The organism is Rahnella sp. 1L-D-7-B-C2, from assembly GCF_057290995.1.
In genome coordinates this window covers 452,420-509,151 of the sequence record NZ_JBXAVQ010000002.1, presented here as the reverse complement: position 1 = coordinate 509,151, position 56,732 = coordinate 452,420, and the positions used below count along the sequence as shown (strand labels likewise).

Genomic DNA, 56,732 nt, shown 5'->3' with positions numbered 1-56,732 from the left:
AGTTCACGCCTGTAGGACGTGTACCGAGCCAGCGTCTGTTTAACGTGATCGGCACTTTTTCAGCCAACAGCGAAGTCGATGGTTACCAGATGCTGGTGAATATTCAGGATGCGTCACGTCTGATGCTCTATCCGAAAGGCAACGTGACCGGCTGGCGTCTGTTCCTCGACCAACCGCTGGACGTCGACAGCCTGAGCGCGCAAAAGCTGCCGGAAGGTACCAGCTGGAAAGACTGGCGCGAGCGTCGCGGCGAGCTGTTCCAGGCGGTGCGTATGGAGAAAAATATGATGGGGCTGCTGCTGAGTCTGATTGTCGCAGTAGCCGCGTTTAACATTATTACGTCGCTGGGTCTGCTGGTGATGGAGAAACAGGGCGAAGTCGCCATCCTGCAAACCCAGGGACTTAGCCGCCGTCAGATTATGGCGGTGTTTATGGTGCAGGGTGCGAGCGCAGGCGTCATCGGCGCGTTACTCGGTGCCGTATTCGGCGTAGTGCTCGCCACTCAACTCAATACTATTATGCCGGCTATCGGGCTGATGCTTGATGGCGCGTCGCTGCCGGTCGATATTGAACCGGTTCAGGTAGTGGTTATCGCGCTGGTCGCGATGGTCATTGCCTTATTATCAACACTGTATCCTTCCTGGCGCGCTGCTGCCACCCACCCCGCAGAGGCTTTACGTTATGAGTAATTCGTTATTATTGCAGTGTGACAACCTCTGTAAGACTTATCAGGAAGGGAAGATGCACACCGACGTGTTGCGGGATGTGACTTTCGACATGCAGCCGGGTGAGATGATGGCGATCGTCGGAACGTCAGGTTCCGGTAAAAGTACGTTGCTGCATTTGCTGGGAGGTCTGGATTCTCCGACCTCTGGCGAAGTTATTTTTAAAGGTCAGTCGCTGAACGCGATGTCTTCTTCTGCGAAATCAGAACTGCGCAACCGTGAGCTGGGCTTCATCTATCAGTTCCACCACCTGCTGCCTGATTTTACCGCGCTGGAAAACGTCGCGATGCCACTGCTGATCGGTAAAAAGAAATCTGCCGAAGTACAGGAGCGCGCGCTGGCGATGCTCGAAGCGGTAGGTCTGCAACACCGCAGTAATCACCGTCCTTCCGAGCTTTCGGGTGGTGAGCGCCAGCGTGTGGCGATTGCGCGCGCACTGGTCAATAATCCTTCGCTGGTACTGGCGGATGAACCAACCGGTAACCTGGATCAGCGTAATGCCGACAGCATTTTTGAATTGCTCGGCGAACTGAATGTGCGTCAGGGCACGGCATTTCTGGTGGTGACACATGACCTCAAACTGGCAAGCCGCCTGACCCGTCAGCTGGAAATGCGTGACGGCAGATTGCAGCCGGACTCGATGTTGCTGGGAGCGAAGTAATGTCAGGCATTCCTTTCTCTTTATTGATCGGCCTGCGGTTCAGCCGTGGCCGCCGTCGCAGCGGCATGGTGTCACTGATTTCGGTGATCTCAACGCTGGGCATTGCGCTCGGCGTGGCGGTACTGATCGTCGGCCTGAGCGCCATGAACGGCTTCGAGCGAGAACTGAAAGACCGCGTGCTGGCGGTGGTGCCTCACGGTGAAATTCGCCCGGTAAATCAGCCGTTCAACGACTGGCAGGGTGTGTTGGATCGCGTCGAAAAAGTGCCAGGTATTGTGGCCGCTGCGCCTTACATCCAATTCAACGGCCTGATTGAGCACGGCGCGAAACTGCGTGCCATCCAGCTTAAAGGTGTGGATCCGCAGAGCGAGCCCCGCGTCAGCGCCGCACCGAAGTTTGTGCAGAATAACGCATGGCAGAATTTTAAGGCCGGTGAGCAACAGTTGATCCTCGGCAAAGGCGTAGCGGACGCCGTTGGTGTGAAGCAGGGCGACTGGGTGACGGTGATGATCCCCAACAGCGACCCGGAAATGAAATTGCTACAGCCGAAGCGGATCCGTTTGCAGGTTACCGGTATTTTACAGCTCAGCGGTCAGCTTGATCACAGTCTTGGCATGGTACCGCTGGCGGATGCGCAGCAGTATCAGGATATGGGTAAGAGCGTCACCGGTATCGACATCAAAGTGAACGATGTGTTTGCCGCGCAGAAACTGGTGCACGATGCCGGTGAAGTGACGCAGGCGTATGTCTATATCAGCAGCTGGATTGGCACTTACGGCTATATGTACCGCGATATTCAGATGGTACGCGCGATTATGTATATGGCGATGGTGCTGGTGATCGGCGTCGCCTGTTTCAACATCGTGTCGACGCTGGTCATGGCCGTGAAAGATAAAAGCAGCGATATTGCGATTCTGCGCACACTGGGCGCGAAAGACGGGCTTATCCGCGCGGTCTTCATCTGGTACGGTTTACTGGCGGGGCTGGCCGGCAGCGTAACCGGAGTGGTCATCGGTGTAATTGCTGCTTTCCAGCTGACCAACATCATTAACGGATTGCAGAAGCTGACCGGGCATCAGTTCCTGTCGGGTGACATTTATTTCATCGACTTCCTGCCATCTGAAGTTCACTGGATTGACGTTGCGGGCGTATTATTCACCGCACTGGTGCTGAGCTTGCTGGCAAGCTGGTATCCGGCGCGTCGTGCAAGCCGCATCGATCCGGCCCGGGTTCTCAGTGGCGGTCAGTAATCAAATCTTCAACAACAGTATTTATATTCAGACACAGAGAGTAAGGAGCACGTCATGCGCACACGTCATCGTCTGTGTCGGTTTCGCAAAAATAAACGTATTCGCCACCAGCGGTTCCGGTCGAACATTTTCCACCGTGATTCTATGGCCGCCGCGTCCTTGAAGAAACCGTTTGTGGTGGTACTGACCGGCGCGGGGATTTCCGCAGAATCAGGTATCCGTACTTTCCGGGCCGCCGATGGCCTGTGGGAAGAGCACCGCGTGGAAGATGTGGCGACCCCGGAAGGGTATCGCCGCGATCCCGAGCTGGTGCAGCGTTTTTACAACGAACGACGCCGCCAGCTGCAACAGGACGATCTCAAACCGAATGCAGCGCATTACGCGCTGGCGACGCTGGAGGAGGCACTCGGAGATAACTTCCTGCTGGTCACGCAGAATATCGACAATTTGCATGAACGCGCGGGCAGTTCGCGTGTGCTGCATATGCACGGCGAATTGCTGAAAGTACGCTGCACCCAGTCCGGGCAGATTCTCGACTGGCCGGGCGATCTGAGCGTTGACGATCGTTGTCACTGCTGCCAGTTCCCGGCACCGCTGCGCCCGCACATTGTCTGGTTTGGCGAAATGCCGCTGGGTATGGATAACATCTACGATGCGCTGGCAAAAGCAGATTTCTTCGTGGCGATTGGCACGTCCGGGCATGTTTATCCGGCTGCCGGATTTGTTCACGAGGCGCGCATCGGCGGAGCCTGTGCGGTTGAGCTGAACCTCGAGCCAAGCCAGGTGGAAAGTGAGTTCGATATGAAACACTACGGGCTGGCAAGCGAAGTCGTCCCTGAGTTTGTGCATAAGTTCCTGACTAAAAAAGACGAAGCCTGGTCGTAACCGGGCTTTTTTAGCCATACATCCCAAAAATTGCGCCCGATCCTAAGAGTTCTTTGCGTAAACTTGGTGAAAAATGACCTGACGCAATATTCACGGTATTCATGCTGCGCATAATAAAACCCAGCCGCCAGAGGATACCCAAATGGATAAGTTGCTTGACCGTTTTCTTCACTACGTTTCTTTCGATACCCAATCTAAGCCCAATGTTAAACATACGCCCAGCACTGACGGACAGCTCAGGCTGGCGCAGGCACTGCGTAACGAACTGATTGAGCTGGGTTTTTCACAGGTAACTCTCAGTGACAAAGGCTGCGTAATGGCGACGTTACCAGGCAACGTTGCCTGGAAAGTGCCGGTCATCGGCTTTATTTCTCACCTTGATACTGCCCCTGATTTCACTGCAAAACATGTCAATCCGCAGATTGTTGAGAACTACCGTGGCGGCGATATTGCGCTGGGCAACGGTGACGAAGTGCTCTCGCCGGTGATGTTCCCGGTTCTGCATCAGTTGCTTGGTCAGACACTGATCACCACCGACGGTAAAACGTTGCTCGGTTCGGACGACAAGTCGGGTATCGCAGAGATCATCACCGCTATGGTGCGGCTGAAAGACAGCAATGTGCCGCACGGTTCGATCCGCATCGCGTTTACGCCGGATGAAGAAATCGGTAAAGGTGCGCAGAGTTTTGATATTCCCGCTTTTGGCGCTGAATGGGCGTACACCGTGGACGGCGGGGGCGTAGGAGAGCTTGAGTTTGAGAACTTCAATGCGGCGTCAGCGACCATTAAAATCGTCGGTAACAACGTGCATCCTGGCAGTGCGAAAGGGGTGATGGTCAACGCATTGTCACTTGCGACCCGTTTCCATAGCGAATTACCCGCTGACGAGACGCCCGAGCATACAGACGGTTATCAGGGGTTCTACCACCTGACAACCATCAAAGGCAACGTCGAGCGAGCGGAGATGCATTACATTATTCGTGATTTCGAGAAAGTGCAGTTCGAAGCCCGCAAGCAAAAGATTATTGATATCGCACATCTGGTCGGTAAAGGTCTGCATCGTGACTGCTATATCGAAGTGACGCTGGACGATCATTATTACAACATGCGTGACAAAGTGGCTCAGCACCCGCACATTATCGCGCTGGCGCAGCAGGCGATGAAAGACTGCGATATCGAGCCTGTTATGAAGCCTATTCGCGGCGGCACCGACGGGGCGCAGCTTTCATTCCGCGGCTTGCCTTGTCCAAACATTTTCACCGGCGGCTATAACTTCCACGGCAAACACGAATTTGTGACGCTCGAAGGGATGGAGAAAGCAGTTTCTGTGATTATGCGCATAGCAGAGCTGACGGCTAAAAAGCTGTAAATAAAACACATTTAATACCCTCAAAAAAACCACATAATATTCAATATATTATCTGGTTTTTTATATATCAGATAAAAATAACTATTAATGATATGATGAAATAAGAATTATAATAAATGAATGAGGGTTTTAATATTTTATATTTTAGTCACCAGGTTTTTTATATTTATTATTTAAATTAATTATATTAAATAACTTAATTTTTCTTGAGATTAAAAGGAGATTTTATTTTCAAGGATATTATAAGTCTTAAGGGATTTGTCACAACACAATCCCAGAGCTGTATTTTTTCTTCTCCATAGCGAATTGCCGGCCGACGAGACGCCTGAGCCTGAAGACGGTTATCAGGGGTTCTACCACCTGACAACCTCATTTATTTTATGAATGTTCAATTATTATTCTCATGAATATATTTCAAGTGCCATATGGATTTATGACATTATATTTATTCCTCCAGAAGTGTAATAATTTTTATACCAAAAATCATGGAGTGAATATTTTGTCAAACCTGGAAAAAATAGACGGACTCAGAGAGTTTGTAAAGCGCATGACGACTGTGGACGATTTTAATGTGAGAATCAACGCCTGGGTATTTATCTGGTATCCAACCGCGGAGAATGTGGGGCATGCATCAATGTTCATCGGTAAGATTGTTCGTGAAGGTGCTTATGTGAATTGGTGGCCTCAGTTTGAAGATAACAAAATTTTATTCAGGCGTTACCCGGCTGAAATCTCTGAAGGTTATGAAAGCGACTGCGAGAAAGAGGGAAGTGAGCCAGATGTAATTTATGGTATTAAATCTCTGAATGAATTATCGATGATACAAGCGTGGTATGACATCCGTCATTCTAAAGAGATACCCTCATTTCGAACATTATCTAAGAACTGTGCAAATATCGTGGGCAGGGTGTTGAAAGCGGGTTTAGTTAATTCACCGCTGAGACATAGATTATTCGGATTGATGGATGGCGATTTTTATATTCCCACGCCAAAACGTATCGCGGTCGTGTGTAATACTCTGCGTGATAATAATATGGCGGTGAAAATAAGACTCTCATCAAAAAAGAGAAATTTAAATCCATTCAAGATAGCGCTTCGGTTGCGTTAATTACTGCAGTTATCCGTGATCTTCGGATAACTGAGTATTATCTTATAAATAAGACATATGCATAAGTGTAGAATGCTTCTTGACCAGTCATATTATTTAGTATTTATGACCGACTACATTAAACCTTCACCACATACATGAAGTCTACAATGATCGACACCATGTCCCAGCGAGCCTACCTTACATACACCTCCCAAATTAAAGGCACGAAAAGAAAGTTGTAAAGAAAAATTACTTTTCTCGGAATCAGCTATAACGTACTTTTCTCCATGTAGCACGACATTTCGTACCTTGGACTGACATATTACTTTAATAATGCCTGCACTAGAAATATGAAAATCAACTTCACTAGTACGACTATCTAATGACACCAGTCTTATTGGCCATCGTTGCCCTGTGAGAGTTATCCAAGGGTCGGCAACAATAAAGAAGTCGGCAAATATACCCTGATGTAAAAACGAAGAAAGTGTACCAATATTTTCTTGTATCCAGTGGTTTTGAGGTTCCATGATCTGATTGGAATAATTTATTACAGATTGTTCTGCAGATCCGCGAGCAGTTATTAGATTGCCGTTTATGTAGTAATTCAAACGTGGCAAGTCGGCAAACATACTTGGACTCATCACTGAACGACTGAACTGTAAAACATGTTTAGAGATCTGATTATTAATAGCACTCATTAATCTGGCTTTCATACCAGGTGAAATATCAAAATCAAACCTATACTCAGATGTATAGTCATCTGGAATGTATGGAGGTTGTGGGTTTGATGGTGGAGTGTTATGACTGCGTGAAAATATGTTACCGAATTTCATTTTTATCTCTCTTACTAAAAAAGTGGCGTAAGAGTAGGTGAAATTATTTCAGGCGTCTAATGTCGTTTTTTTATACATAATTATTTATAAATTTGCATGAAAAATATTAATGTTTCTAATCATTTATATATTAATTTATCTAATCAATTTGGGATTAAAATATTTATTTTGAAAGTTAGAGGAGATGAAATATAAGAGAAGGGGGGTTGTAACCGGAGAGTTGAAAATTAAAGGCACAGACGTGCCTTTAATAGTAAAATTGTTAGTCGTTGAAATACCAGTAACCGCTGTTCACCAGCGCAGAGAGCAGGGCGAGGAATGACGGATCGTCCAGCGCATCGCCGAGCATTTCACGGGTGACCGTTTTATGGCGGGCCATAGCATCCACCGCGGCGGTCTGTTCTGAGGTCATCGTTTCACCGTTGACGTAGCAAACATCACCCACGCGCAATACGCGTAAACCGCCAACGCGTTCCAGCGTTTCGCCGGACTCCATCAGCTCATAGATTTCACCTGCCTGATACGGTGGCTCCGGCGGTGCCAGATCCAGTTCATGACGCGACTGGGAAATGAATTCGCCAAACCAGCTGTTGAAGTGCGCCGGATTGCCGATAAGATCAAGCATCATGCCACGCAGTTTATCCAGTTCGGCAGGCTGCACTTCAGCCGGATGTTCACGTTCCACCAGTTCCGGATCGGTATAACGGTGGCTGCCCAGTTCACGGGAAAGAACGTAGTCTGCAAAGCCGCTGATCATTTCCCGAGTGTTCGGTGCGCGGAAACCGACTGAATAGTTCAGCGAGTTCTCCAGCGAGTAACCGTCGTGCGGGAAGCCTGGTGGAATGTAGACGATATCGCCCGGTTCAAGCTCTTCGTCGATAATCGCTTCGAACGGCTCCACCTGAAGCAAATCCGGGTGCGGGCAATGTTGCTTCATGGCGATTTTCTCGCCCACGCGCCAGCGACGGCGCCCGGTGCCCTGAATGATAAATACGTCGTACTGATCCAGGTGCGGGCCAACACCACCGCCGGGCACTGAGAAGGAAATCATCAGGTCATCCATGCGCCAGTCAGGAATATGGCGGAAAGGGGTCATCAGATGCGAGGAGGGTTCGTGCCAGTGATCGACCGCCTGAACCAGCACCGACCAGCCGTTCTCCCCCAGATGATCGTAGCTTTCAAACGGACCGTGGCTGACGTTCCAGCGCCCGTCCTGATTGCTGACCAGACGGCTGTCGACTTCACTTTCCATTGCCAGACCGGCAAGCTCATCCGGAGAAATTGGATCGACGAAATTTTTGAAGCCGCGCTTTAATACGACAGGACGCTTTTGCCAGTAACGCTGCAGGAACTCGTTCCAGTCCAGGTCTAGTTTGTAATCCATTTTTTTTCCAAAAGAAGGTGGGTCTGTAAAGGATTATAACGGAAGGTGTTGCGGCTGCGTTGGGCAATTGCCAGCAAATTTCAAATGCCGGTGAAGAAAGCACCGAAACTTGCCGGAGTTTACACCGCTGAGCCGTTATTCGAGTTCGATTCCCTGCTGCAAACCAAAGCATACGCGCATGCTGGCGCCGCCAAGCGGGCTGTCACCGATGATAATTTTACCGTCGTACTGCTCAATGATGTCATTGGCCAGAGAAAGTCCCAGACCCTGTCCCGGACGCAACGTATCGGCACGCTGACCGCGCTGGAAAATCACTTCACGTTTGCTTTCAGGAATGCCGGGGCCGTCATCTTCAATCAGTATCACCAGCTGATTTTCGGTATGTACTGCGCTGATTTCGACGAACTCCAGGCAGTATTTGCAGGCGTTATCGATAACGTTACCCATTACTTCCATGAAGTCATTTTTCTCTCCGACAAATGTCAGCTCGGGCGAAATATCCACGGTGATCACCACGCCTTTGCGCTGATAAACCTTGTTGAGAGCTGAACATAATCCGTCGAGAATGGCGGGGACAGAATGGACTTCGCGGATCAGTAAATTTTGTTCGGAACGCAGTGTGGCACGATGGAGGTAATAACCGATCTGCTGAGAAATACGACTGATCTGCTCGAGCATTACCGGTTCTGCTTCTTCGATGGTCATCTGCTTACTGTTACGCAGGGCGCGCAGCGTAGACTGTAACACCGCCAACGGCGTTTTCAGGCTATGGGTCAGGTCTGCCAAGGTGGTGCGATAGCGGTCATAACGTCCACGCTCGCCTTGCAGCAAAATATTCAGATTGCGTACCAGACCGCGCAGCTCTCGGGGCGGGTTTTCATCCAGCGATTCGCGTTCGTGGCTTTCAAGCTCAGCGACCTGATGAATCAATTGTTTGATAGGGCGCAGGCTCCAGTAAGCCGCCAGCCACAGCAGCGGCACGACCAGTAACAGGTTAGCGAGCAGCACGTAACTGAACCATTCCCACACCAGGTCGGAACGCTGTAATTCCTGCGGAATTGTATCGACCACCACAATGTTCAGCGCAGGTAATCGCGCCGTGGCGTTGTAGGTATTCACCGCGATGGAGTGCGTCATGGCGTTTGCATCGCTGTCGTCGTAATCTTTCAGCTTGTCCTGCGCCTGGGGATTATTGCCCAATACTTCGCTGCTGATCTGGGTGTCGGTATCCAGCTCATAGAAGCCCGGTTTATTCATCCACGCCTTGTTGATATGCGCTTCCAGCTCGGGGATCCTACGTTCAGCCCACAACAATTTGCCGTCGGCATCGTAGATAAACACCAGCGTGGGTGTATTGAGGTCGAGATCCGGCGGAACGTTAATGGAAAGCTTACCGTCACGCCATTGCGCGAGGCTGAAGAACAGATTGCTTTCGCCGCGTAACAGGCGATAGGCGGTTTTATCGAAACTCACCATGTAGCCGACCACCGCCACCAGCCCGTAGGCCAGCGACAACGCGAGAACAACGGCGGCGGTCGCCATCATAAAGCGGACGCGAAGTGAGAAGGGTTTTTTAGTGCGTCCTTTCATGGCGCGTCCTTTGATGTTGAGGCTTCAGGCGAGGGTAAAGCGTGTCATTGTGCACGAATGTCGAAACGATATCCCTGTCCGCGCACCGTGGTGATGACATCTTCCGGGTGCTCTGCCTGCAGCTTCTTGCGCAGACGCCCCATCAGCACATCCACGGTATGGCTTTCGCGCAATTCGGCGTCAGGATAAAGCTGAAGCATCAGCGAATCTTTACTGACCACTTTTCCGGCGTTGCGGATCAGTGTCTCGATGATGGTGTATTCAAATGCGGTCAGTTTGATCGGATTTTCGTTAACGGTCAGTTCACGGCGGGATAAATCGATCTGGAACGGAGGCAGGGTAATGACCTGCGATGCCAGACCGCTGTTACGACGCATCAGTGCCTGCATGCGCGCCAGCACTTCTTCCAAATGGAAAGGTTTGGTCACGTAATCATCGGCACCGGCTTCAAGCACGGCAACTTTATCCTGCCAGCTTTCGCGGGCGGTCAGAACCAGAATCGGCAGATTAGCCTGATGACTGCGCCAGCGACGGATCAGACTCAGGCCGTCTTCACCCGGTAAGCCGAGATCGACAATCGCGATATCCGGAGCGTGCTCATGCAAAAAATAATCGGCTTCTTTGGCATCTTCAGCAGCATCCACCTGATGGCCCATTTCTCTCATCTGAACGGAGAGGTGATGGCGCAGCAGAGCGTTATCTTCAATGACTAAAATTCGCATGGTAATTCCTTATCCTTATGGCGCGGCAGACAACAGAAATTTTCTGAATGTAATTGTAAATGATTCAGAAACATTTTAATCAACCTCACATCAACGTCATCACCGCAAACCTAAACAAAACCTAAACCAATTATAAACGGCGTTTATGGTCAGAGGCACAAAAAGTGAGTTCGAACATTGATTAAAGCCAAAGGTATCATCAAGGAATGATAGAGGGATTTCATTTACGCGCAGGGTTTAACCTGCGCCAATGAGCAGAAAGGGAAACGCTTAAGGCTGTCTTAAACGTCCCGCCGGACTAGTATCTGACGTCGCAATGGCTTTCCATACGCCATTTTTTCTCCAATTCGCGCACTTCGCCCGTGACTTCGACCATACCCTGACTGCGAATATCGCCGCTGGACGCGCCAATGCGAATGTCAAACTCGCCGGGTTCGACCACGCGCTGCCCGCTGCGTTGGGTGAAGTTAAGCATATCAGTAGGGATGGTGAATGTCAGTTCAGCGCTTTGACCAGCTGCCAGATGTACACGCTGGAAGGCTTTCAGCTCCTGAACGGGACGAACCTGTGAGGCTACGCGATCGCGGATGTAAACCTGTACCACTTCGCTTCCTTCCCGACGGCCGGTATTGGTGACGGTAATTTTTGCCACCACGTTTCCATTGAGCGACGGCACCTTCGTCTGCTCAAAGGTCAGTTCGCCGTAACCGAAAGTCGTCCACGTTTTGCCGTACCCAAATGGATAACGTGAGCCAAAGTGGAAGGCATAGGGCGTACCACCGCTCTTGAGTTTGTGATTGTAGTAATAAGGCATCGCGCCAGCGCTGTGGGGGACGGAGATCACTAAGCGGCCTGCGGGTTCACGTACGCCGGTCAATACATCAGCAATAGCATTTCCGCCTTCCTGACCTGGTGCCCATGCCATAACCAGCGCCGCAACCCGATCTTCCAGACCACCCAGGTTATACGGGCGTCCACCGGTCATCACCACTACCACCGGTTTGCCCGTTTCTACTACTGCCTCCAGCAGTTGTTGTTGGACGCCGGGGAGTTGCAGGCTATCGGTGTCCGAACCTTCCCCGACTGTGCCACTCTGGAAGAGTCCGGCGAGATCGCCGACAAATACCAACGCGACATCACTTTGTTTTGCTACGTCAACGGCCTCAGCAATCAGGCTGGTATCCGAAGACACAGGTGAGGTTTGCATCGCTTTTCCCGCATCCCCTGGGAAGACCGGCGCGCCTGCGACGCGTTTCTCAATAATGTGACAGCCTTTGGCGTAGCGCAGAGATTGTGCTCCAAACCGTTGTTGTAATGCCTGCAACGGCGTGATCACCTGAGATGCGCTGTCTTGCATATCGCTGATAATCAGATGTACCGGAAAACTGTAGCCGCTCAACAGAGCGAGTGGATCGTCTGCCGTTGGCCCGATTACCGCCAGGCGCGGCTGACCTTGTAGCGGCAGCAGGCCGTTATTTTCCAGCATCGTAATGGAGTTAACAGCCGCTTCATACGCCAGCTCGCGGGTTTCCGGAGTCTGCAGCGCGATGATGTTTTCATCGGTATAAGGGTGTTCAAATAGCCCGAGACGGAATTTCTCCAGTAGGACACGCTCGACGATTTCGTCGATTTTTGCCATTGAAATCAAACCCTGTTCAACGGCTTTTGCCAGATGGCGGGCGCAATCATCCTTGGGTAATTCGATATCCAGCCCGGCATTAAAAGCCTGCGCGGCAGATTCCATTGCATTACGGCTGACACCGTGATGCTGATGTAACAGGCTGATGCCGCCGTAGTCAGCCACAATCAGGCCATCAAAGCCCCATTGTTCGCGTAAAAGCGTAGTCATCAGGAAGGTATCGGAGTGGCCGGGCTGGTTATCAATGTCGTGATAAGCAGGCATCACGGAACCGGCGTTTGCCAGTTTGACCGCCATTTCGAACGGCAGCAGGAAAGTATCGTTCAGTTCGCTAAAGCCCAGATGTACCGGCGCATGGTTACGGGCGCCTTCGCTAAATGAATGGCCGACATAGTGTTTCAACGTCGCCAGAACATCACGGTTTTCACCCTGTAAACCCCGCACGAACCGGGTGGCCATGATGCCCACCAGATAAGGATCTTCACCAAAGGTTTCTTCTGTTCGTCCCCAGCGCACATCGCGCGAGACATCCAGCACTGGCGCTAAGCCCTGACGGCAACCGGTGCTGCGCGCTTCATTGCCAATCGCCGCAGCGATGCGCTGCATTAAATCCGGATCCCATGTGGAGGCATAGTTCAGCGACGAGGGAAATAGCGTGGCGTCTTTGCACAGCAGGCCGACAAGACACTCCTCGTGAAACAGTGCCGGAATACCCAGCCGTGTCTCTTCCATTAAGGTTTTTTGCAGACGATTAAGCGCGCGGACGCCTTCTTTCGCTTCGACAATGTGTGTCCCCAGCGGGCGCGTGATCTGCCCGATGCCTAGTTTTATTCGTTCGCTCAGCGCTGCCTGTTCGGTGACTCCGGCGAATTCATCGCTCAGATCGGTGCGTTCGCGGTGATGGCCATCGGAAGACAAAATAAGCCAGAAAGCGTGCATCTGGGCGAATTTTTCTTCCGGCGTCATCTGCTCCAGTAAATCGGTAACACGCTCGTGCGTCGGGCGGTGGGCATCCTTATAAATGGCAGACATTTTTTCCCCTTTTAAGTTTGACCATCCGCGTCAGGGCGCGGACGTGTTTTCTGATCTTCAATACTGGTAGTGATTAGCCAATACAACAATTGCCGTATTCCCCACGCTCTTTATGTTTTTTTGTTTTATTGCATAAATGTGATGTGGTTCGAATATATGCATATCGCACCCAGCAAGAGGCTGGAATAAGCCGTATCTGCGTCACATTTGATTAAAAGCATAAGACATAAATGAAAAATCAGAATACCCCCTATCCACGTCAACAATTATAAAGACAGCGGAGTTCAAATTTAAAAATAAAGGTGAATACATGTCGGCGTTAACTGAAAGGATCACCAACAAAGAAAAACTGGGTTTTGGATTAGGCGATGCAGCAAGTCATATCGTTTTTGATTCCTCCGTTGCCATTCTGGCTTACTTCTATACCAATATTTATGGTCTTTCTCCTGCGGTAATGGGGACGTTATTTTTAGTGGTACGAATTTTAGATGCCATTACTGATCCGATTATGGGGGCGATCGCCGATCAAACGAAAAGCCGCTGGGGTCGTTTCCGTCCATGGTTACTGATTATTTGTGTCCCGTTTGCCGTGAGCTGCGTACTGGTGTATTCCACACCAGATTTCGGGCAAACGGCAAAAATCGTGTATGCAGTACTGGCATATATTTTTATGACCGTCATGTATACGGCCATTAATATTCCTTACTGCTCTTTAGGTGCAGCGATTACGGCCGACCCGCAGGATAACCTGTCGTTGCAGTCGTGGCGCTTTGCCATTGCGCCAATCGGTGGTGCTATGGGGACGGCATTAATCCTGCCACTGGCTGATTTTATCGCACCGGGCGACCGGGCCTCTGGTATGCAATGGGCGATGGGGATTTTCGGGGTGATTGGTTGCCTGATGTTTCTGACCTGCTTCCTGACGACCCGCGAGCGTATTACTCCGGTCAAAGAAGAGAATATGAACATCCTGCGGGATGTCCGAATTCTGATGAAAAACGATCAGTGGCGTATTCTGTCCGTGTATAACCTGGCCATGCTTTGTGGTGTGGTGGTGCGTGGCAGTCTGCTGGTCTATTTCGTGCAATATGTTTTGCATCAGGGAAGCGGCATTATTTCCATCTTTATGCTGGCGACCACGGTAGCCGCCGTCATTGGCAGCTTATTCGCCAAGTCCCTGGGTTCATGGATGTGTAAAATTCGTGCTTCCGTATGGGTCAACGTATTAAGTGCGCTGATCGGACTGTTATTCTTTATCCTTCCAACGGAATATTGGATCCCAGCGTTTATCGTGCATATTGTTCTTAATCTCTTGCAAGGCATTAATGCGCCGCTACAGTGGTCGATGATTACGGATGCCAATAATTATGGTGAATGGAAAACCCAGCGCCGAATTACGGGCATGAATATAGCAGCGAATATTTTTGTGATTAAACTCGGCGTAGCCATTGGTGGCGCACTGACCGGATGGGGGCTGGCGTGGTTTGGTTATCAGGCTGGTGTGGAACAACAATCAGCCGAAGCGGTTCGCGGCGTACTGATTCTGTTTACTGTTCTGCCAGCGATTTTCTATCTGATTACAGCTTTCTCTATCCGATATTATCGTTTAACCGAAGATCGCATGAACGACATCATAGGCGATTTGCGTCAGAGTAAATTCCAGACGCAGAGTTAGTCATTTGAGTGAAGAGTACACAGACGCGCTATCTTTTGGAGGCGCGTCTGTGAAGGGCAATGCTTACTTCAGCTCATCAACCATTTTGGTCGCACGTCCAATGTAGTTACCCGGCGTCATAGCTTTAAGGCGCACTTTCTCTTCTTCCGGTAATTCCAAAGAATCGATAAACGTCTGCATGCCCGCCGCATCAACACGTTTTCCACGGGTTAGCTCTTTCAGCTTCTCATAAGGCTTTTCGATGCCATAACGGCGCATCACGGTTTGGATTGGCTCAGCCAGCACTTCCCAGTTGTGATCCAGTTCGTTCGCCAGATTCGCTTCGTTCACTTCCAGCTTGCTGACGCCTTTCATCGTTGCCTGATAAGCGATCAGAGCGTAGCCCAGACCGACACCCAGGTTTCGCAGCACGGTGGAATCCGTCAGGTCACGCTGCCAGCGGGAAACCGGCAGTTTGCTCGCCAGATGCTGCAATACCGCGTTAGATAAGCCAAGGTTGCCTTCAGAGTTTTCGAAGTCGATCGGATTAACTTTGTGCGGCATGGTGGATGAACCAATTTCGCCCGCGATGGTGCGCTGCTTAAAGTGGTTCAGGGCAATGTAACCCCAGATGTCGCGGTCAAAGTCGATCAGAATGGTGTTGAAACGCGCGACGCAGTCAAATAGCTCGGCGATGTAGTCATGCGGCTCGATTTGTGTCGTGTACGGGTTCCAGGTCACGCCCAAAGAGGTAACAAATTCTTCGCTGAACTGATGCCAGTCCACTTCAGGGTAAGCCACGATGTGGGCGTTGTAGTTGCCGACGGCGCCATTAATTTTGCCGAGGATCTCAACGTTTTCCAGCTGTTTGAACTGGCGATCCATACGGTACGCGACGTTAGCCAGTTCTTTACCGATCGTAGATGGCGTAGCAGGCTGGCCGTGAGTACGGGACAGCAGAGGAATGTCGCGGTATTTATGCGCCAGTCCTTTTACTGCATCAATGATTTGTTTCCAGTACGGCAGGACGACGTCCTGACGGGCGGTTTGCAGCATCAGCGCGTGAGACAGGTTGTTGATGTCTTCAGAAGTACAGGCGAAGTGAATAAACTCTGACACCGCATGCAGGGCAGGGATAGCGGCCACTTTTTCTTTCAGGAAATACTCAACGGCTTTGACGTCATGGTTGGTGGTTTTCTCGATATTTTTAATGCGCTGAGCGTCATTAACATCGAAATTGGCCACTAACTGGTCAAGGAAAGCGTTTGCGTCGGCACCAAATGCAGGGACTTCTTTAATTTCTGCACAGGCGGCCAGTTTTTGCAGCCAACGTACTTCAACCTGCACACGAAATTTCAGCAGGCCAAATTCGCTGAAAATAGTACGCAGCGCGCTGACTTTATCACCGTAGCGTCCATCAACGGGGGAAACGGCGGTCAGTGAGGATAATTCCATCGGTAGCAACTCCTGGGATCTTATTAACAATGAGCGAGAATATTTTTCGCCTGTTCAAACAAGCGATTACGAGAAAACATCAACTGCAGACGACCTCCACCAACCTGATGCCACAGCACCGCAGAGCGGATGCCGGCCAGTAAAATGGCGCGGACTTTAGCCTGAACCTGCGAATTTTGTAAAATAGCCGGTGAGCCGGTGACCTGAATACGCGGACCCGCCGGGCTGACTACGTCGACGTAAATCGAGGCCAGTGAACTTATCATGGTGTCGGATTCGAGTTCATAATGCGCCAGCTGGCGATCAAGCTGATCGATACGTTCACCCAACTGATTCATAGCTGATTTATTGGCGTACAGCTTGCGCTCGAGCACCATCAGGCTTAATGCATAGCGCGTTAACTCAGCGCCGGGTCCCTGACGGTTGGCGTTCAGCACGCCAAGCAGCGTTTCGAGCCCCATTTTCAAATTGGCTTCATTATTTCCGTACACCGCCAGCGTGGAAGCAGGATTCATCTCCAGCAGGCTGCGCAGCGAAACTGACATTTCTTCCTGAGCGCATTGGCCGTCGTGTGCCAGTTGCTGAACCAGGCGCGCTGCCTGACAGATCCCCGCCAATGCCAGCGTAATGTCATAATAATTTTTAGCCACGTTTACTCCTGTAAGCGTTTTCGAAACGATGAGACGCGGTGCCAAAGAAAATAGCCCAAACTAATGGCGACAGATCATGCCATAAAACTGCCTCTAAACACAGTTCGGAATCAGTGCAGATGCTACTTACGGGCAGAAATAAAACGGGACGCCCGAAAGCGTCCCGTATTCAACCCTCTGATTGTTCAGTATCAGACCTGAAGCGGCAGGCGTTGTTCAATGACGCCACCACCCAGACAGATTTCACCGAGGTAAAACACCGCAGACTGGCCGGGAGTAACGGCGGCCACGGGGGCGTCGAAACGCACTTCGATGCGTTCATCATCCAGTGGGGTGACTACGCACGGAATGTCCTGCTGGCGGTAGCGGGTTTTCACCGTACAGATCAGCGGGGCGGTCAGCGTCTTGCGATCAACCCAGTGCAACTGCTGCGCAATCAAACCGACCGACATCAGTCGCGGATGTTCATGCCCCTGCGCTACGTAAAGAATGTTGTTTTCAACATCCTTTTCTACGGTGTACCACGGCTCTTCGCCGCCGTCTTTCTGCCCGCCAATGCCCAGACCTTTACGCTGTCCAAGCGTGTGGTACATCAGACCCTGATGTTGACCCATCACCTGACCGTCAACGCTTTTAATCACGCCCGGTTGCGCGGGTAAATAGCGGCCGAGGAAATCGCGGAATTTACGTTCACCGATAAAACAGATACCAGTGGAGTCTTTCTTCTTGGCGGTGATCAAATCGAGGTCTTCCGCGATGCGACGCACTTCGGGTTTCTCCAGTTCACCGACCGGGAACAGGCTTTGCGCGACCTGTTCATGACCCAGCGTGTAGAGGAAATAACTCTGATCTTTGTTGCCATCGACGCCGCGCAACAAATGGCTGACGCCGTCGATATCCTGGCGGCGCACGTAGTGACCGGTGGCGATGTAATCGGCACCCAGATCTTCGGCAGCAAACTCCAGGAAGGCTTTGAATTTGATTTCTTTGTTGCACAGAATATCTGGGTTCGGAGTGCGCCCGGCTTTGTATTCCTCGAGGAATAATTCGAACACGTTGTCCCAATATTCCGCTGCGAAATTCACGGTGTGCAGTTCAATACCCAGCTTGTCGCATACGGCCTGCGCATCGGCGAGGTCAGTAGCTGCTGTGCAATACTCTTCGTCGTCATCCTCTTCCCAATTTTTCATGAAGAGGCCCTCGACCTGATAACCCTGCTGTTGCAGAAGGTAAGCAGATACAGAGGAATCGACACCGCCGGACATCCCGACGATTACTTTTTTCTGGCTGTTGTCAGACATAATAGTCCCGAAACATAGGAATTAATTGCCCGGTACTGACGGTGTTTTTTCTGATGCTTGTCCCACGAGGATGAAGGCCGCGCGCAACAAAAACACCACAGAAACCCGGACATCGGTTTATTGCAAACATTAAACAGAGCGTGCGCAAAAAGAGCGCGCGAAATTTTATCACGTCAGGCCGGTTGCTGCATCGCTGATTCACAGGGAGGCGACAACCGGCGCAGAAGGTTATTCCGGCAGGTTGAAATTTTGCAGGATTTCCAGAGGGTAACGCGGGGATTGCTGATAACAGCGGATGCTTTCGGCCACCAGCGGGGAACGCAGTTGCGGGGAGCCGATGATTTCTTCAGCGCTCACCCAGCGGCACTGATCGATATCGTCATCTTGCGGCGCGGTGTCCAGCATTTCGGGCAGGTCAATCACAAATGCAAAACGCAAAAAGGGGGTGCCGTCCGGTGCCTGCCATTGATGCAGCCCGAGAAAAGATTGCGGTTCGGCGTGGATACCGGTTTCTTCATACAACTCGCGCTTCGCAGCGCTGACTAAAGTTTCGTCCGCTTCCAGATGACCGGCGGGTTGGTTCCAGGTGACTTTGCCGTGGACCGTTTCTTCGACGACCAGAAATTTGCCCTGCGCCTGCACTACGCAGGCGACGGTGACGTGTGGTTTAAACATGTGGGATCTCCTTCCATTGGCCGGGTTGTAAATCACCGAGGGTGTACTCGCCCATACTGTAACGGACGAGACGCAGCGTCGGAAAACCAACATGTGCCGTCATGCGGCGCACCTGGCGGTTTCTTCCCTCGTACAACGTGATTTTTAACCACGAAGTGGGGATCGCTTTGCGCTCTCGGATGGGCGGATTACGTGGCCATAACCATTTTGGCTCATCGACAATTTCGGCGCCAGCAGGCAGGGTAGGGCCATCTTTGAGCTCAATCCCGTTACGCAAAGCCGCAACCGCAGCATCATCCGGCACGCCCTCGACCTGAACATAATAAATCTTACCGGTGCGCTTGCCCGGCTGTGTCAGCGCAGCTTGCAGTTTGCCATCGTTCGTCAGCACCAGTAAACCTTCGCTGTCGCGATCCAGACGGCCTGCGGCATACACGTCTGTTAACGAAATGTAATCTTTTAGTGTCGCCCGACCCCCCTCATCAGTGAATTGTGGCAGTACATCGAAGGGTTTATTAAAGAGAATCACCTTTCTCGGCCCTTTTGGGGCAGATTGTTCTTTGGCGGGCCGTTTGCTGAAACGTTTAACGTTGTGATTCTTAAAAGGTAGCGGGTTCATAGGCATTGAAGTTAGAGAGAATTAGCGCATTATACTTGAAAAATGTTTCGGATTGGCTAGCGGGAAATATTCGAGTAGTATCGACCGGCATCTTACAAATTTTTAACAAAAATGCGCTCGAAGGAGAGGTTAATGGAAAGCAAAGTAGTTGTTCCGGCTGAAGGTAAAAAGATTACAGTAGACGCTCAGGGTAAACTGGTGATTCCTAATAATCCTGTGATCCCATTCATCGAAGGTGATGGTATCGGCGTCGACGTAACTCCAGCCATGATCAAGGTTGTTGATGCGGCAGTTCAGAAAGCCTACAAAGGTGAGCGTAAAATCTCCTGGATGGAAATTTACACCGGTGAGAAATCAGTAGAACTGTACGGCAAAGACGTATGGCTGCCAGAAGAGACACTGGACCTGATCCGTGATTACCGTGTTGCTATTAAAGGCCCACTGACTACGCCAGTTGGCGGCGGCATTCGCTCCCTGAACGTGGCACTTCGCCAGCAGCTCGATCTGTACATCTGTCTGCGTCCGGTACGTTATTACACTGGCACGCCAAGCCCGGTTAAACGTCCAGAAGATACCGATATGGTGATCTTCCGTGAAAACTCCGAAGATATCTATGCAGGTATCGAATGGAAAGCCGGTTCTGCTGAAGCCGACAAAGTGATCAAATTCCTGCAAGACGAAATGGGCGTGAAAAAAATCCGTTTCCCACAGGAATGCGGTATCGGCATCAAACCTTGCTCCGAAGAAGGCACCAAACGTCTGGTTCGTGCAGCCATTGAGTACACCATCACTAACGATCGTGATTCACTGACTCTGGTTCACAAAGGCAACATCATGAAGTTCACCGAAGGTGCCTTCAAGGATTGGGGCTACCAGCTGGCGCGCGAAGAATTTGGCGGCGAGCTGATCGACGGCGGCCCTTGGGTTAAAATCAAGAACCCAAACAATGGCAAAGACATCATCATTAAAGACGTAATTGCTGACGCATTCCTGCAACAGATCCTGCTGCGTCCTGCTGAATACGACGTTATCGCGTGTATGAACCTGAACGGTGACTACATCTCTGACGCCCTGGCGGCGCAGGTTGGCGGTATCGGTATCGCACCGGGCGCAAACATCGGTTCTGATTGCGCACTGTTCGAGGCCACGCACGGTACTGCACCGAAATATGCCGGTCAGGATAAAGTGAACCCGGGCTCCATCATCCTTTCCGCAGAAATGATGCTGCGTCATATGGAATGGTTCGAAGCCGCAGACCTGATCGTCAAAGGCATGGAAGGCGCAATCGCGGCTAAAACTGTGACTTACGATTTCGAACGTCTGATGGAAGGCGCTAAGCTGCGCAAATGTAGCGAGTTTGCCGACGATATGATCGCCAACATGTAATCTATGATTAATCAGGCACTTGATGTCTGATACATGTCGCTTAAGGGAGCCTGAGGGTTCCCTTTTTTTATCGTGTAATCATAGGGTTGCTGTTTATTTTTTCGGCCTTATTGTGCATCCGGGCTGCGGGTGTTAAATATGAGCCACTTTTTGACAGTGGATTGAATTCTTGTTGCGATCACTCCTTTCTCACTCTTTGTTTCGTATCGATCTTCGACGCCTGATCCTGAGCTTGGCTGTGATGAGCGCCTTCGTGACGCTGGCGAACAGTTTTTATGCCAGCTACAGCGTGCAGCGTCAGTTGTTGATCGACAATACGCTCGAAGAGAACCGTGTTTATGCTACAAAACTGGCGGCCAGCACCGAGCAGTTCTTGAAAAGCATGCAAAAGCAGCTCGCATACAGCGGTGTTATCGCAGCGAGCCACTTTGACGATCCAAAAATCCTTCAGTCAGAAACAGCCCGGTTAAAGTATCAGACTGACAGCTTTAACTCGGTTGTGATTACTAACGCAAAAGGGAAGATTCTGGCGACGTCTCCGGACAGTTTGCAACTGATGGGTCAGACACTGAACACGCCGGGGGCGCTCGAAGCTTTGAAACAGCGCCGTCCGATGATCAGTAAACCCTATATCTCGCTGGCTAAAAATCTGGTCATCATTATCTCCACGCCAATTATCAATGCGCAGGGGGAATACCTCGGCTATATTGGCGGCACTATTTATTTGCGGCAAAAAAGTGTTCTGAATGAGCTGCTGGGTGAGCATTATTATCGCGATGGCTCTTACATTGCCGTTCTCGATAATGAACGGCGGATCCTTTATCACCCGGATGCTAGCCGCATTGGTGAAGTGGTGAAACCACGCCCGCTGACTGAGGCAGTAAAACGCAATGCGAACGGCAGTCTGATGGTCACGAATCTGGCAGGGCAGGCGATGCTGGCAGGCTTTGCGGTGGTTCCGTCGTCCGGATGGGAAATTGTCACACAAAGGCCAACAGATTCGACGCTTAAACCGCTCGAAGGTCTGATGTTTAAAGTCCTGAGACATCTGACGCCGCTGGCATTAGTGACGCTGCTGGTTGTCTGGTTATTCTCGCGCTTAATCTCCCGACCGTTGTGGCTGCTGGCGCGCAGCGCTAATGAGATGGATAAGCCAGATGTTTCTACAAACATCCGTGAAATTCCCTCGTGGTATTTTGAATCGACACAGTTAAAACGCGCGTTGCTGATTGGTATTAACCTTTTGCAGAAGAAAATCGGCAAGCTCAAGTTCGAAACGCAGACTGATCCGATGACCGGTTTGTTCAATCGCCGTGGGCTGGCAATGACGCTGGAGACGGTTGTGCAACTGCGCCAGCAGTTTGCGGCGATTACGCTGGATATCGATCACTTTAAGTCGATTAATGATTCGTACGGGCATGATATTGGCGATGAAGTGATCAAATCTTTGGCTGAACAGATTCGACATAACGCGCGGGAAAGCGATATTTTGTGCCGCGTGGGTGGAGAGGAATTCCTGGTTCTGTTGCCGGGCACTCAGTTGGGTGAGGCTGAAATGATAGCTGAGCGTTTGCGCGAAAATGTAGAAACACTGGTATTGCCGGGTATCAGACCGATCACGATTTCCCTTGGCGTTGCATACTGGAATCAGCAACAGGGTGAGCCTGAGAAAGCGCTGAAAAGGGCAGATGAAGCGCTGTATCAGGCTAAGAAAGAGGGCCGCAACCGCGTCGTGGTCTCTCATAAAGAGTGACGGCAAGTCATCCTCAGGGCAACGAATGCCCTGAGGGAGTGAGTTATTTTGCGTCTGAAGTCTGCTGTTTCTTCGCCTGCTGTGCCGCCAGATGATGGCCAACTGCACACCCCGCCATGGCGCCAATCACTGCATGATGTTTGAGATGCCCCGCCACACCGCCAACGACAGCGCCTTTGAGACAACCTGCTGCCTGCGCAAATGAACTTATCAGCAATAATCCCGCCATTGCCGTGCCAAAAATTAATGTTTTACCCACGTTTCCTCCTGCATAAACAACGCCTTTTATCGACAACTGTTCAACCGACCCACAGTGCTATGGCAGAAAATGTCATATCGTGTTGAGAGTTGTCATTTCGGGTTCTGTAAGCAGTTACTGCTGTTGTTACGCTTTCGTATTGCGGCTGCCCGTGTGTAGGGACGGTTTGAGATAAGTCATGGTTACATCTGAACTGCCGGGAAAGGGCTCATTGAAGGGCGGTTTACTTTGGCGGGCAGGAGCAGGTCGCTTTTTGTAACTCTGCTAAACTTAACGTCAGTAACCGGCGGAATTCGGCTTTCTTTGCTGTTTCCGGTTATTTCCACCCGTGAAGAGGATGCCGCTATGACGCATCAAGAACAATTGGACGCCCTGATGGTTCGCATTGACGCGCTGGAACAACGTGAAAGGCAGCTGACTTACGCCTCGAACGCCTATCAGGCCATCCTGACGACTTTGTTGGGAACCCTCGATAAATCTACGCGCGACCGGGTGATCAACATGGTCGATCAGGCACACGACGTGGCGTATGCCCGCGCAAATCTGGAGCAAAAAGGGAATATTCTTGGCGCAGATGATATTACTCAGCGCATTTTCCTCTTCGCACAAGGCCGCGCCGCACAATCGAGGTAAGGGCAATTTATTGATGGTATTTGGTTTGTCACCCGAAAAGGCAACGGGATTTGCGTCTGCCTCAAAATCAGGAGCGGCGGTCGGTTTTAAGCATATTTATTGCAGCGCCAAGTAAAATGCGGCGCTGTACGCCGGTTGCGCAGGCCAGTTGTCGTTCAAGATGACCCGTCAGCGCATCTACGCTCAGCGGTTCACCCCGATGACGCATCTGAATCACCCCATCGCCAATGATTCGCGCAACTTCATCCCATAGTGGTTGTATCTCACTTTCCGAGAATTTCATTATCGCTCCCGTTTGTGTGATTTACGTACAATCTAACATCTGATGGGCAGACGGCAAAGAGGCGGGCGGTGAAAGCAGGGCAGAAAAATTGAGATGCCTCTTCCTGTTTCTAGGCAGGAAGAGGCAGGGCTGATTTAGTGCTTAATGACGTAGAGATCTTTGGTATAGATGTAGTTCAGCAGACTATCCTGGAACCCGCCAACGTAAGGCTTAACCAGCCGCGGGCTGACATAATGGTATAGCGGGATGACAGGAGACTGGTCTGTGAGCACGTCTTCCGCTTGCTGGTATGCCTTTCCAACTTCCGCTTTATCCGTGGCTTTTAATGCATCATCTAAGGCTTTATCGTAAGCGGAATTGCTGAATTTCGGTGTGTTCTCGCTGTTGCCTGTGCGTAAGGTATTCAGGAAGGTTGAAGGTTCGTTGTAATCGGCAATCCAGGCGTAACGCACGACATCATAAGTGCCCTGATGCATGGTATCGAGCATAGTTTTCCATTCCTGATTTTGGAGGACGGCATCTACCCCCAGATTCTTTTTCCACATGGATGCTGCGGCAATGGCAATACGCTGATGTGACTCTGACGTGTTGTAGAGCAGATTGAATTTCAGCGGATGGTCCGGGCCAAAACCGGCTTCTTTCAGCAATTTCTTCGCTTCTTCATTACGCTGTTCTTGTGTCAGGCCCGCTTCTTTGGGTTTTGAGAAAGTAAAACCACCTGTGTTATCCGGCGATAAATGCCAGGCGGGTGTTTGCCCCTGACCTAAAACTTTGTCGGCAATGATTGATTTATCTATCGCCAGATTCAGCGCTTTACGCACACGGACATCGTTGAACGGGGGTTTTTGTGTGTTCATTGCGTAGTAATAAACGGCGAGATAAGGGCTGACATGCACCTGCGAGCCAAGCTCTTTTTTCAATGATACGAACAATGTCGCAGGGATCGTGGCTGTGATGTCGATTTCGCCTGCTTTGAACCGGTTTACATCCGCCGTAGGGGACGCAATGGGCAGATAAGTGACTTTAGTGATGACGGTGTGTGCGTTATCCCAGTAAGTCGGGTTGCGTACAGCAGTAATACGTTCGTTCACCGTCCAGGTATCGAGCTTGAAGGGGCCGCTGCTGACCATGTTGGCGGGCTGTGTCCACTTATCCCCGAACTTTTCGACATTCGCCTGACTGATCGGAGAAAGGGAAGGGTGCGCGAGCATGCCCAGGAAGTAAGACAAAGGCTGGTCGAGGGTGATTTCCAGCGTTTGCTTATCCAGCGCCTTAATGCCCAGCTGATCAGCGGGCTTTTTGCCGCCAATGATGTCGTTGGCATTCAGCACATGCATACTGCCGAGATAACTTTCGTAAGGGGATGCGGTTTTCGGGTCGATGAGGCGTTGCCAGCTGAATACTACGTCCTGTGCGGTGATGGGTGTTCCGTCTGACCAGACGATCCCCTGGCGCAGATGGAATACCCAGGTTTTATTGTCTTTAGATTCCCAACTGCTGGCGAGTGAAGGCTGTGCATTCCCGTCGTTATCGATGGTTATCAACCCGGCAAAAATATCGCTCAAAATATTGAATTCAACGTCACTTTCGACTTTATGCGGATCAAGCGAAGCCGGTTCGCTGCCATTGTTGCGGACGATTTCTTGTTTTACAGCCAGCTCAACGCCTGCGGGAACGGTCGCGGCGTGAGTGGCAAAAGAAGTCAAAAAGCTGGATGAAAGAAAAAGTGCGAGCGGCAGCTTTGCAAAGCTGCCATAAGTTTTACGTATCGTCATTGCCATTTCCTGCCCTGTCAATATGGTTAAATATCAATGAGTAACAGGGTATTCATACCGTTGTTCGGACAGTTTGGCAATCTTTATGAGATTATTAGTATCGACTCTGTGAAAGGCCACGCAACGCGTTAAAAGTCAGCATTGTCGTGTGCGGGGATCCAGTAACCGTCGATAAAATCTTCGATAGGGTAACAACCTGCCTGGCGCAGTCCCTGCTGTTGCATCGCTACGGTGCATTGTTGCTGAGTATTAAAGGCATCCACGACGAAATCTTCGCAGCCTCCGCCCAGATAACAAATGGTCAACACTAGTGCGAACATCGCGTTCCTCCTTCCTTCTGCCGCACTCATAAGCATAGAAGTAATCTGGTGTTAACAACATACGATGAGGTTTGTTTGGTGTTTATTTGTGCGCTAAATCTGCCGTCATAGAGTGTTAATTGCCGGAGAGAGAATTTATTCAGCGAGCGTGATATCCTCGCGGCCATAATTTTTACGAATGGTTTTGATGAAAGGAGCACCCTATGTCTGACGCTTTAACCAGAGAACAAGAATATGAGTCTGATCTGGTTGCCTGCCAGTTGGTGATTAAGCAAATTTTGGATGTGATTGAGATTATTGCGCCTGCCGAAGTGCGTGAGAAAATGTCTCATCAGTTAAAAAGTATCGATTTTAACAAGCATCCTGCCGGGGCCGATCCGGTGACCAAGCGTGCCGTCGAAAAAGCAATTTCGCTGATCGAGCTGAAGTTCACTAAGCACGATAGCTAATTGCCGGTTTCGTGATGCCTGCCAGCGCAGGCATCACGAAGCGCGATCCCTGACAATGTAACTATTTATTATCGACCACTTCGCCTACTTTTTTGAAAACCGGGCAATTAGCCACACCAATCACGCCGCTGTCAGAATGAATATACTGCGAACTGACAATCCCTCTGGCGGTCAAATACTGGCATTTAAGGCCTAAACCTGCTGCATTTTCGCTGCTTCCCACGGTCACGCCGTAGCCTGAAAACAGAAAAATCGCGTAAATCACGGCCAGTACAATAATGGCTTTGATAACACTCATCCCAAACACTCCCCTTGTTATCCATCCTGAGTCTTCAGGATATTGATAAGCATAGTAGAAGTTATTCCGGCGAAGATGTCACTCCTGCTGATTCTTAATCTTAATCCGTTTATTTCAATGCCAAAAAATTGGCTCCTGATAAGGAGCCAATTGATGTTCAATCAACAGCTTAAGACCGGTTATTACCAGCGGTATTTCATACCCAGGTTTGCTGCCCAAGGCTGGTCAACATCGCTGCCGCCGAGGTAATTAGCACCCGCATAAACGGTGAAGTTTTTGCTCATGTCGAACTGACCACCTAAACCAACGCGAACTGCGGAACCATCGATACCATTATCGATACGGTCACCGTTGATATCTGCGTCGTTGTTTGCATCTTCATACACATAGGCCAGAGTGGCGTAAGGGCTGATAGCCTGATCAGCACCGAGGTCGAAGGTGTAACCGATGTTAGAACCTAACTCATAATGCATGCTGTCATAAGCCTGACCGCTCACACGCATGTTGTTGCTCATGCTGTAGTCGTCGTCGCCGATGAACACACCAGTAATGCTTAAGTATGGCGTCATGTACGCTTGTGGTGCGAATTTCCAGTCGTAACCGGCTTTCAGACCGAAGCCCCATGCGTCGGTTGTGCTGTCGCCGGATACTTGCTGACCGTTGCTCATGGTGCTGTCAGTTGAGTTGCTGAAGTGACTGTAGCTCAGAGAAGTATCGAAGAATACGCCATTCTTAAAGTCCAGGCTGGAGTAAACGCGTGCTGACTGGCTATCAGTGTCTGCATCTGCATCATCCATAGACAGGCTTGATTTGGCAAAGCTTGCAGCCATACCGACCAGCCATTGACGATCGCCGCCACCTTCAGTGACTTTATCCAGACCCACCATGATGCCGTTAACGTCCTGATCGTAATCAACAACGCCATTGTCACCGTTCTGCTGGCCACCGAAGTAGTTAACCCACACGCCGCCTTTGTCAACACCTTGGGTGTGACGAGAGCTGTCCATGCGGTTGCTCAAAGTGTCCTGCTCCATGTGCCAGGTTGCCGCATTGGAAGAAGGCAGGCTCAGCGCTGCGTTAGCGGTAGAGGTGATGCCTTGTTTAGCCAGAACCACGGTATCACCCACTTGTTGTGCCTGATATTTATAGGCACCCAAATCGGCGGTGTTCGCGTGAGTAAAGGTAGCGTTGCCGCCGTATGTGCGAATCAGTTCTTTGTTCTGGTAATCAGCAACACGGCCTTCGCCGGTCGCATTATTGATGCGAACCTGATAGTTACCGTCAGTTACGCCATTAATCGCCAGATGGCCGTCAGAGTTCATACCGATAGTTCCGCGATCGTAAACATAGTCAGCGGCAGTTTTGTCGCGGGCATTGTTCATATCGGAATTCAGAACGAATTCACGGCTACCGATATTGAAAGTACCGTCGTCGGTCAGCACCATATTGTGGGTATCAACCTGACCTGCACCTAAGTTCAGTTCAGAGTCGCTACCTACGGTGATGGTGTTAGCATATAAAGAAGCCGTTTCTTCAGTCAGCGTGGCTTTACTGCCTGAATTCAGGTTCAGTGCATCGGTATAAACACCACCATGTGCGGCGACTTTCAGGCTTGATGCATTTGTCAGGGAGACGTTGTCGGCCAGTAGTACGGAATCTACAACATTAACCTGAGACCGATTGTTCACAGTCAGGTTATCGATGTTAGATGATTTGGTGGTATCCCATTCGGAACCGTTGTTCAATGCAACATTGAACAGGCCGCTTTGATAGACTTTATCCCCACTCAGGTAGCCGGTCGTGGTACTGAATACTGAGCTAGGCCAAATGCTGTTCGTGCTACGGTCGTACAAAATGGCATCTGCTTCAACGTTGGAAATGGCTGCGCCAACCCATTTGCTGCCATTGTCCAGGGTCAGATTGAGTTCATCTGTGTCATCCCAACCATTGGTGTCAAGCACACCATCGCCGTTGCCGTCATGACCGCCAACATAATAATTATGATCAAAGCTGCTTTCGAAATAGACGTCGCCGGAGATCGTGGAGTTGTTGAAAACAGCTGTCGTTTTCATTGAATTATCAGCGGCTGAATTAGCAACTACGGAGAGTGCGACATCGTCAGCAGCGGTACCTGAAGCACTGATATTACCATAATCACTAGGTTTATCTGACTGGCCGTAGAAACCGGTGGTTTCTAATTCAGTGTATGAGCCAGATGTCAGTACGGAATCATTAACAGTCAGCGTGTTATCAAAAGTATTACTGTTGTTAACTTCGGTATCAACCCATTGGTAACCTTGTGATAATGCAATGCCGGCTACATGAGAATTGTTTTTGATAACGATATCACTTTCTTGATCCAGCGTGATCGCCACACCTAAATTATAGGTGTTTAAGGTTTCATGGTCGCGAACTTTATTCGCGTCAGTAACGTCGTAATCGTAATGTTCGTAGGTGTCATTGATTGTTGAATTATCAATGGTAAGGTGTAACGGAGATTGGTCATAATCATTACGTGCATCTCCACATTCAGTGGTCAGACATTCAGAAATGATCATTCCGTTAACTGTGGAATTAGTGATATTTAGCGTGTTGCTCGTGTTGTTATCGAAGCCCAGATAATAAGTGGAAATAACACCGTTAACGACAGCATTATTAATTGAAGAGTAGATGTCTCCGCCAACGTAACCGTTATTTGCCCCCTCGTTATCCGCATAACCACGGTATCCAACATGCCCCGTCAGAGCAGTGTCATGATAGAAAGTGTCGTATACGGTACCAGAGATGTCAGCTGACATCGCCGCAGGTGCAGCTACTGCAACAGCGCAGGCCAGCGCTATTTTAGAAACGAAGAACTTTTTATTCCATGCATGCATTTATTAATCCCTCAACAAAAAATAGTCAGCATGAATCAGCTGGAAATAATCCCAGTCATTATGCTTTCATTTATATAACGAAGAGACAGTAAAACTGTTCGACAGCGGGATGATATTTTAATGAGGTGGGTAATTCAACCAAGAAGTTCAAATATAAAGTCGTGAAAAGTGAAATATTTTTTATAGACACCCTGTTGTAATGTTTTTAATTTTACTTTTTTGGAAAGTACATTTCTTTATAACTTACATGTTGAGTTGTTTTATTTGTTTTAATCCCGCTGCTTTGGTTGTGAAGTTAAATGGAATATTGAGGTCTTTCATGAAGGATGGCAGGTAATACCTATGGTGCTTGGGTTTTTGTGGAGTGCCAATCATCTTTAAGTGCTATAAATTTCGAAATTAATCAGTTTCCATTATTTTATCTTTAAGGTGATGCTCCCTTGATTAAAAGCAACTCTTTTTAAGAAATTACGGAGTGAAATTACAGGCGATGATCGTCATTAAGAGATGCTGTTTTATTTGATGCAGATCAAGTGAGGCTGTCAACAATATATTGATAAGAATTATATATTTTTATGTATGATTACCTAAAGTGATTATTGCACGGCGGCGGTGTACAAAATGGCGCGCTTCGTTATATCGTTGTTTAAGATTTCCGTCGTACTATGGAAATCTGTTCCATATCATGTTGGACGTCACCATTGAGCCCTGACAGACGTGCTGTAAACTACAAGAGACCCGCAATCAAATTGAAAAAGCCCGCTTTCAAGTTCAGGAAAATCGTTGTCTTCGTTCTTTTCCTGCTTATCTGTGTCGGTCTATACCTGATGGCACTGAACAGCTATTGCGATCAGGGCGGAAACTTTGACCTAGGCGTGTGTGCGATCACCTCTTTTATCCCCTTTTAAGCGTCAGCTGCATAAGAAAACCCTGTTTTTATGTGAACTGCTTCTCAGACACGCCGGGAGTGATAAGATGTGTGTTCAGAACATTCAGTGGTAGGGTCGTAAATGTTTGATTTTGCAATGGGCCAAAACAGCCTGGCTTCATTGGCGTTGAGTGCACTTTCAGCGCTGTTATTCTTGTTGGTTTGGTTTTTTGTCAGCCGGGCCAGTGTCAGGGCGAACCAGCAGATTGAATTGCTACAGGAAATCGCCGAGCAGCAACGTCAGCAAACAGAGTTGCTCAAGATTCTGACGTCCAGAGCCAAAGGTGCGGAGCCTGTCGATGAGGTAGAAGAGGATTCCGCCCTGAGCCTGCGTGGTTTTATTCCGGAAAGATAAAGATAATGTGCTTTGCTGACCCGCCTCTCAGGCGGGTTTTTTGTTTGTGCTTTCTGGTCATAAATCTGTCTTAATCCTCCGGTAGTCTCCACGCATGTGCACTGCATGATGGAAGAACTGATGATCAAATGGTCCGAAGAAAACGACAGTGATGTAAACCACAGTATTGCCTTACTGACCGGGGAAGAGCCGGAGAAGTGGTATCCCTACGGTGGCGTCAAAGGCAAAGATTATTGCAACAATCCCTCCGATGCGTGGCCTATTATTTGCGCCAATAAAATCAGCATAAACTTTAAAGAGTTGCAGAGCGATCCGCTTTGGCTGGCTGAAATTCAAAGCCCTGATGGACAGTGGCAGGCGCAAAGCAGACGGCCTCTGCGGGCGGCAATGATATGTTTCCTGCTAAGTAAAGAAAGTAAGGCTTGCGCAGAGTAAAAAGCGCGAAGATACTCAGATTGCGACAAAGTATTGCAAAGAAGTGATTCGAATAAGCGTCGCGTAAAAGCGATGCGTATCAAGTGATTAATGTTTCCTCATTTTGACAGTTGTGTCTAAGGCGGAGTCCATTATGAAGCGCATCATTAAAGGTGATAAAACGCTCTCCCATCTGGTGGTTGCTCACGCAGCTATCGACAGTCATGAAAAAGCCTACGGTAAACGCCGACAGGGCTGGCCTTCTACTTACCTCATCAAATATAAAGATGCGCGTGTTGCGGTCGAAGTGGTGACCCGCAGACAATCCTATGTTGCTACCCTCATGATCGGAGCCCGAAATCTAACCAAACTTTGCGGCATGCCTGCCTGATTTCAAGGGACATTCCACCTTAATTCAAACCGTGCCGATTTCCCCGCACGGTTTTTCTTTTATGTGGGTTTTCTGATAAGAGGGGCCTGGCGAAAATTGCCACGTAGAAACGGGCGTTTTAGCATCCGGCAAACTATTGTAATCAGATCAAGCAGCAGAAGCAGAGCGCCTGTCAGTGCGAATACTGCTATGCCTGTCACGGCGAAGATCACGACTTTCAAAGCCGGTGGCAGCGTCATCCTGCGAAAGCGCGAACGCAGCCACAAACGTGCGTACTGTGCCTGAAGGTGCACGATTTCGGTCAGGCGCGATGTGAATGTTTTGCGAGTCATCGTTGTCCTCCTTTTTGAACACTCCCAGTAAAGCACAGAGTTATTAAGAGTTTCTTAACACGTCTCATTGGCAGCAATTGCACATACTTTTGCACTTTCTGCCTGTAGAGATATCCACAAGTATGATAATTAATCTGGATGCAGGACGGCGTCGTACGCTGTTCCCCCTGAAATAGCACCATCCAGGAGTCCTATGTCTGGTAAAAATCCATATTACGATGCGTCAAAAAGCCATCATACGCCTGACGGATTCACCAATATCGAACCGCATAATCGTCAGCAAGGAGATTTCAAACGCTGGCAACAGGAACGCAAAGCGCAGCGGCTACCTCTGCCGCCGGAGAAAGGCTACGATCATTTTATTGAAAACTGGTGGCAGGCCGCCGATTTCAGTGGCACGGATGACCGGTTGTGGTTTTTAGGCCACGCCTGTTTGCTGCTGCGCGTCGCAGGATGTTACATCCTGATGGATCCCGCGTTATCGGAGCGTGCTTCACCGTTGAGATTCTACGGACCGAAACGCAAAACACCGGTCGCTGCCCCGGTCGATCAACTGCCTCCCATCGATGTGGTGATTTTTTCGCATAATCATTATGACCATCTGGACAATGCAACAGTCCGCAAATTGTTACGTCGTTTTCCGCAGGTGCAATTTATGGTGCCCCTTGGCATGAAGCGCTGGCTGGAGAAGCGGGGCGCGCATTTTGTCGAAGAGCTGGACTGGTGGGAAGAGCGTCAGTTCGGCGAACTGACATTATCTACGGTTCCTGCGCGGCACTGGAGTATGCGGACGCCCTGGGATCGTAATCAGTCGCTGTGGTGCGGTTGGGTGGTCTCGCACCCCTTATTGCGCTTTTATTTTTCGGGCGACAGTGGTTACAGCAATCAGTTTGAAAAGATTGGCCAGCGGCTGGGACCTTTTGATTTGGCGGCAATTCCGATAGGTGCCTATGCACCAAGATGGTTCATGAGCGCGCAACATATGGACCCGCAACAGGCGGTAGACGTGTTTTCAGAGCTGCGTTGTCACAAAGCCGTGCCGATTCACTGGGGCGTTTTTGAATTAGCGGATGAATCTCTGGATCAGCCTTTGAAAGAATTAGCGCAGGCGATTTCGGAAAGCATCTCGCCAGATATGAAGTTTTCGCCGTTAAAAATCGGAGCGAGCATCACCAAGGAGTGAAATTACTCCTCATTCAAATTATATGTCAGGAAAAATCTCATTAGGCGATTAATGAGAAGTATTATCACTTGAATGGGATTTTATTTTTCCCTGTCAAAGATGAGGGTTAATGATTTGTTATCATTTATAAGCAAATTGCAAAATACGACAAAAACCCTTGTCAGTATCTCTAAATATTGCCGCATACGGTAGAAAGTTATGCTCTTTATGACCGTAAAGCTTCCTCCTGAGCCTGGCTGAGAGGGCTTTATGCTACGGGAACTCATGGCGTGCAATGAAACACGCGGTCAGTCGTGTTGCAGCAAGCGAACGCCCGTGACGCAAAACCGCGGCCTGCGTGGAGCAAAACACCTGGATATTACGTATCCTGGAATAAATTTTGCGAGGCAGGTCACGGTAATTAATAATTATTATTTATATCGATATCTTATTAGTGAATAAGCGTGTTCAGGGTTTTCTTCAGATTTGAATGTGAATTTAACGAAGTCGCAAACTTTAATTCATTATAATGTAAAAAACGCCTGGCAATGAAATATGCACGCGAGGATTAAGGGCTTTGAATTGAAATCCTCCGTCCGGCTTTTTCACTCACTAATATCCCTGCAAATGTAAAGGCGCACGGTTTAGGTGCATTAATTCCATTTCTTTGTTTTGTTTGCACCATTTTATTCATCCATGACCTTTTTGATTATTGCATAACCAGTCACATAACCTGAAAGCAACATCAGCGGCAGCGTCCTGCGATTGCTTATGGTCTAAATATTCCGCGACTCCTATGAAGGGCTGGTCGTGGCGATCCTGCTCGTGGTCAGCAGGAGACTGATGCGCAAGCCATCTTTCGAGATATCCTTCATAAAAATTCAAATAAAGATGTGTTTTACGCTTACGGTTCTACATTAAATGATCAATAATCGAAACAGGTCGTTATTGTTTTGTTGGATATACCGCTGTACCTGTAAAGCAGAAAAAAGCATGTCTATCAACATATTTCAGCTTAACTGAACACGAAGTGCTATTAAGCGGCTCAAATATGTGCGACATGTCCATCACTGATTAAAAATGGCTTGCCATCGAATTCAGAGTATGTGATAACGCTTCTGGGTAAAACGAGGTACAGTTCTGTATATGTGTGGCATTTTCAGTATAGAAGTTCTGAGTAAAGACGTTCACGTTGAATACCGCTTCTCTGCCGATTCTAATCTTAGTGCCTCAAGCAGTAACGACTCTAGTTTGTCTATGTAACGCCTACGGGCGGTTTAAACAATCCAAAGGAAATACTCAAGATGGCAAAGATCAAAGGTCAAGTTAAGTGGTTCAACGAGTCTAAAGGTTTCGGTTTCATTACTCCTGCTGACGGCAGCAAAGACGTGTTCGTACATTTCTCTGCAATCCAGGGTAACGGCTTCAAAACTCTGGCTGAAGGCCAGAACGTAGAGTTCGAAATCCAGGACGGCCAGAAAGGCCCGTCTGCAGTTAACGTAACTGCAATCTAAGCAGCGTACAGCTGTAAAAAAACCCGCCAAGGCGGGTTTTTTTGTGTCCGGCATTCAGAGAATGATGATCCCGGATTGCTGATTTCGTCCGCTGATGCCCGGATGAGACGGATCTTTTTCCCTCTGATGGCTGTTGCGGCGAAAGCTGGTGTAGTTGAAACCGGTGCCGGTTTCATCCGGAGTACATATCGTGCAATGGCCTGCGTGATCGATGTCGGTAAAGCCCAGCGCGCGTAATTTCGCTTCGGCGATAGCGGCCAGATCCAGATGACGCGGCTTAGGTGATATCAGTGAAGGAGGGAAATCAAGGCGCTGCATATAAGTGTCCGTCAGCTCCTGACTCACTTCATAACAGCAGGCACCTGCCGCCGGGCCGATAGACACCACCCAGTCAGCCGTCTCTCCTGACGCGTTAATTCGTGCAGCCATCTGTTCCAGAATCCCGTCGATCAGTCCCCGCCAGCCCGCGTGAACTACACCGATTTGCTTGCCATCTCTACGGCAGAAAATTACCGGTAAACAGTCCGCTGTGAATACCGCCAGAAGAATGCCGGGCGTCGACGTGAAGAACCCGTCTGCTTCGCCACAGGCCTGAGCAGGCTGAGTAACATCGACTATCCGAACGCCATGCACCTGTTTCTTGGCAGGCCGGGTGGATTCGTAAGGTTGTAACTCAGCTGGAAGCAAGGTGTGCTTATCGCCGAAGCCATGAAGAATACCGGGAATTTGACGGAGTAAGGCTGAGCTGTCACTCATCTCAAGTCTCGTTAAGGAAAGATCATGGCATCAGTGTAGCTGGCTTTTAGTCAGACTTTCCAGCGGTTGCAACCACCCGTCGCCTTCTTTAGACTTAACCTTGTTGCGAATATTCGCCCCTCAGCCTTTTCTTGCAGGTTTCCCGCATGACTTATCAGTGTCCACTTTGTTTCCAGCCCCTTGAGCTGACCGGCCAGCAATGGCGCTGTGCGCAGAATCATCAGTTTGATCATGCTAAAGAAGGCTACGTCAATCTGATGCCCGTGCAGCATAAACGATCGAAGCAACCGGGGGACAGCACTGAAATGATGATGTCACGCCGTGCCTTTCTTGATGCCGGCCACTATCAGCCGCTGCGCGATCGTCTGGTGGCTCTCCTTGATGAAGTGTTGCCGCAAAGCGCGACGGCTCTGCTGGATATCGGTTGCGGAGAAGGGTATTACACGACGGCTATTGCTGAAAGGTTAGCCCTGACACGTGCGATGAAAGTGTATGGGCTGGATGTCGCGAAGGTCGCGATTCGTTATGCGGCGAAGCGGTATCATTCGGCGGATTTTTGCGTGGCTTCCAGCCATCGTTTACCCTTCGCCGAAGCCTCGCTGGACGCCGTGGTGCGGATTTACGCGCCCTGCAAGGCACAGGAGCTGTACCGTGCCGTTAAACCGGGTGGCGTGGTACTAACCGTCGCACCAGGGCCTCGCCATCTGTATCAACTGAAGGGGCTCATTTATCAGGATGTACAGTTACATGCGGAGCTGGATGAACAACTGGAAGGCTTCGAACGGATAGCGACGGAATCTCTGGCCTACGATATGCAGCTGACGGGGACGGAGGCGTTTGATTTATTGCAGATGACGCCTTTTGCATGGCGCGCTTCGCAAGAGGTGATGGCGAATCTGAAGGCCGAGACGGCGTTCAGGTGTGAGACTGATTTCGTCATCAGGTTGCATCAGCGCAAACCAGATGACGAAACTATTAATGCTTAATCTGGCCTTGCAGGGTTGAAGGTCAGACTACTGATTTTCAACCATCACTTTGTAAATCTTCTCTAAATCATCCAGCTCGTTTACGCGGATCAATAACTTCTTCTGTTCTAATTCAAACACCAGCACACCATCTTCAGAAAGATTCATACTGCGGATCCTGTCATACGTGATGAAGGTATTGGCGAAGTAAAAACCTTTGGGCTTAAACAGCAATTTTGGCCAGCGAATAAAAGAGAGATAGAACGCCACCAGCGCCAGACCAATCAACAAATAGTTAGTAAGAGGCGTGCCATTGGCCTGAATATTGTTGTAAAGCAGGATCGCCAGCAGGCCAATGAAGATGATGGAATCGAGCTTATTACGGCGACGAAGATTGACTCTCAGGCGGGTTTTGCCGTTTTTGGCTCCCATGATGAATTCGTCGTAGATGGCATAGGCCAGCAGCATGAAGGTGAAGAGGGCGAGGACGATATCGGTCACTGACATGAAAAAACTCCAGCGTACTGCCAACAGGCAAAGCAAAATAAAAGCAGAAACAGATAAATTCAGGCAATAAAAAAGCCGGAGGAGTGATCCCCCGGCTTGTGGTTATCAGAGACCTAACAGGCCAATCCAGTAACCGAAGATCCCGATGGCGAAGAAGCCAACGATGATCCACAACGCATTCACTTTCCGACGCAGCAGCCACATACAGCCGAAGGTCAGCAGCAATGGCACCAGACCCGGCATCAGCTGGTCCAGAATCGTCTGTACCGTGGTGACCGTAGTATGGCCGGTTTGGTCGGTGATTTTCGATACCACCAGCGGAATGTTAACGTGCGTCCATTTGTTAACCAGTGCCCCCATGACAAAGAGGCCGAGAATAGACGCCCCCTCGGTCAGTTTTTGCAGGAAGCCGCCGCCCATATCACCTACGATATCGACACCTTTTTTGTAGCCATAAGCCACACCGTAATAACGGGTCAGCAGGCGTACAAGGTTAAACAATACGAAGAACAGCAATGGCCCAAGCAGACTACCGGTCATAGCGATACCCGCACCCAGTGCAGCAAACACCGGACGTACAGTACCCCAGAAGATCGGGTCACCCACACCGGCCAGAGGCCCCATCAGACCGACTTTCAGGCCGTTGATGGCCGCGTCGTCGATAGGTGCGCCGTTGGCACGCTGTTCTTCCATCGCCAGCGTTACGCCCAAAACAGGCGCGGCAACATAAGGATGGGTGTTGAAGAATTCCAGATGGCGTTTAATTGCCGCTTTGCGATCGTCGTTATTTTCAGGATAGAGACGACGAATAGCAGGCACCATACAGAAACAGAAGCCCAAAGCCTGCATACGTTCGAAGTTCCATGACCCCTGGAAAAGGTTGGAGCGCATAAACACACCGCGGATGTCGCCTGCCGTGAGTTTTTTAACTTCAGTTTTATCAACCATGTCCTTCACCCTTAATCCAATTCGTTATCGAGGTCGTTAACACCCGGAGCTGCCGCTGCTTGCGCAGATTTGTTGTATTTCGGGCTCAACTGGATGTAAAGCACTGCCATCACCACACCAATCACACCCAGTGCAACCAGGTTGAAGTTAGTGAATGCCGCAGTGACGAAACCGAGGTAGAAGAAAGGCATCAGGTAGCCAGCACGCATCATGTTAATGACCATGGCGTAACCGACGACGACAATCATACCACCCGCAATATTCAGACCGTTGGTGACCACTTCCGGAATCGATGCCAGCAAGTCATGAACGATGGCAGTACCCACGGAAACCGCAACAATCACGGCTGGAATAGCGATACGCATTGCCTGAAGAACCAGCGCCGAAACGTGGATCCAGGTAATCGCGCTCAGGTTTCCTTTCTCAGCGGCTTTATCAGCAGCGTGCTGGAAGGCAACGGTGATAGTACGAACGATAATGGTTAATACCTGACCTGCAGCAGCCAGAGGGATGGCTAATGCAATACCGGCACCGACAGACTGACCGCCTGCGATAACCAGAATGGTAGAAATGATGGAGGCGAGGGCAGCATCCGGTGCAACAGCAGCACCGATGTTCATCCAGCCCAACGCAATCATTTCCAACGTACCGCCGATGATGATCCCGGTTTTAACATCACCCAGAACAAAACCGATCAAAGTACAGGCAACTAACGGACGGTGAAACTGGAATTCATCCAGAATCGAACCCATCCCGGCAATACATGCAACAATAAATATCAGCACAATTTGTAGTGTGGTGATCTCCATTGCACTTCTCCTATGACCAAAGGACGCTGAGTAAAAACAAGCACATCAGATGCAGATAACGTTGAGGCAATCTGCGTTTGACGCCTGTGCTTATTAATTCATCTTATTAATAAGATCCATCATCTTGAGACGTGAATCCGAGGACACTTTACGCACTTCAAGTTCGATACCTTTTTCATTCAGTTTTTTGAATGCTTCGATATCTTTCTCGTCGACGGACACGGCGTTATTCACCTGGGTTTTACCCTGACGGAATGCCATACCACCAATGTTGACCGTTGTAATCTTCACGCCACCTTCAACCACACGCAGCACGTCGGTTGGGTTGGTGAACAACAACATCACGCGGTCGCCAGCGTATTTCGGGTTGTTGTAAACACGGATAGCTTTCTCCACGTCGACAACGTGTGCAGTTACACCAGGAGGAGCAACCTGAGTCAGCAACGTTTTACGCACGGTGTCGGCAGCCACTTCATCGCTGATGACAATAATGCGGTTAACGTTGGTTTCTTTGGTCCAGCGGGTCGCGACTTGTCCATGGATTAAACGGTCATCAATACGGGCAAGACCGATTTTCATGTAATCATTCGGACCGGAAGGTTGAACCGGGGCGGCTTTTTTCGGTACAGGTGCGGCGACAGGGCCTTCTGTGGCAGGTTCCGGGGTTTTCAGCGCTTTTACGCCGATACGTCCGGTTTCCACTGCAATGGCAACCAGTTCTGCGAAGGACGGGTTGTCATCACGGGCCATGAAAGTTTCTGCCAGCATAGGGATGTTAACACCGGTGACAACTTCGTAATTTTCCTTATCGACAACAATGCGGCTGGCGGCGTTAAACGGGCTGCCACCCCAGGTGTCGACCAGGAAAAGGACGCCGCTGCTGGTATCTAAACCACCCAACTTTGCCGTGTACTTTTCGATCAGGGTTTCGGCATTCTCGCCGGGTACGAAATCGATATAGGCGACATTATCCTGTTCACCTAAAATCATTTCCGCTGTTTTCAGCAACTGTTCAGCTGCTGACCCGTGCGTGCCGATGATAATAGCAATACTCACTCGCTACCTCCTCTGTTAACTCGATTAAGAGTTATGCACATAAGTAATGGTGCTGATGATGATATCTGCCCGTTTTTGTTCCTGAGGCGGACAGAGCGTTCCCTGCGTGAGAATGAACCCACTAATGTCCGTTAATTTCTGATAACACTGATAAACAGTAAAACTGCAGAACCTCAACAGGTCGTGCGACGTGATTTATTTTAGTGTGTGAAAAAATAAATTTTGTGACGACTGTCCGTTATTCAACGACGTATTGTGAATACGCTTCCACGTGCCTAATAAAACAGCATAGATGTTTCAGAATGATGCAGGAGGTAAAAGATCGCACTTTCGTCAGATAATCATTCCTGATAAAGTGATTTTCCAAATAATTGAACAGGAGTACCGGGCCTCAGCCCTCCCTATGGACTGTCACCGACGTCACTATTCTTCGCTTTTTCATCTCATCGTTACCGGCAAATCCGCCCCAATGGGCCTGATTTTTGCCGCACTGAAACCGCTTTCATCTGTAAGTCATACAGCTAAAACACTTTGCCGGGCCCCTGATTGCTCAGCGAATCGCGTTTCTTTGCGTCTTTTTTCTTTAACTCATTGCGGAGTCTGACATGGAATTTTTGATGGACCCTTCAATTTGGGTCGGTTTGCTGACACTTGTCGTTCTGGAAATTGTTCTGGGTATCGACAACCTGGTGTTTATCGCCATTCTTGCGGACAAACTGCCACCAAAACAGCGTGATAAAGCACGTATCATCGGCTTATCCTTAGCTCTGATTATGCGTTTAGGCCTGCTGTCGCTGATCTCGTGGATGGTCAAACTCACCACGCCGCTGTTTAGTATTGCGCAGTTCAGTTTCTCCGGACGCGATTTGATCCTGTTGCTCGGCGGGGTATTCCTGCTGTTCAAAGCGACGACGGAGTTGCACGAACGGCTGGAGGGGCATGAAGAGCACGGTTCGCAAAACCGCGGCTACGCCAGTTTCTGGTCCGTTGTGGCGCAGATTGTGGTGCTGGACGCCGTGTTCTCACTCGATGCGGTGATCACCGCAGTTGGGATGGTCAACAACCTGTACGTCATGATGACGGCGGTGGTGATTGCCATGGGTGTCATGCTGCTGGCGTCGAAGTCGCTGACCCGCTTTGTGAACAATCATCCGACGGTGGTGGTGCTGTGTCTCAGCTTCCTGCTGATGATCGGCTTGAGCCTGATTGCTGAAGGTTTTGGTTTCCACATTCCGAAAGGTTATCTGTACGCCGCGATCGGTTTCTCCATTCTGATTGAATTATTTAACCAGATTGCACGCCGTAACTTCCTGAAAAGCCAGTCCACGCGACCGATGCGTGAACGTACGGCCGAGGCGATTCAGCGTCTGATGGGCGGGAAACGCCAGCATCAGAATGAAGATGAACCTTCAGGTGATGCCGTACCTGCCCATGAGACTTTTGCGGAAGAAGAACGTCACATGATAACCGGCGTACTGACGCTGGCCTCGCGTTCGCTGCGCAGCATCATGACGCCGCGTACCGAGATTTCCTGGGTGGACTGTGAACGCTCACCGGCTGAAATCCGCAGCCAGTTGCTGGACACGCCGCACAGCCTGTTCCCGATTTGCCGTCACTCTCTGGATGACGTGATCGGCGTGGTGCGGGCGAAAGATCTGCTGGTGGCGCTGGAAAAGGGTGAAAGCATCGTGGCCTTTGCCGAGAAAACGCCACCGATCGTGGTGCCGGAAACGATGGATGTTATCAATCTGCTGGCCGTGCTGCGTAAAGCGAAAGGCCGTCTGGTGGTAGTCAGCAATGAGTTTGGTGTGATTCAGGGGCTGGTCACGCCGCTGGACGTGCTGGAAGCCATTGCCGGTGAATTCCCGGACGAGGACGAAACGCCGGACGTGATTGCCGACGGTGATTCCTGGATAGCCAAGGGTGGCACGGATTTACATCTGTTACAGCAGATCCTGGACATCAACACGCTGGTCAGCCCGGACGATGATTTTGCGTCACTGGCGGGTTTGTTGTTATCGAAATCTGGCCAGATGCCGGTAGCAGGTGAAGTGATTGAAATGGCCTCGCTGCACTTTGAAATTCTTGAAGTGACAGATTATCGGATCGAGCGCGTGCGAATCACGAAAATCCAGTCTGAAGACCATTGGGAAGAAGACCAGTAATAGCGGTTCACTTCTGTTTAAAACGGCGACTCCGGTCGCCGTTTTTTATTCTTGTCATTCACCGTGATTATTCATCAACCGGTTGCATGACCTGCGTGGATTTCTCATAACGCGCCAGCCAGATCGGGAAAACCTCAATCGGCATCGGCCTGGCAAAATAGTATCCCTGCAAAGAATCGACTTTGCGTTTACGCAGATAATCGACCTGTTCACGAGTTTCGACGCCTTCGGCAATCAGCTTCAGATTCAGCCGTTGCGCCAGCGTGATGATGGTATCGGTGACCGTTGCGTTAATCGCGTCAGTACCGATGGAGGCAGTAAACGCCTGATCGATTTTCAGCACGTCAGGATTGAGCGTCTTCAGATAACTCAATGAACTGTGGCCGGTACCGAAATCATCGATCGCTAGTAATATCCCCATCTCTTTCAACTGTGAGATCTCGGCGGCTCGCAATTCCTGCAAGCGCGTGCGCTCAGTCAGTTCCAGCATTAGCGAGACGGAAGGCTGTGCGGGGAGCCAGATTTTGCGGATGTCATCCACAATTTCCATATTATTAAAATGCTGAGCGGCGACGTTAATACTGACGTAAAAACCGGAAGTGGCGGGGAAGACCGAAAGATTATCAGCCACCGTTTTAATCAGGTAGCGGGTAAGCGCGATAATGAGCCCGTGTTGCTCAGCCAGCGGAATAAACACATCTGGCGAAACCCATTCCTGTCGGCGATTTTTCCAGCGCATCAGCGTTTCGACACCAATACAGCGGCCATCGACACTATTGATAATCGGCTGACAATAGACTTTAAATTCGCGGTGCGAAATCCCGTGGCTTATCGGATACGCGAGACTAATCCGGCTGCCGGATAACAAATAGACCGCCGTTGCGGTCAGTAAACTGATCAGCACCGAAAGAGGAAGATGGGAAGCCAGTTCAGACCAGGCCAGCGCGGAAGATTCCTCACCATAAATCGACACGGAAAAATCATAGTTCGGTGATTTCACAGTCAGTAACGGCCGCTGCGGCAAATTCACGCTTTGAATGATTTCGTTTTTACCATACTCGAGGCTTTGCTTCATCACGTTCAGGACAATATGGCGGGCGTACGGCGGCTGTGGTTCGAGCAGGAAATTCGACAGGATCCCGATGTTATAGACGAACAGTTCACCGTTAAGATTATCAGCCGTGGCAGGCTGCCAGAGCAGCAAAGTAGGAATATCTAACCTGGTTAATTTTGCTGCACGAAGCTCAAGCCGCGTTCGGCCCTGAGCGATGTCCGGCAGGGTGTTGCTGAAATTCAGATCCAGCGCGCCAATAAGGCTTGAACAGGTAATGGTGCCATTGGTAACAAGAGTGATAGATCGCAAGGTTTGCATGCGCGCCACGGTTTGCTGCATGACAGGTTGTAATTCACGACAGGTCAGCGCCGGGTCAACGGGTGTTTTTCGGGCGGCCTGGGAAGCGGGTTCAAGTAATTTTTCGAGTTTTTCAACGGTGTGCATCGCCACGCGTTGTTGATCCGCAGAGATAACCTGACTTTGTTCGTAAATACGAATACCGAGCGTAAGAATAAGGGTAAATAAACCCATAGCGCTGGCCAACGCAAGGCGATAGTAGCGATACTTCGCAAGTCCGGTCTGGGAGAACAGCATCGTTCTAATCCTTGTATCCCGTGTAATGTGCAGGCTCACAAATAGTCATTTATAAAGGGTTTACCTGAGCGTAACAGCCGTTTTGTTATTATTGATAGTAGCTGTAAATCGTAGGAGGCTCTTTCACTTTATTGAGTGGCAAAATGAAATTAAATCCCTTTCTGTGACGTTGTCACTCATTTTGCGCCTGCCATTCCTTAACATCCGAGCGGTAGAACTTATTGAAGCAGCCTGAGCGGCAAAACACGCGGAAATCAGCATGCCGTACGCGCGGGGTATAAAGCAAGTGTCATGTCCAATATGTATTGATAATACAACGGGTTGTTCTTAGCGAAGATTTAATGGCTACGTGATAGTACCGGTGCGGTATTTTGTGCGTCACACGTCCAAAACATCTGGCAATGTGACGCAGCCAAGAGAAAAACGCAGTAATATCAGTCGCACTGCACCTTGATCGCCAGACCACCACGTGACGTTTCACGGTATTTGGCGTTCATGTCTTTGCCCGTTTCGTACATGGTTTCAATCACTTTATCGAGAGAGACCCGGGGCTCACTGGTGCGGCGCAACGCCATGCGTGCCGAGTTAATGGCTTTCACCGACGCGATAGCATTACGCTCGATGCATGGCACCTGAACCTGACCGGCCACCGGATCACAGGTCAAACCCAGATTGTGCTCCATGCCGATTTCAGCCGCCACGCAAACCTGCTCGGGGCTGCCGCCCAGTAATTCAGTCAGACCGGCGGCGGCCATGGAACAGGCCACGCCGACTTCACCCTGACAGCCCACTTCTGCACCTGAAATCGACGCGTTCATCTTATAAAGAATGCCGATAGCGCCGCAGGTGAGGAAATAGCGCAGATAAATATCCGGGCTGACCGATTGGATGTACTTGTCATAATACGCCAGTACCGCCGGAACAATCCCGCAGGCACCGTTAGTCGGTGCAGTGACCACGCGGCCACCGGCGGCATTTTCTTCGTTAACCGCCAGCGCAAACATATTTACCCAGTCGATCACGTTCATCGGGTCTTTAGACAGTTGATCGTTGGAGACCAGCATTCGGCGCAGTGCCGATGCACGGCGCGGAACACGCAGCGGGCCGGGAAGCACGCCTTCTGTGTTTAAACCGCGATCGATACATGCTTGCATCGTGTGCCAGATTTTCTCGAAATATTGCTCGATCTCTTGCTTACTATGCTGCGCGAGCTCGTTCTGCATCATTAAGCCGGAGAGAGAAAGGCCATTCTCTTTGCACTTTGCCAGCATTTCACTGGCCGAATTAAAGCTGAACGGCACGGACACTTCGTCCAGAACCGGCTGGCCGAAATGCTCATCATCGACGATAAAACCGCCGCCGACGGAATAATACGTTTTGCTGTACACCAGTTTGTCACCGGCAAACGCGTGGATCTGCATGGCATTTTCATGGCGTGGCAGGTTTTCGCTGCGAAATACCATGCCGGTGTCGCGCGGGAAATCGACTTCGTGCTGGGTGGTGCCAAGCGGCAAACGCTGACGTTGCTCAACGTCGCGGATAAAGTGCGGAATGCCGTCGATGTCAACGGTGTCGGGCTGATTACCGGCCAGACCTAAAATAATGGCGATATCTGTGTGGTGGCCTTTACCTGTCAGCGACAGGGAGCCAAAAACGTCCACGGCGACACGCGTAACGGCAGGCATCATGCCCTGTTCGAGCAGGTCATCAGCGAACTGTTTACCGGCTTTCATCGGGCCCAAAGTATGGGAACTGGAAGGGCCAATCCCGACCTTGAACATGTCGAAAACGCTAATCACGTCGAATACTCCTGTAATTGAAAACGGCAGGGAACGGGACCCTGACAGCCACAAACGAATTTGTGGCTAGATCTATAGTGTAAAAGGGGTTTAGGGCAATAGATTCTATTTTCGCATGAAATAAACTTATTTGATGCGAAAGTGTGATCGATGTGTAACCAGTGAGGTCAGTCTTTAACCTGCCGGGCCAGCTGACGAATGATCGACGCGGTTAATCCCCAGACAAATTGCTGCTGATACCAGGATAAATACACCCGGTGATGTGTGCCTCTGCGGTGAATATCCAGAGAATGGTAACGGGCCAGATCGAAAGCTTCCTGTAACGGCATCTCGAATATCTCCGCCACTTCATCTTCCGCCGGATGGAACGTCACATCAACGGGTAACAGGCCGATCACCGGCGTGACCTGAAAACCGCTGCTGCTGTCCTGCGGGGCTAGCGTGCCCAATATGTGTACCTGTTCAGGAGGGATCGCGACCTCTTCCTGCGTCTCGCGCAGCGCAGTGGCGATAATCGATGCATCCGTGGCATCGGCCGCACCGCCTGGAAACGCGACCTGACCGGCGTGCTTGCGCAGGCTGTCTGAACGTCGGGTGAGTAAAATTGTCGGCTCTTCGCGGCAAATAATCGGGATCAACACCGCCGCGTGACGGGTGCCGCGCAACAGCGGCGCGGGCATGCGCGGCTGCTGTAACTGAAAGCGCAGAATGAAATCTTCCACGGCGGGCGAAAACGCCTGCATCGGCGGGTGTTGTTCCAGCAAACTCACGGCTGAGCGTCTCCTAACTGGGGCAAAATGCGGGCGATTTTATCGAACGTCTCCTGATATTCTGCCTGTTCCTGGCTGTCCGCAACAATCCCGCCGCCCGCCCAACAATAGATTTTACCCTGTTCGGTCAGCAGAGTACGGATGGTGATATTGCTGTCCATCGTGCCGCAGCAGCTGATGTAAGCAATACTGCCGCAGTAGCCGTTGCGGCGCTGGGGTTCGAGTTCTTCGATTATTTCCATCGCGCGCACTTTTGGCGCACCGGTGATAGAGCCACCGGGGAAACAGGCGCGCAGCAGGGCGCTGGCGTGGCAGTCAGCGGGTAATTCAGCGGTGATGGTGCTGACCAAATGATAGACGGCCGGGAAGGGCTCGACCACAAACAGTTCAGGCACCCTTACGCTGCCGGGCGTCGCCACCCGGCCAATGTCATTTCGCAGCAAATCGACGATCATCAGGTTTTCGGCGCGATCTTTTTCTGACGCTGCCAGACGCTCCGCCTGGCGGGCATCTTCGTCCGGATCTTCACAACGCGGCAGCGTGCCTTTGATAGGTCGTGTCTGGATCTGCTGGTTTTTCAGCCAGATAAAGCGTTCGGGAGAGAGGCTGAGCACGGCGTTTTCCGGCAACCGCAGAAAGGCCGAGAAGGGCGCACGGTTGGCCTGATTTAGCCGCAGAAACGCCTGCCACTCATCACCCTGATAGGCGGTGGCGAACCGTTGCGCCAGATTGATTTGATAGCAATCACCGCTGTGAATGTATTCCTGAATCTGGCGGAATTTCACACCGTATTCCTCGCGACTCATATTCGCCTGCCACGGTGCATCCAGGTGGAAAGGGGCCGTGTTCACCGGCTTCGCATGCTGTTCCAGCCAGCGTATACGCGCCTGAATATCACCATGAGACACCAGAGTCAGACGCTGTAAATGGTGATCGGCGATCAGCGCCCAGTCATAAATACCGACGGCCATGTCAGGAAGCGTGATGTCTCGCTGCGCGATGTCCGGCAGCGTCTCAACGCGGCGGCCCAAATCGTAGCCAAACAGGCCGAGTGCACCGCCCTGAAAAGGAAAGTCGTCAGAGGTTTCTGCCCGCAATCCCGAGGCGCAAAGCTGTTCTTCCAGCAACGCAAACGGATCTTCTTCCCTTGTCCACACGGTACCTTCTCGCGCAATCTGCGTAATCGCCCCGCGGGTGGTCAGCGTGACCCGCGGGTCGGCGACCAGAATATCGAAGCGGTTGTGCTGGTGTTGCGCTGCGCCCGAGTGTAGCAGCATCGCCCACGGCAAAGCGGAAAGTGGCCCGAACTGCGTCAGCAGAGCGTCCGGCCGATAAGGCAAGGGATAGAAAACAACGGAGTGAGCGGGTTGCATGACGGGTTTCAGTTTCTCTGGCGCGATGAATGACGTTACAGGTCTGCGATCCTAACATAGATTCCGCCCCCGGAAACCAGCACAGGCGATTTGCATGAATAAGGCGTATACTGTGCAACCCCGCAGCCTGCGGGCGTTGTTTATCTTGCAACAGTCACCACGTACAACAGGAATCTCCCATGCTGACAGGTATGCCTTCACTATCACATAACGAACAAGAACAGGCCGCCGATCGTATCCGCCAGTTAATGGAAAATGGCATGAGCAGCGGCGAAGCCATTGCTACCGTGGCGGCAGAAATCCGTGAGACGCACAAAGGCGATCGCGTGACCGTCATTTTTGATGACGAAGACGAATAACACCCTGTCCTGAAGGTGTTTTCTTTCAGGCAAATTGTGATGAAAAAAACCGGAGCCTTTGCAGGCGTCCGGTTTTTTTATGTGAAATCCGCAGAGACTAGCCTTTGACGACCACCGCAGCGGCAGCCTGTTTGGCCTGTTCCACCGCATCTTCGACGTTATCGGCAATCGCCAGCGCAACGCCCAGACGGCGTTTCCCACTTATTTCCGGCTTGCCGAACAGGCGAATTTGATTGTAACCGGTCAGCGCATTTTCCAGACCGCTGAAGGTGACGTCGTTGCTGGTCAGCTCAGGCAGAATAACGGCAGAGGCGGAAGGGCCGAACTGGCGGATATTGCCCACCGGCAGGCCAAGAAAGGCGCGAACGTGCAGAGCAAACTCCGAGAGATCCTGAGAAATCAGCGTCACCATGCCGGTATCGTGCGGACGTGGTGAGACTTCGCTGAAGATCACATCGTCGCCGCACACAAACAGCTCGACGCCAAACAGACCTTTACCGCCAAGGGCTTTTACGACTTTTTCGGCAATTTCTTTCGCACGTTGCAGGGCCAGTTCGGTCATCTGCTGTGGCTGCCAGGATTCCCGGTAATCCCCGTCTTCCTGACGATGGCCGATTGGCGCGCAGAAGTGGATGCCATCCACGGCGCTGATGGTCAGCAAGGTTATCTCGAAATCAAATTTCACCAGGCCTTCCACAATGACGCGACCGCCACCGGCACGACCGCCTTGCTGCGCGTAATCCCATGCGGTTTGCAACTGTTCTGCGCTTCGGATCAGGCTCTGGCCTTTACCCGATGAGCTCATGACCGGCTTGATAATGCACGGGTAACCGATTGCGTCGACAGCCTGACGAAAAGAGGCTTCATCATCCGCAAACTGGTAACTGGACGTCGGCAGTTGCAGCGTTTCTGCAGCCAGACGACGGATGCCCTCGCGGTTCATGGTCAGGCGGGTGGCTTCGGCGCAAGGCACCACGTTGTGACCCTGTTTTTCCAGCTCGACCAGCATACTGGTGGCGATAGCTTCGATTTCCGGCACGATGAAATCGGGACGTTCGCTTTCGATAACCTGTTTGAGCGCGTCGCCGTCCAGCATATTAATGACATGGCTGCGATGAGCAACCTGCATTGCCGGTGCATCGGCGTAACGATCCACGGCGATCACTTCCAGGCCAAGACGCTGACATTCAATCGCCACTTCTTTCCCGAGTTCGCCAGAGCCTAACAACATGACGCGTGTGGCGCCGGTGCGCAGTGCAGTACCAATGGTTAACATAGCTTCGTACCCAGATCTGTGATGAATAAAAATGAGAATTTCGGCGCGCAGTATATCTGAATTAATGATCAACGAAAACGATTGCGCAGTATGATCGCCGAATTCGTCGCGGAGCAAAGTGGGGCGTGTAAGGGATTTTTTCAGCCAGTTTTCTGCCGTTTAAGGCAGTCAGCGGGCGTCTCTGTTATCATTTAACCAAACCATGGCGTCAGACCCTCTGCCGCTGCTTCGATTTTTGCCTCACATAAAGAGTTATCGCCTTGAGCACGCATTCCTTTTCAGCCCTGACACTGCCCGCTGAGCAACTTTCTAACCTGACCGAACTGGGTTATACCGAAATGACCCCGATTCAGGCCGCTTCACTGCCTGCCATTTTGCAGGGGCAGGACGTCCTGGCCAAAGCTAAAACCGGTAGCGGCAAAACAGCTGCGTTCGGGATCGGTTTGCTGAACAGTATCACCGTGGCGCAGTTCTACGCCCAGGCGCTGGTGCTGTGCCCGACCCGCGAACTGGCGGATCAGGTCAGTAAAGAGTTACGTCGTCTGGCTCGCTTTACCCAGAACATCAAAATTCTGACCCTCTGCGGCGGCCAGTCAATCGGCCCTCAGCTGGAATCACTGGTGCGTCAGCCGCACATCGTGGTCGGTACGCCGGGGCGTATTCAGGAACATTTGCGTAAAGGCACTCTGAAGCTGGATCAACTGAAAGTGCTGGTGCTGGATGAAGCCGACCGCATGCTGGACATGGGCTTTAGCGAAGACATTGAAGACGTGGTCAGCTACACACCGCCCGCCCGTCAGACGCTGCTGTTCTCCGCAACTTATCCGGACGGCATCGAGCGTATTAGTTCTAAATTCCAGCGCCAGCCGCTGAAAGTCGAAATTGAAGGTGAAGAAGACGTTGCGGATATCAAGCAGGTCTTTATCGAAGCCGATAAACATCAACGTTTGTCACTGCTTGCGGCGGTGCTTTATCAGCATCAGCCTACGTCATGCGTGGTGTTCTGTAACACCAAGCGCGATTGTCAGGACGTCTGCGATGCGCTGTCCGCCAAAGGCATCAGCGCGCTGGCGCTGAACGGCGATCTTGAACAGCGTGACCGTGACCGTGTGCTGGTGCGTTTCTCCAACGGCAGTTGCCGCGTGCTGGTGGCCACCGACGTGGCGGCGCGCGGTCTGGACATCAAAGATCTCGGTCTGGTGATCAATTACGAACTGTCGTTCGATCCTGAAGTGCATATCCATCGTGTAGGCCGCACCGGCCGCGCAGGCACCAGCGGTCTGGCCGTCAGTTTAGTCACGCCGCAGGAAATGGGCCGTGTTCACGCACTGGAAGATTACACTCGTCAGACCTTTGTCTGGCAGCCGGCTGCACAGGCGTTGGCCGCTACGCCGGTAGCGCTGGATCCTGTCATGGCGACCCTGTGCATCGACGGTGGCCGTAAAGCCAAAATCCGCCCCGGTGACATTCTCGGCGCGCTGACCGGTGAAGCTGGCCTGACCGCTGCCGAAGTCGGTAAAATTGACATGTTCCCGATCCACGCGTACGTAGCGATTCGTCAGAAGAGCGCCAAAAAGGCGTTGCAACGTTTGCAGGAAGGCAAAATCAAAGGCAAAAACTGTAAGGCCATCATCTTACGTTAAGCATTATGCGTTGTTCGTCATGTTGTTAATGTTGTGTTATTACCTTGTTGAGGATTATATTATCTAACGCAAGCGATGACCTTGTCAGTTGTAGGGATATAAATCCTGCAAGGTCACTGGTAATGATCGACAAAAAGCGGGAAGACGAACAATGAAAAAGATGATCTCAGGCGCGGTGATCGCTGTCGCAGGAATGAGCGGAATGATTCAGGTGGCGCAGGCGGCGGAGCCGGAAGTCAGAACGGCAACGGTCGCGCCTTGCTCAACCGCCAGCAAAGACGAAATTGCGGCGCTGGTGAAGCGTGATTTCCTGCAAAACCGTATTCCGCGTTGGGATGCGGATAAGAAAACGCTTGGTACGTCTACGCCGGTGGCGTGGGTAGCGCCGGACAGTATCAGCGGCGATAACGCGAAGTGGACAATCCCGCTGAAAGTTCGCGGCGATCACACCGACAAAACCTATCAGGTGACGCTCAATTGCCAGCTCGGTGAAATCAGCTACAGCACGCCAGTCTGAGTGATATCCGCGTCCGTTTCCTCCGGCGGACGCATTATTCCTTTCATTTCCGTCTCTTGGTTTCCCCGGCTAAACCTGTCACTCTTGTCATACCACTAAGAGGACAAAGAGATCCCGCGATGATGACACCTCCAAAGGCTGAAAAACGCCCTAAAATCCTGAGCGCGCACGGCACTGAACGCGTCGATAACTATTACTGGCTGCGTGACGATGACCGCACCGATCCTCAGGTCCTGGCTTACCTCGCAGCCGAAAATGAATATACCGATGAGGCCATGAAGCCCCATCAGGCGCTGCGCGAAACACTGTATGGCGAGATGGTGGCGCGCATTGCCCAGCAGGATCATTCTGTTCCTTATATTAAGCACGGTTTCCGCTATCAGACCCGCTATGAGCCGGGCAATGAATACGCCATTTATCTGCGCCAACCCGCTGACGAACAGGAACAGTGGGCGACGCTTATCGACGGTAACGAGCGCGCCAAAGACAGTGAGTTTTATACGCTGGGCGGGCTCGATATCAGCCGTGATAACAAACGGATGGCTGTCGCTGAAGATTTTCTGTCGCGCCGCCAGTACGACATCCGCATCAAAAATCTGGATGACGAAACCTGGGCTGACGATCTGCTGAAAAATACCTCCGGCAGCAGCGAATGGGCGAACGACTCCCAGACTTTGTATTATGTGCGCAAACACAAGAAAACCCTCCTGCCGTATCAGGTCTATCGCCACGTTGTCGGCACCGACCCAAAAACCGACAAACTGGTGTATGAAGAGAAAGACGACACCTTTTACGTCGGGCTGGATAAAACCACGTCAGAAAAATACATCCTGATCCATCTCGACAGCACCACGACCTCCGAGATTTTGCTGCTCGATGCTGACGATCCGCAGGCAAAACCTCAGGTTTTCCTGTCGCGCCGTAAAGATCACGAGTACGCGCTCGACCATTACCTCGGCAAGTTCTATATCCGCTCGAACAAAGACGGCAAAAATTTCGGCCTGTACAAAAGTGATAACGGCGAAGAGTCTGGCTGGCATGCGCTGATCGCACCGCGCGTGGAAGTGATGCTGGAAGGCTTTAGTCTGTTCCGTGGCTGGCTGGTCGTTGAAGAGCGCGAACAGGGGCTGACGCATCTGCGCCAAATCCACTGGCAAACCGGCGAGGAAAAATCGCTGGCGTTTGACGATCCCACCTACACCACCTGGCTGGCGTACAACCCGGAACCGGATACCGCGCTGCTTCGCTACGGCTATTCTTCCATGACCACGCCGAGCACCTTGTTTGAACTGGATCTGGATACGCACGAACGTACTTTGCTAAAGCAGCAGGAAGTGAAAGATTTTGATGCGGCGAATTACCGCAGCGAACGCGTCTGGGTCAACGCCCGCGACGGAGTGAAAGTGCCGGTGTCGCTGGTCTATCGCCATGAACTTTTCAAACCCCACCAGAATCCGCTGATGCTTTACGGCTACGGCTCCTACGGTAGCAGTATGGATCCTGCTTTCAGCGGCAGCCGTCTCAGCCTGTTAGATCGCGGTTTTGTATTCGCGCTGGCACACATCCGCGGCGGTGCGGAGCTCGGTCAGCAATGGTATGACGACGGGAAACTGTTCAATAAACTGAACACTTTCCACGATTTCATCGACGTTACCAAAGAGCTGGTAGCCGAAGGTTATGGCGACGCGAAGCAGGTCTATGCAATGGGCGGTAGCGCGGGCGGTTTGCTGATGGGGTCAATCATCAATCAGGCGCCGGAGTTGTATCACGGCATTGTTGCGCAGGTTCCGTTTGTCGACGTCGTCACCACGATGCTTGATGAGTCTATCCCGCTGACTACCGGCGAATACGACGAGTGGGGTAATCCGAACGAAAAGCCTTATTACGACTACATGTTGCAATACAGCCCGTACGATCAGGTGCGTGCGCAGGCGTATCCGCACATGCTGGTCACCACCGGCCTGCATGACTCTCAGGTGCAATACTGGGAACCGGCAAAATGGGTGGCCAGACTGCGCGATGTGAAAACCGACAGCAATCAGCTGCTGATGCACACGGATATGGATTCTGGTCACGGTGGCAAATCCGGACGCTTTAAAGCGTATGAGGATATCGCGCTGGAGTACGCCTTCCTGGTGGCGCTGGCAGCGAAAAGTTGAGTCTAAAAAATTTCCCCTAAATAAAAAAACCCGCGCTCGGCGGGTTTATTCTACGAAGTACATTGTTAAGCAGATGCTTTCTTGGCTTTTTTATCAGCCTTTTTTTCGGCAGGGGTTTTCAATGGCTTTTTCTTCGCATTCTTTTTGCTATCCATTCCTTTACTCATCATTGCCTCTCTTTAAAGCTGGTGGATTGGGTTGCTCACCTATTTAGAGCCAAATTCGTTCCTGTTGCAAGCTCCTTTGTGTTTCCAACCGTTCTTTACAGTTATGGAACCCGCCACCGCTTATCGTGAAAAAAAGAAATTGCGCGATAAGTATGCGAACAGCATACAAAAAGCCGATTTTCGTGGATTACAACTTGTTGTTGGCTGGCTGATGCGCTGTTATTGAGTTGTAAATGTATCCATCAATACTCTGGCCAACTAGAACAGGAAATGTCATGCCAAAATTAAAAGGGTTGTATCCACCGCGTGAGGCTTATGCCAGCGGCATGCTTGATACCGGCGACGGCCATCAGGTTTACTGGGAGCGTAGTGGCAACCCACAAGGCAAGCCGGCGGTCTTTATTCACGGCGGGCCGGGCGGCGGATGTTCCTCCGTCCACCGTCAGTTGTTTGATCCGAATGATTATGACGTCATGCTGTTTGATCAGCGTGGCTGCGGGCGTTCAAAGCCTCATGCGAGCCTCGACAACAACACGACATGGCATCTGGTGGAAGATATCGAGCGTCTGCGCAAAATGGCAGGTGTAGAGAAATGGCTGGTGTTCGGCGGTTCGTGGGGGTCCACGCTGGCGCTGGCCTATGCCCAGACGCATCCCGAGCACGTCAGCGAAATGGTGCTGCGTGGTATCTTCACCATGCGTAAGCAGGAACTGACCTGGTACTACCAGGACGGGGCATCGCGATTCTTCCCGGAAAAATGGCAGCGAATTTTGTCAATTTTATCAGAGGAAGAACGTAAAGATGTGATCGCTGCTTATCACAAGCGACTGACGTCAAACGACCGTGCGGTGCAACTGGAGGCGGCTAAAATATGGAGCCTGTGGGAAGGGGAGACAGTCACGCTTCTGCCTGCGGAGGGTTCGGCGTCGTTTGGTGAAGATAACTTTGCGCTGGCATTTGCCCGTATCGAAAACCACTACTTCACACATCTGGGTTTTTTAGACACCGATGATCAGCTGCTGCAAAACGTCGACCGCATCCGGCATATTCCTGCGGTGATTGTGCATGGCCGCTACGACATGGCCTGTCAGGTGCAAAACGCCTGGGATCTGGCGAAAGCCTGGCCGGAAGCCGAGCTGCACATTATCGAAGGAGCAGGGCACTCATTTGATGAGCCGGGCATTCTCGATCAACTGATCCGCACCAACCAGCAATTTGCTACCCGTCGATAATCTTCTCTCCTCCCGTTTACCTGCGCCAGCAACGTTACTTTTGCTTCGGTTCATAAGGTAAGCGGGAAAATTTATGTGATTCTCCACGGTAATGCATAACGCGCTCGCGAAAGTACGTGCGCAGGTGCTCAGGCTGCTGGCGTTCAACCATTTCAGCGACAACCGGCATGTTGTAACGCTCTTTGAAAGCGACCGCCGAGGCCGCCAGATCGATGTTGATGCGATCCATTTCTTCTTTACTGATTTCCGCCAGATTGATACTCATTGCGACATCCCGTGAATCTGTTTTGACCGGCATTGTACCCGAGGCCACCGCCGGGGTGAACGCTGATATCTTATTTTTATAAACTGCCACTAAGCTAAATGATTACGATGTCATATAGGTAAATAAGAACTATTCACGTTGTGGAATTGATTATTAGCAGCAATTAGGCTGGAAGATTTATTTTATCAAATAAGAATGATTCTTTTTAATATATGCGCGCATGTTAATGGTTATCATTATTGTATATTTCACTTGAAATTAATCTCTTAAAAATCATGGTATTAAAATTAAATGTTACTTGTGATGATATTAATGTGAATCACCTGTTTTTATTTAGTGTTGATGCGGGCATAATGCGGATAAATAAACCCATTCCCCTGCCTTAATTTATTTATGGAGCCGCATCATGCTAAAAAAAGAAATGATCGATCAGCTTAATGAACAGCTGAACCTCGAGTTTTATTCTGCCAATTTATATTTGCAGATGAGTGCATGGTGCAGCGACAAAGGCTACGAAGGTGCGGCTGCGTTTCTGAAGAAGCATTCCATGGAAGAGATGGACCACATGCATCGCCTGTTCAAATATGTCAGCGATACCGGCGCACTGCCGTTGTTGGGCGCGATTGCTGCACCGCCGGTAACATTTGAATCTCTTTCTGATCTCTTCATGCAGACTTACGAGCATGAGCAACTGATCACACAGAAAATCAACGAACTGGCCGATCTGGCGATGACTCTGAAAGATTATTCTTCCTTCAACTTCCTGCAATGGTACGTCGCAGAGCAACATGAAGAAGAGACCTTGTTCAAATCCGTTCTCGACAAACTGTCACTGGTCAGCAATACCGGCAACGGATTGTTCTTCGTTGATAAAGATCTCAAAAATATGGCAGCGCAAGCCCCGGCGGTGTAAACCCCGTTTGTGATGCACATAAAACGCAGAATGCTCCGGCTTCTGCGTTTTTTTATGCATTTATGACAAACGTTTTGGGTTGGTTTGCGATAAAGTGACGGCGTTATAAATTCATCGTTACGCAAGCCAAGGAATCATCGTGTTGAAAAAAACCACCTCTCTTTGCCGTGCCATGGCAGTCTCAGCCGTATTGCTGAGCGGATTTATCTCATCGCAAGCCTTTGCGCATGCACATCTTAAAACTCAGACGCCAGCAGCGGACACCGTTCTTGCCGCCAGCCCGACTGAACTCTCTCTCGGATTCAGTGAAGGTATCGAACCGAATTTCAGCAAAATTACCCTGACCGGTGCAGATAAAAAAGCGGTTAAAACTGGCGCGTTAACGCTCGCTGCTAATGACAACACCCAGACGGTAGTCACGTTACCCGATGCGCTGAGCCCAGGTAAATATTGGGTAACGTGGAGCGTGGTCTCGGTCGACGGTCATAAAACCAATGGTCAGTACAGCTTCACCGTTAAGTAAGTCATGAGCCTGACTGCGCTGTTTGTCCTGTGCCGGTTCGCCCATTTTGCCTCCCTGATGCAAATATTCGGGCTGAGCGTATTTTGCTCCCTACTGGCACCGGCCGGCTTTACGGCGATGTTACTGCGAAAAAACCAGACGCTGATGATGTGGTCTGGCGCGGTTGCGGCGATAACGTCTGTCGGGATGCTATCAATTCAGGCCATGTTGATGGGTAATG

Annotated in this window: 56 protein-coding genes (2 of these 56 running past the window's edge); 28 read left to right on the top strand and 28 right to left on the bottom strand. The window is 50.6% G+C overall.

The window, feature by feature from the left end; all coding sequences use genetic code 11:
- From lolC to AC0Z7K_RS06050, 6 genes are all read left to right on the top strand, one after another.
- Positions 1 to 689, top strand: the 3' portion of a protein-coding gene (lolC, locus tag AC0Z7K_RS06075; RefSeq protein WP_485613350.1) for a lipoprotein-releasing ABC transporter permease subunit LolC. 514 nt of this gene lie to the left of the window's left edge; the window shows 689 of its 1,203 coding nt (coding positions 515–1,203); its start codon lies off the left edge, out of view; its stop codon occupies positions 687 to 689.
- Positions 682 to 1,386 carry a lipoprotein-releasing ABC transporter ATP-binding protein LolD gene (gene lolD / locus AC0Z7K_RS06070; protein ID WP_112167366.1) on the top strand — a complete coding sequence of 235 codons (705 nt, stop codon included), beginning with the start codon at positions 682 to 684 and terminating at the stop codon, positions 1,384 to 1,386. The genes lolC and lolD overlap by 8 nt, the downstream gene beginning before the upstream one ends.
- The gene (gene lolE, locus AC0Z7K_RS06065) at positions 1,386 to 2,636 is read left to right on the top strand and encodes a lipoprotein-releasing ABC transporter permease subunit LolE (protein WP_485613348.1); all 1,251 of its coding nucleotides are present in this window, start codon (positions 1,386 to 1,388) and stop codon (positions 2,634 to 2,636) included. The genes lolD and lolE overlap by 1 nt, the downstream gene beginning before the upstream one ends.
- 54 nt (positions 2,637 to 2,690) lie before the next feature.
- Positions 2,691 to 3,521, top strand: coding sequence for a Sir2 family NAD+-dependent deacetylase (cobB, locus tag AC0Z7K_RS06060; protein WP_056778819.1), 831 nt, complete (start codon positions 2,691 to 2,693; stop codon positions 3,519 to 3,521).
- Positions 3,522 to 3,663: 142 nt separating this feature from the next.
- Entirely contained in the window at positions 3,664 to 4,890 is a 1,227-nt protein-coding gene (pepT, locus tag AC0Z7K_RS06055; protein WP_485613346.1) for a peptidase T, read from the top strand.
- Between the two features lie 499 nt (positions 4,891 to 5,389).
- Positions 5,390 to 5,998: a hypothetical protein gene (locus AC0Z7K_RS06050; RefSeq protein ID WP_485613344.1), complete on the top strand. Its 609-nt coding sequence runs from the start codon at positions 5,390 to 5,392 to the stop codon at positions 5,996 to 5,998.
- 113 nt (positions 5,999 to 6,111) lie between these two features.
- Here AC0Z7K_RS06050 and AC0Z7K_RS06045 read toward each other — a convergent pair whose 3' ends face one another.
- From AC0Z7K_RS06045 to AC0Z7K_RS06025, 5 genes are all read right to left on the bottom strand, one after another.
- Complete coding sequence (locus AC0Z7K_RS06045; protein WP_485613343.1) at positions 6,112 to 6,813, bottom strand: hypothetical protein; 702 nt, start codon at positions 6,811 to 6,813, stop codon at positions 6,112 to 6,114.
- Positions 6,814 to 7,075: 262 nt separating this feature from the next.
- Positions 7,076 to 8,197 (bottom strand): ribosomal protein uL16 3-hydroxylase, encoded by a 1,122-nt coding sequence (locus AC0Z7K_RS06040; protein ID WP_485613342.1) that lies wholly within the window; start codon positions 8,195 to 8,197, stop codon positions 7,076 to 7,078.
- 135 nt (positions 8,198 to 8,332) lie between these two features.
- Positions 8,333 to 9,787 carry a two-component system sensor histidine kinase PhoQ gene (phoQ, locus tag AC0Z7K_RS06035; protein ID WP_413529503.1) on the bottom strand — a complete coding sequence of 485 codons (1,455 nt, stop codon included), beginning with the start codon at positions 9,785 to 9,787 and terminating at the stop codon, positions 8,333 to 8,335.
- 44 nt (positions 9,788 to 9,831) lie between these two features.
- On the bottom strand, positions 9,832 to 10,509 hold the full coding sequence (phoP, locus tag AC0Z7K_RS06030; protein ID WP_485613340.1) for a two-component system response regulator PhoP: 678 nt from the start codon (positions 10,507 to 10,509) through the stop codon (positions 9,832 to 9,834).
- Between the two features lie 298 nt (positions 10,510 to 10,807).
- Complete coding sequence (locus AC0Z7K_RS06025; protein WP_485613338.1) at positions 10,808 to 13,180, bottom strand: glycoside hydrolase family 3 N-terminal domain-containing protein; 2,373 nt, start codon at positions 13,178 to 13,180, stop codon at positions 10,808 to 10,810.
- Positions 13,181 to 13,490: 310 nt separating this feature from the next.
- Here AC0Z7K_RS06025 and AC0Z7K_RS06020 point away from each other — a divergent pair, with 310 nt between their 5' ends.
- Positions 13,491 to 14,855 carry a glycoside-pentoside-hexuronide (GPH):cation symporter gene (locus AC0Z7K_RS06020; RefSeq protein ID WP_485613337.1) on the top strand — a complete coding sequence of 455 codons (1,365 nt, stop codon included), beginning with the start codon at positions 13,491 to 13,493 and terminating at the stop codon, positions 14,853 to 14,855.
- A 63-nt stretch (positions 14,856 to 14,918) separates the two neighbouring features.
- Here AC0Z7K_RS06020 and purB read toward each other — a convergent pair whose 3' ends face one another.
- The 5 genes from purB to rluE form a co-directional block, all read right to left on the bottom strand.
- Positions 14,919 to 16,289 (bottom strand): adenylosuccinate lyase, encoded by a 1,371-nt coding sequence (purB, locus tag AC0Z7K_RS06015; protein ID WP_485613335.1) that lies wholly within the window; start codon positions 16,287 to 16,289, stop codon positions 14,919 to 14,921.
- Positions 16,290 to 16,312: 23 nt separating this feature from the next.
- Positions 16,313 to 16,939, bottom strand: a complete 627-nt coding sequence (gene hflD / locus AC0Z7K_RS06010) for a high frequency lysogenization protein HflD (RefSeq protein WP_213052303.1) — start codon at positions 16,937 to 16,939, stop codon at positions 16,313 to 16,315.
- 191 nt (positions 16,940 to 17,130) lie between these two features.
- A complete protein-coding gene (mnmA, locus tag AC0Z7K_RS06005; protein WP_413529507.1) occupies positions 17,131 to 18,240 on the bottom strand; it encodes a tRNA 2-thiouridine(34) synthase MnmA in 1,110 nt (369 codons plus the stop codon).
- Between the two features lie 228 nt (positions 18,241 to 18,468).
- A complete protein-coding gene (locus AC0Z7K_RS06000; RefSeq protein ID WP_485613334.1) occupies positions 18,469 to 18,915 on the bottom strand; it encodes an NUDIX hydrolase in 447 nt (148 codons plus the stop codon).
- On the bottom strand, positions 18,908 to 19,534 hold the full coding sequence (gene rluE / locus AC0Z7K_RS05995) for a 23S rRNA pseudouridine(2457) synthase RluE (protein WP_485613332.1): 627 nt from the start codon (positions 19,532 to 19,534) through the stop codon (positions 18,908 to 18,910). Before rluE ends, AC0Z7K_RS06000 begins: the two co-directional genes overlap by 8 nt.
- A gap of 132 nt (positions 19,535 to 19,666) precedes the next feature.
- Between rluE and icd the strand changes: the two genes are divergently transcribed.
- Entirely contained in the window at positions 19,667 to 20,920 is a 1,254-nt protein-coding gene (icd, locus tag AC0Z7K_RS05990; protein WP_056778851.1) for an NADP-dependent isocitrate dehydrogenase, read from the top strand.
- Positions 20,921 to 21,161: 241 nt separating this feature from the next.
- Positions 21,162 to 22,673 carry a sensor domain-containing diguanylate cyclase gene (locus AC0Z7K_RS05985; RefSeq protein ID WP_485613399.1) on the top strand — a complete coding sequence of 504 codons (1,512 nt, stop codon included), beginning with the start codon at positions 21,162 to 21,164 and terminating at the stop codon, positions 22,671 to 22,673.
- A gap of 43 nt (positions 22,674 to 22,716) precedes the next feature.
- On the opposite strand, the gene AC0Z7K_RS05980 is transcribed toward AC0Z7K_RS05985, so the two are convergent.
- Complete coding sequence (locus AC0Z7K_RS05980) at positions 22,717 to 22,902, bottom strand: hypothetical protein (RefSeq protein ID WP_413529915.1); 186 nt, start codon at positions 22,900 to 22,902, stop codon at positions 22,717 to 22,719.
- Positions 22,903 to 23,277: 375 nt separating this feature from the next.
- Between AC0Z7K_RS05980 and AC0Z7K_RS05975 the strand changes: the two genes are divergently transcribed.
- Positions 23,278 to 23,565, top strand: a complete 288-nt coding sequence (locus tag AC0Z7K_RS05975; RefSeq protein ID WP_413529910.1) for a hypothetical protein — start codon at positions 23,278 to 23,280, stop codon at positions 23,563 to 23,565.
- A 67-nt stretch (positions 23,566 to 23,632) separates the two neighbouring features.
- On the opposite strand, the gene AC0Z7K_RS05970 is transcribed toward AC0Z7K_RS05975, so the two are convergent.
- The 3 genes from AC0Z7K_RS05970 to AC0Z7K_RS05960 form a co-directional block, all read right to left on the bottom strand.
- The gene (locus tag AC0Z7K_RS05970; protein ID WP_413529909.1) at positions 23,633 to 23,848 is read right to left on the bottom strand and encodes a hypothetical protein; all 216 of its coding nucleotides are present in this window, start codon (positions 23,846 to 23,848) and stop codon (positions 23,633 to 23,635) included.
- 134 nt (positions 23,849 to 23,982) lie between these two features.
- Entirely contained in the window at positions 23,983 to 25,623 is a 1,641-nt protein-coding gene (locus tag AC0Z7K_RS05965; RefSeq protein WP_485613330.1) for an ABC transporter substrate-binding protein, read from the bottom strand.
- A gap of 128 nt (positions 25,624 to 25,751) precedes the next feature.
- Positions 25,752 to 25,943 (bottom strand): YdfD/YebW family protein, encoded by a 192-nt coding sequence (locus AC0Z7K_RS05960; RefSeq protein ID WP_112168753.1) that lies wholly within the window; start codon positions 25,941 to 25,943, stop codon positions 25,752 to 25,754.
- A 203-nt stretch (positions 25,944 to 26,146) separates the two neighbouring features.
- On the opposite strand from AC0Z7K_RS05960, the gene AC0Z7K_RS05955 reads away from it, so the two are divergent.
- Complete coding sequence (locus AC0Z7K_RS05955) at positions 26,147 to 26,392, top strand: DUF2766 family protein (protein WP_413529907.1); 246 nt, start codon at positions 26,147 to 26,149, stop codon at positions 26,390 to 26,392.
- A 61-nt stretch (positions 26,393 to 26,453) separates the two neighbouring features.
- Here the strand turns inward: AC0Z7K_RS05955 and AC0Z7K_RS05950 are convergent, their stop codons facing one another.
- Both AC0Z7K_RS05950 and AC0Z7K_RS05945 read right to left on the bottom strand, forming a co-directional pair.
- Entirely contained in the window at positions 26,454 to 26,690 is a 237-nt protein-coding gene (locus tag AC0Z7K_RS05950; protein ID WP_485613329.1) for a YobH family protein, read from the bottom strand.
- 182 nt (positions 26,691 to 26,872) lie between these two features.
- Positions 26,873 to 29,566: an autotransporter outer membrane beta-barrel domain-containing protein gene (locus tag AC0Z7K_RS05945; RefSeq protein ID WP_485613327.1), complete on the bottom strand. Its 2,694-nt coding sequence runs from the start codon at positions 29,564 to 29,566 to the stop codon at positions 26,873 to 26,875.
- A gap of 779 nt (positions 29,567 to 30,345) precedes the next feature.
- Here AC0Z7K_RS05945 and mgrB point away from each other — a divergent pair.
- The 4 genes from mgrB to AC0Z7K_RS05925 all read left to right on the top strand — a co-directional run bounded on the left by mgrB (position 30,346) and on the right by AC0Z7K_RS05925 (position 31,654).
- Positions 30,346 to 30,474, top strand: coding sequence for a PhoP/PhoQ regulatory lipoprotein MgrB (mgrB, locus tag AC0Z7K_RS05940; RefSeq protein ID WP_461492218.1), 129 nt, complete (start codon positions 30,346 to 30,348; stop codon positions 30,472 to 30,474).
- A 102-nt stretch (positions 30,475 to 30,576) separates the two neighbouring features.
- The gene (locus AC0Z7K_RS05935) at positions 30,577 to 30,849 is read left to right on the top strand and encodes a YebO family protein (RefSeq protein WP_413529903.1); all 273 of its coding nucleotides are present in this window, start codon (positions 30,577 to 30,579) and stop codon (positions 30,847 to 30,849) included.
- A gap of 120 nt (positions 30,850 to 30,969) precedes the next feature.
- Positions 30,970 to 31,284: a phage protein NinX family protein gene (locus AC0Z7K_RS05930; RefSeq protein ID WP_413529914.1), complete on the top strand. Its 315-nt coding sequence runs from the start codon at positions 30,970 to 30,972 to the stop codon at positions 31,282 to 31,284.
- A gap of 133 nt (positions 31,285 to 31,417) precedes the next feature.
- The gene (locus tag AC0Z7K_RS05925) at positions 31,418 to 31,654 is read left to right on the top strand and encodes a DUF4060 family protein (RefSeq protein ID WP_013576199.1); all 237 of its coding nucleotides are present in this window, start codon (positions 31,418 to 31,420) and stop codon (positions 31,652 to 31,654) included.
- 59 nt (positions 31,655 to 31,713) lie between these two features.
- Here AC0Z7K_RS05925 and AC0Z7K_RS05920 read toward each other — a convergent pair whose 3' ends face one another.
- Positions 31,714 to 31,986: a hypothetical protein gene (locus AC0Z7K_RS05920; RefSeq protein WP_485613326.1), complete on the bottom strand. Its 273-nt coding sequence runs from the start codon at positions 31,984 to 31,986 to the stop codon at positions 31,714 to 31,716.
- A 193-nt stretch (positions 31,987 to 32,179) separates the two neighbouring features.
- Here AC0Z7K_RS05920 and AC0Z7K_RS05915 point away from each other — a divergent pair, with 193 nt between their 5' ends.
- From AC0Z7K_RS05915 to cspE, 3 genes are all read left to right on the top strand, one after another.
- On the top strand, positions 32,180 to 33,169 hold the full coding sequence (locus AC0Z7K_RS05915) for an MBL fold metallo-hydrolase (RefSeq protein WP_485613325.1): 990 nt from the start codon (positions 32,180 to 32,182) through the stop codon (positions 33,167 to 33,169).
- Between the two features lie 1,125 nt (positions 33,170 to 34,294).
- Positions 34,295 to 34,411: a DUF2627 domain-containing protein gene (locus AC0Z7K_RS05910; RefSeq protein ID WP_071823629.1), complete on the top strand. Its 117-nt coding sequence runs from the start codon at positions 34,295 to 34,297 to the stop codon at positions 34,409 to 34,411.
- Positions 34,412 to 34,452: 41 nt separating this feature from the next.
- Positions 34,453 to 34,662, top strand: a complete 210-nt coding sequence (gene cspE, locus AC0Z7K_RS05905; RefSeq protein ID WP_002221949.1) for a transcription antiterminator/RNA stability regulator CspE — start codon at positions 34,453 to 34,455, stop codon at positions 34,660 to 34,662.
- 54 nt (positions 34,663 to 34,716) lie between these two features.
- Here cspE and pgeF read toward each other — a convergent pair whose 3' ends face one another.
- Positions 34,717 to 35,418 (bottom strand): peptidoglycan editing factor PgeF, encoded by a 702-nt coding sequence (pgeF, locus tag AC0Z7K_RS05900; RefSeq protein ID WP_485613314.1) that lies wholly within the window; start codon positions 35,416 to 35,418, stop codon positions 34,717 to 34,719.
- A 146-nt stretch (positions 35,419 to 35,564) separates the two neighbouring features.
- Between pgeF and rlmA the strand changes: the two genes are divergently transcribed.
- The gene (gene rlmA / locus AC0Z7K_RS05895; RefSeq protein ID WP_485613312.1) at positions 35,565 to 36,404 is read left to right on the top strand and encodes a 23S rRNA (guanine(745)-N(1))-methyltransferase; all 840 of its coding nucleotides are present in this window, start codon (positions 35,565 to 35,567) and stop codon (positions 36,402 to 36,404) included.
- 27 nt (positions 36,405 to 36,431) lie between these two features.
- Here rlmA and AC0Z7K_RS05890 read toward each other — a convergent pair whose 3' ends face one another.
- From AC0Z7K_RS05890 to manX, 4 genes are all read right to left on the bottom strand, one after another.
- Entirely contained in the window at positions 36,432 to 36,890 is a 459-nt protein-coding gene (locus AC0Z7K_RS05890) for a DUF986 family protein (protein WP_112168763.1), read from the bottom strand.
- Positions 36,891 to 36,995: 105 nt separating this feature from the next.
- Positions 36,996 to 37,838 (bottom strand): PTS mannose transporter subunit IID, encoded by an 843-nt coding sequence (locus tag AC0Z7K_RS05885; protein WP_112168764.1) that lies wholly within the window; start codon positions 37,836 to 37,838, stop codon positions 36,996 to 36,998.
- Positions 37,839 to 37,849: 11 nt separating this feature from the next.
- Entirely contained in the window at positions 37,850 to 38,647 is a 798-nt protein-coding gene (locus tag AC0Z7K_RS05880) for a PTS mannose/fructose/sorbose transporter subunit IIC (protein ID WP_056778907.1), read from the bottom strand.
- 93 nt (positions 38,648 to 38,740) lie between these two features.
- A complete protein-coding gene (manX, locus tag AC0Z7K_RS05875; protein ID WP_485613311.1) occupies positions 38,741 to 39,703 on the bottom strand; it encodes a PTS mannose transporter subunit IIAB in 963 nt (320 codons plus the stop codon).
- 605 nt (positions 39,704 to 40,308) lie between these two features.
- Here manX and AC0Z7K_RS05870 point away from each other — a divergent pair.
- Positions 40,309 to 41,868, top strand: a complete 1,560-nt coding sequence (locus AC0Z7K_RS05870; RefSeq protein ID WP_413529897.1) for a TerC family protein — start codon at positions 40,309 to 40,311, stop codon at positions 41,866 to 41,868.
- A gap of 67 nt (positions 41,869 to 41,935) precedes the next feature.
- Here AC0Z7K_RS05870 and AC0Z7K_RS05865 read toward each other — a convergent pair whose 3' ends face one another.
- The 4 genes from AC0Z7K_RS05865 to pabB form a co-directional block, all read right to left on the bottom strand.
- The gene (locus AC0Z7K_RS05865; RefSeq protein WP_485613310.1) at positions 41,936 to 43,516 is read right to left on the bottom strand and encodes an EAL domain-containing protein; all 1,581 of its coding nucleotides are present in this window, start codon (positions 43,514 to 43,516) and stop codon (positions 41,936 to 41,938) included.
- Between the two features lie 434 nt (positions 43,517 to 43,950).
- Positions 43,951 to 45,315 carry an L-serine ammonia-lyase gene (locus AC0Z7K_RS05860; protein WP_413529895.1) on the bottom strand — a complete coding sequence of 455 codons (1,365 nt, stop codon included), beginning with the start codon at positions 45,313 to 45,315 and terminating at the stop codon, positions 43,951 to 43,953.
- 167 nt (positions 45,316 to 45,482) lie between these two features.
- Entirely contained in the window at positions 45,483 to 46,058 is a 576-nt protein-coding gene (locus AC0Z7K_RS05855) for a CoA pyrophosphatase (protein WP_485613396.1), read from the bottom strand.
- A gap of 23 nt (positions 46,059 to 46,081) precedes the next feature.
- Positions 46,082 to 47,458 (bottom strand): aminodeoxychorismate synthase component 1, encoded by a 1,377-nt coding sequence (gene pabB, locus AC0Z7K_RS05850; RefSeq protein WP_485613308.1) that lies wholly within the window; start codon positions 47,456 to 47,458, stop codon positions 46,082 to 46,084.
- Positions 47,459 to 47,637: 179 nt separating this feature from the next.
- Here pabB and AC0Z7K_RS05845 point away from each other — a divergent pair, with 179 nt between their 5' ends.
- Positions 47,638 to 47,817 (top strand): YoaH family protein, encoded by a 180-nt coding sequence (locus AC0Z7K_RS05845; protein ID WP_056778924.1) that lies wholly within the window; start codon positions 47,638 to 47,640, stop codon positions 47,815 to 47,817.
- Between the two features lie 97 nt (positions 47,818 to 47,914).
- Here the strand turns inward: AC0Z7K_RS05845 and purT are convergent, their stop codons facing one another.
- Positions 47,915 to 49,093 carry a formate-dependent phosphoribosylglycinamide formyltransferase gene (gene purT / locus AC0Z7K_RS05840; protein ID WP_485613306.1) on the bottom strand — a complete coding sequence of 393 codons (1,179 nt, stop codon included), beginning with the start codon at positions 49,091 to 49,093 and terminating at the stop codon, positions 47,915 to 47,917.
- Between the two features lie 254 nt (positions 49,094 to 49,347).
- Here purT and dbpA point away from each other — a divergent pair, with 254 nt between their 5' ends.
- From dbpA to pip, 4 genes are all read left to right on the top strand, one after another.
- Positions 49,348 to 50,736, top strand: coding sequence for an ATP-dependent RNA helicase DbpA (gene dbpA / locus AC0Z7K_RS05835; protein WP_413529913.1), 1,389 nt, complete (start codon positions 49,348 to 49,350; stop codon positions 50,734 to 50,736).
- 151 nt (positions 50,737 to 50,887) lie between these two features.
- Positions 50,888 to 51,253 (top strand): protein YebF, encoded by a 366-nt coding sequence (gene yebF, locus AC0Z7K_RS05830; protein ID WP_413529891.1) that lies wholly within the window; start codon positions 50,888 to 50,890, stop codon positions 51,251 to 51,253.
- A 119-nt stretch (positions 51,254 to 51,372) separates the two neighbouring features.
- Complete coding sequence (locus tag AC0Z7K_RS05825) at positions 51,373 to 53,412, top strand: S9 family peptidase (protein WP_485613304.1); 2,040 nt, start codon at positions 51,373 to 51,375, stop codon at positions 53,410 to 53,412.
- Between the two features lie 442 nt (positions 53,413 to 53,854).
- Positions 53,855 to 54,811, top strand: a complete 957-nt coding sequence (gene pip, locus AC0Z7K_RS05820) for a prolyl aminopeptidase (protein ID WP_413529889.1) — start codon at positions 53,855 to 53,857, stop codon at positions 54,809 to 54,811.
- A gap of 34 nt (positions 54,812 to 54,845) precedes the next feature.
- Here pip and AC0Z7K_RS05815 read toward each other — a convergent pair whose 3' ends face one another.
- Complete coding sequence (locus AC0Z7K_RS05815) at positions 54,846 to 55,076, bottom strand: DNA polymerase III subunit theta (RefSeq protein WP_112168775.1); 231 nt, start codon at positions 55,074 to 55,076, stop codon at positions 54,846 to 54,848.
- Between the two features lie 406 nt (positions 55,077 to 55,482).
- Between AC0Z7K_RS05815 and ftnA the strand changes: the two genes are divergently transcribed.
- The 3 genes from ftnA to copD form a co-directional block, all read left to right on the top strand.
- Positions 55,483 to 55,989 (top strand): non-heme ferritin, encoded by a 507-nt coding sequence (gene ftnA / locus AC0Z7K_RS05810; RefSeq protein ID WP_413529888.1) that lies wholly within the window; start codon positions 55,483 to 55,485, stop codon positions 55,987 to 55,989.
- Between the two features lie 136 nt (positions 55,990 to 56,125).
- Positions 56,126 to 56,512: a copper homeostasis periplasmic binding protein CopC gene (gene copC / locus AC0Z7K_RS05805; protein WP_413529912.1), complete on the top strand. Its 387-nt coding sequence runs from the start codon at positions 56,126 to 56,128 to the stop codon at positions 56,510 to 56,512.
- A 3-nt stretch (positions 56,513 to 56,515) separates the two neighbouring features.
- Positions 56,516 to 56,732: the 5' portion of a copper homeostasis membrane protein CopD gene (gene copD, locus AC0Z7K_RS05800; RefSeq protein WP_485613302.1), read on the top strand. Its footprint extends 668 nt past the window's final position; the window shows 217 of its 885 coding nt (coding positions 1–217); its start codon is at positions 56,516 to 56,518; its stop codon lies beyond the right edge, outside the window.

What these genes read in the sequence shown, in the direction of transcription:
- AC0Z7K_RS05960 (WP_112168753.1), bottom strand. Translation starts at nt 25,943, where the DNA reads ATGTTCGCACTAGTGTTGACCATTTGTTATCTGGGCGGAGGCTGCGAA.
- AC0Z7K_RS05980 (WP_413529915.1), bottom strand. Translation starts at nt 22,902, where the DNA reads ATGGCGGGATTATTGCTGATAAGTTCATTTGCGCAGGCAGCAGGTTGT.
- AC0Z7K_RS05950 (WP_485613329.1), bottom strand. Translation starts at nt 26,690, where the DNA reads ATGAGTGTTATCAAAGCCATTATTGTACTGGCCGTGATTTACGCGATT.
- AC0Z7K_RS05920 (WP_485613326.1), bottom strand. Translation starts at nt 31,986, where the DNA reads ATGACTCGCAAAACATTCACATCGCGCCTGACCGAAATCGTGCACCTT.
- phoQ (WP_413529503.1), bottom strand. Translation starts at nt 9,787, where the DNA reads ATGAAAGGACGCACTAAAAAACCCTTCTCACTTCGCGTCCGCTTTATG.
- AC0Z7K_RS05945 (WP_485613327.1), bottom strand. Translation starts at nt 29,566, where the DNA reads ATGCATGCATGGAATAAAAAGTTCTTCGTTTCTAAAATAGCGCTGGCC.
- AC0Z7K_RS05910 (WP_071823629.1), top strand. Translation starts at nt 34,295, where the DNA reads ATGTGTGGCATTTTCAGTATAGAAGTTCTGAGTAAAGACGTTCACGTT.
- AC0Z7K_RS05880 (WP_056778907.1), bottom strand. Translation starts at nt 38,647, where the DNA reads ATGGAGATCACCACACTACAAATTGTGCTGATATTTATTGTTGCATGT.
- AC0Z7K_RS06020 (WP_485613337.1), top strand. Translation starts at nt 13,491, where the DNA reads ATGTCGGCGTTAACTGAAAGGATCACCAACAAAGAAAAACTGGGTTTT.
- pgeF (WP_485613314.1), bottom strand. Translation starts at nt 35,418, where the DNA reads ATGAGTGACAGCTCAGCCTTACTCCGTCAAATTCCCGGTATTCTTCAT.
- AC0Z7K_RS06040 (WP_485613342.1), bottom strand. Translation starts at nt 8,197, where the DNA reads ATGGATTACAAACTAGACCTGGACTGGAACGAGTTCCTGCAGCGTTAC.
- ftnA (WP_413529888.1), top strand. Translation starts at nt 55,483, where the DNA reads ATGCTAAAAAAAGAAATGATCGATCAGCTTAATGAACAGCTGAACCTC.
- rluE (WP_485613332.1), bottom strand. Translation starts at nt 19,534, where the DNA reads ATGAACCCGCTACCTTTTAAGAATCACAACGTTAAACGTTTCAGCAAA.
- icd (WP_056778851.1), top strand. Translation starts at nt 19,667, where the DNA reads ATGGAAAGCAAAGTAGTTGTTCCGGCTGAAGGTAAAAAGATTACAGTA.
- pepT (WP_485613346.1), top strand. Translation starts at nt 3,664, where the DNA reads ATGGATAAGTTGCTTGACCGTTTTCTTCACTACGTTTCTTTCGATACC.
- pip (WP_413529889.1), top strand. Translation starts at nt 53,855, where the DNA reads ATGCCAAAATTAAAAGGGTTGTATCCACCGCGTGAGGCTTATGCCAGC.
- AC0Z7K_RS05965 (WP_485613330.1), bottom strand. Translation starts at nt 25,623, where the DNA reads ATGACGATACGTAAAACTTATGGCAGCTTTGCAAAGCTGCCGCTCGCA.
- AC0Z7K_RS05975 (WP_413529910.1), top strand. Translation starts at nt 23,278, where the DNA reads ATGACGCATCAAGAACAATTGGACGCCCTGATGGTTCGCATTGACGCG.
- AC0Z7K_RS06025 (WP_485613338.1), bottom strand. Translation starts at nt 13,180, where the DNA reads ATGTCTGCCATTTATAAGGATGCCCACCGCCCGACGCACGAGCGTGTT.
- AC0Z7K_RS05870 (WP_413529897.1), top strand. Translation starts at nt 40,309, where the DNA reads ATGGAATTTTTGATGGACCCTTCAATTTGGGTCGGTTTGCTGACACTT.
- lolD (WP_112167366.1), top strand. Translation starts at nt 682, where the DNA reads ATGAGTAATTCGTTATTATTGCAGTGTGACAACCTCTGTAAGACTTAT.
- AC0Z7K_RS05925 (WP_013576199.1), top strand. Translation starts at nt 31,418, where the DNA reads ATGAAGCGCATCATTAAAGGTGATAAAACGCTCTCCCATCTGGTGGTT.
- AC0Z7K_RS05930 (WP_413529914.1), top strand. Translation starts at nt 30,970, where the DNA reads ATGATCAAATGGTCCGAAGAAAACGACAGTGATGTAAACCACAGTATT.
- AC0Z7K_RS05815 (WP_112168775.1), bottom strand. Translation starts at nt 55,076, where the DNA reads ATGAGTATCAATCTGGCGGAAATCAGTAAAGAAGAAATGGATCGCATC.
- AC0Z7K_RS05935 (WP_413529903.1), top strand. Translation starts at nt 30,577, where the DNA reads ATGTTTGATTTTGCAATGGGCCAAAACAGCCTGGCTTCATTGGCGTTG.
- pabB (WP_485613308.1), bottom strand. Translation starts at nt 47,458, where the DNA reads ATGCAACCCGCTCACTCCGTTGTTTTCTATCCCTTGCCTTATCGGCCG.
- AC0Z7K_RS05915 (WP_485613325.1), top strand. Translation starts at nt 32,180, where the DNA reads ATGTCTGGTAAAAATCCATATTACGATGCGTCAAAAAGCCATCATACG.
- AC0Z7K_RS05885 (WP_112168764.1), bottom strand. Translation starts at nt 37,838, where the DNA reads ATGGTTGATAAAACTGAAGTTAAAAAACTCACGGCAGGCGACATCCGC.
- AC0Z7K_RS05825 (WP_485613304.1), top strand. Translation starts at nt 51,373, where the DNA reads ATGATGACACCTCCAAAGGCTGAAAAACGCCCTAAAATCCTGAGCGCG.
- AC0Z7K_RS05955 (WP_413529907.1), top strand. Translation starts at nt 26,147, where the DNA reads ATGTCTGACGCTTTAACCAGAGAACAAGAATATGAGTCTGATCTGGTT.
- phoP (WP_485613340.1), bottom strand. Translation starts at nt 10,509, where the DNA reads ATGCGAATTTTAGTCATTGAAGATAACGCTCTGCTGCGCCATCACCTC.
- AC0Z7K_RS05970 (WP_413529909.1), bottom strand. Translation starts at nt 23,848, where the DNA reads ATGAAATTCTCGGAAAGTGAGATACAACCACTATGGGATGAAGTTGCG.
- AC0Z7K_RS05890 (WP_112168763.1), bottom strand. Translation starts at nt 36,890, where the DNA reads ATGTCAGTGACCGATATCGTCCTCGCCCTCTTCACCTTCATGCTGCTG.
- AC0Z7K_RS05855 (WP_485613396.1), bottom strand. Translation starts at nt 46,058, where the DNA reads ATGCAGGCGTTTTCGCCCGCCGTGGAAGATTTCATTCTGCGCTTTCAG.
- lolE (WP_485613348.1), top strand. Translation starts at nt 1,386, where the DNA reads ATGTCAGGCATTCCTTTCTCTTTATTGATCGGCCTGCGGTTCAGCCGT.
- purB (WP_485613335.1), bottom strand. Translation starts at nt 16,289, where the DNA reads ATGGAATTATCCTCACTGACCGCCGTTTCCCCCGTTGATGGACGCTAC.
- AC0Z7K_RS06000 (WP_485613334.1), bottom strand. Translation starts at nt 18,915, where the DNA reads ATGTTTAAACCACACGTCACCGTCGCCTGCGTAGTGCAGGCGCAGGGC.
- AC0Z7K_RS05845 (WP_056778924.1), top strand. Translation starts at nt 47,638, where the DNA reads ATGCTGACAGGTATGCCTTCACTATCACATAACGAACAAGAACAGGCC.
- AC0Z7K_RS05985 (WP_485613399.1), top strand. Translation starts at nt 21,162, where the DNA reads ATGAGCGCCTTCGTGACGCTGGCGAACAGTTTTTATGCCAGCTACAGC.
- AC0Z7K_RS06045 (WP_485613343.1), bottom strand. Translation starts at nt 6,813, where the DNA reads ATGAAATTCGGTAACATATTTTCACGCAGTCATAACACTCCACCATCA.
- mnmA (WP_413529507.1), bottom strand. Translation starts at nt 18,240, where the DNA reads ATGTCTGACAACAGCCAGAAAAAAGTAATCGTCGGGATGTCCGGCGGT.
- yebF (WP_413529891.1), top strand. Translation starts at nt 50,888, where the DNA reads ATGAAAAAGATGATCTCAGGCGCGGTGATCGCTGTCGCAGGAATGAGC.
- cspE (WP_002221949.1), top strand. Translation starts at nt 34,453, where the DNA reads ATGGCAAAGATCAAAGGTCAAGTTAAGTGGTTCAACGAGTCTAAAGGT.
- AC0Z7K_RS05865 (WP_485613310.1), bottom strand. Translation starts at nt 43,516, where the DNA reads ATGCTGTTCTCCCAGACCGGACTTGCGAAGTATCGCTACTATCGCCTT.
- purT (WP_485613306.1), bottom strand. Translation starts at nt 49,093, where the DNA reads ATGTTAACCATTGGTACTGCACTGCGCACCGGCGCCACACGCGTCATG.
- rlmA (WP_485613312.1), top strand. Translation starts at nt 35,565, where the DNA reads ATGACTTATCAGTGTCCACTTTGTTTCCAGCCCCTTGAGCTGACCGGC.
- cobB (WP_056778819.1), top strand. Translation starts at nt 2,691, where the DNA reads ATGCGCACACGTCATCGTCTGTGTCGGTTTCGCAAAAATAAACGTATT.